Source organism: Paracidovorax konjaci (assembly GCF_900112675.1).
Lineage (GTDB): Bacteria > Pseudomonadota > Gammaproteobacteria > Burkholderiales > Burkholderiaceae_C > Paracidovorax > Paracidovorax konjaci.
Genome location: NZ_FOMQ01000011.1, coordinates 56,020 through 112,846, shown reverse-complemented (window position 1 = coordinate 112,846; position 56,827 = coordinate 56,020). Strand labels below are relative to the sequence as shown.

The 56,827-nt window shown below is 69.3% G+C and carries 49 protein-coding genes and 1 tRNA gene (2 of these 50 running past the window's edge); 27 read left to right on the top strand and 23 right to left on the bottom strand.

Going from position 1 to position 56,827, the window contains the following annotated elements; all coding sequences use genetic code 11:
* The 11 genes from tssA to BM144_RS16285 form a co-directional block, all read left to right on the top strand.
* Positions 1-250, top strand: partial view of a type VI secretion system protein TssA gene (tssA, locus tag BM144_RS16335; RefSeq protein WP_092954436.1) — the 3' end only. Its footprint begins 785 nt before the window's first position; 250 of the gene's 1,035 nt are visible here — the last part of the coding sequence; its start codon lies off the left edge, out of view; its stop codon occupies positions 248-250.
* Positions 251-402: 152 nt separating this feature from the next.
* Positions 403-951, top strand: a complete 549-nt coding sequence (gene tssB / locus BM144_RS16330; RefSeq protein ID WP_092954433.1) for a type VI secretion system contractile sheath small subunit — start codon at positions 403-405, stop codon at positions 949-951.
* A gap of 13 nt (positions 952-964) precedes the next feature.
* The gene (gene tssC / locus BM144_RS16325) at positions 965-2,467 is read left to right on the top strand and encodes a type VI secretion system contractile sheath large subunit (RefSeq protein ID WP_092954430.1); all 1,503 of its coding nucleotides are present in this window, start codon (positions 965-967) and stop codon (positions 2,465-2,467) included.
* Positions 2,468-2,613: 146 nt separating this feature from the next.
* Positions 2,614-3,393, top strand: a complete 780-nt coding sequence (locus BM144_RS16320; protein WP_092954427.1) for a type VI secretion system accessory protein TagJ — start codon at positions 2,614-2,616, stop codon at positions 3,391-3,393.
* Positions 3,394-3,409: 16 nt separating this feature from the next.
* A complete protein-coding gene (gene tssE, locus BM144_RS16315; protein WP_092954424.1) occupies positions 3,410-3,931 on the top strand; it encodes a type VI secretion system baseplate subunit TssE in 522 nt (173 codons plus the stop codon).
* 73 nt (positions 3,932-4,004) lie between these two features.
* Positions 4,005-5,879 (top strand): type VI secretion system baseplate subunit TssF, encoded by a 1,875-nt coding sequence (tssF, locus tag BM144_RS16310; protein WP_092954421.1) that lies wholly within the window; start codon positions 4,005-4,007, stop codon positions 5,877-5,879.
* A complete protein-coding gene (gene tssG / locus BM144_RS16305) occupies positions 5,876-7,015 on the top strand; it encodes a type VI secretion system baseplate subunit TssG (RefSeq protein WP_434802677.1) in 1,140 nt (379 codons plus the stop codon). Before tssF ends, tssG begins: the two co-directional genes overlap by 4 nt.
* 57 nt (positions 7,016-7,072) lie before the next feature.
* Positions 7,073-9,793 (top strand): type VI secretion system ATPase TssH, encoded by a 2,721-nt coding sequence (gene tssH / locus BM144_RS16300; RefSeq protein ID WP_092954415.1) that lies wholly within the window; start codon positions 7,073-7,075, stop codon positions 9,791-9,793.
* Positions 9,794-10,072: 279 nt separating this feature from the next.
* Positions 10,073-10,164 (top strand) — tRNA-Leu (locus BM144_RS16295).
* A gap of 13 nt (positions 10,165-10,177) precedes the next feature.
* Positions 10,178-10,813: a DUF6806 family protein gene (locus tag BM144_RS16290; RefSeq protein ID WP_092954412.1), complete on the top strand. Its 636-nt coding sequence runs from the start codon at positions 10,178-10,180 to the stop codon at positions 10,811-10,813.
* Positions 10,814-10,906: 93 nt separating this feature from the next.
* Positions 10,907-11,437, top strand: coding sequence for a M48 family metallopeptidase (locus BM144_RS16285; RefSeq protein WP_092954409.1), 531 nt, complete (start codon positions 10,907-10,909; stop codon positions 11,435-11,437).
* 82 nt (positions 11,438-11,519) lie between these two features.
* Here the strand turns inward: BM144_RS16285 and murI are convergent, their stop codons facing one another.
* The 3 genes from murI to BM144_RS16270 all read right to left on the bottom strand — a co-directional run bounded on the left by murI (position 11,520) and on the right by BM144_RS16270 (position 16,361).
* Positions 11,520-12,452, bottom strand: a complete 933-nt coding sequence (gene murI, locus BM144_RS16280) for a glutamate racemase (protein WP_092954406.1) — start codon at positions 12,450-12,452, stop codon at positions 11,520-11,522.
* Positions 12,453-12,478: 26 nt separating this feature from the next.
* Complete coding sequence (locus tag BM144_RS16275; RefSeq protein WP_092954403.1) at positions 12,479-14,032, bottom strand: fumarate hydratase; 1,554 nt, start codon at positions 14,030-14,032, stop codon at positions 12,479-12,481.
* 124 nt (positions 14,033-14,156) lie between these two features.
* Complete coding sequence (locus tag BM144_RS16270) at positions 14,157-16,361, bottom strand: putative bifunctional diguanylate cyclase/phosphodiesterase (protein ID WP_434802676.1); 2,205 nt, start codon at positions 16,359-16,361, stop codon at positions 14,157-14,159.
* A gap of 226 nt (positions 16,362-16,587) precedes the next feature.
* On the opposite strand from BM144_RS16270, the gene fumC reads away from it, so the two are divergent.
* A complete protein-coding gene (gene fumC, locus BM144_RS16265) occupies positions 16,588-17,973 on the top strand; it encodes a class II fumarate hydratase (RefSeq protein ID WP_092954400.1) in 1,386 nt (461 codons plus the stop codon).
* A 137-nt stretch (positions 17,974-18,110) separates the two neighbouring features.
* Here fumC and BM144_RS16260 read toward each other — a convergent pair whose 3' ends face one another.
* The 7 genes from BM144_RS16260 to BM144_RS16230 all read right to left on the bottom strand — a co-directional run bounded on the left by BM144_RS16260 (position 18,111) and on the right by BM144_RS16230 (position 25,751).
* Positions 18,111-19,439, bottom strand: a complete 1,329-nt coding sequence (locus BM144_RS16260) for a DNA topoisomerase IB (protein WP_092954397.1) — start codon at positions 19,437-19,439, stop codon at positions 18,111-18,113.
* 220 nt (positions 19,440-19,659) lie between these two features.
* Positions 19,660-20,370 (bottom strand): response regulator, encoded by a 711-nt coding sequence (locus BM144_RS16255; protein WP_092954394.1) that lies wholly within the window; start codon positions 20,368-20,370, stop codon positions 19,660-19,662.
* Entirely contained in the window at positions 20,367-22,004 is a 1,638-nt protein-coding gene (locus BM144_RS16250) for an ATP-binding protein (RefSeq protein ID WP_092954391.1), read from the bottom strand. Before BM144_RS16250 ends, BM144_RS16255 begins: the two co-directional genes overlap by 4 nt.
* 39 nt (positions 22,005-22,043) lie before the next feature.
* Positions 22,044-22,334 carry a hypothetical protein gene (locus BM144_RS16245; protein ID WP_092954388.1) on the bottom strand — a complete coding sequence of 97 codons (291 nt, stop codon included), beginning with the start codon at positions 22,332-22,334 and terminating at the stop codon, positions 22,044-22,046.
* A 154-nt stretch (positions 22,335-22,488) separates the two neighbouring features.
* On the bottom strand, positions 22,489-23,382 hold the full coding sequence (locus tag BM144_RS22850; protein ID WP_139225743.1) for a dioxygenase family protein: 894 nt from the start codon (positions 23,380-23,382) through the stop codon (positions 22,489-22,491).
* A 102-nt stretch (positions 23,383-23,484) separates the two neighbouring features.
* Entirely contained in the window at positions 23,485-24,822 is a 1,338-nt protein-coding gene (locus tag BM144_RS16235) for an aminotransferase class V-fold PLP-dependent enzyme (protein WP_092954382.1), read from the bottom strand.
* Positions 24,819-25,751, bottom strand: a complete 933-nt coding sequence (locus tag BM144_RS16230; RefSeq protein WP_092954379.1) for an amino acid ABC transporter substrate-binding protein — start codon at positions 25,749-25,751, stop codon at positions 24,819-24,821. The genes BM144_RS16235 and BM144_RS16230 overlap by 4 nt, the downstream gene beginning before the upstream one ends.
* A 151-nt stretch (positions 25,752-25,902) precedes the next feature.
* On the opposite strand from BM144_RS16230, the gene BM144_RS16225 reads away from it, so the two are divergent.
* The gene (locus BM144_RS16225; RefSeq protein WP_092954629.1) at positions 25,903-26,820 is read left to right on the top strand and encodes a LysR family transcriptional regulator; all 918 of its coding nucleotides are present in this window, start codon (positions 25,903-25,905) and stop codon (positions 26,818-26,820) included.
* Positions 26,821-26,842: 22 nt separating this feature from the next.
* Here BM144_RS16225 and proX read toward each other — a convergent pair whose 3' ends face one another.
* The 4 genes from proX to BM144_RS16205 all read right to left on the bottom strand — a co-directional run bounded on the left by proX (position 26,843) and on the right by BM144_RS16205 (position 31,782).
* On the bottom strand, positions 26,843-27,898 hold the full coding sequence (gene proX, locus BM144_RS16220; RefSeq protein WP_092954626.1) for a glycine betaine/L-proline ABC transporter substrate-binding protein ProX: 1,056 nt from the start codon (positions 27,896-27,898) through the stop codon (positions 26,843-26,845).
* Positions 27,899-27,950: 52 nt separating this feature from the next.
* The gene (gene proW / locus BM144_RS16215; RefSeq protein ID WP_092954376.1) at positions 27,951-29,300 is read right to left on the bottom strand and encodes a glycine betaine/L-proline ABC transporter permease ProW; all 1,350 of its coding nucleotides are present in this window, start codon (positions 29,298-29,300) and stop codon (positions 27,951-27,953) included.
* Positions 29,297-30,556: a glycine betaine/L-proline ABC transporter ATP-binding protein ProV gene (gene proV / locus BM144_RS16210; RefSeq protein WP_092954373.1), complete on the bottom strand. Its 1,260-nt coding sequence runs from the start codon at positions 30,554-30,556 to the stop codon at positions 29,297-29,299. Before proV ends, proW begins: the two co-directional genes overlap by 4 nt.
* Positions 30,557-31,170: 614 nt before the next feature.
* Complete coding sequence (locus tag BM144_RS16205) at positions 31,171-31,782, bottom strand: TIGR00645 family protein (protein ID WP_092954370.1); 612 nt, start codon at positions 31,780-31,782, stop codon at positions 31,171-31,173.
* Positions 31,783-32,034: 252 nt separating this feature from the next.
* On the opposite strand from BM144_RS16205, the gene acs reads away from it, so the two are divergent.
* Both acs and BM144_RS16195 read left to right on the top strand, forming a co-directional pair.
* On the top strand, positions 32,035-34,029 hold the full coding sequence (gene acs / locus BM144_RS16200; protein ID WP_092954367.1) for an acetate--CoA ligase: 1,995 nt from the start codon (positions 32,035-32,037) through the stop codon (positions 34,027-34,029).
* A gap of 161 nt (positions 34,030-34,190) precedes the next feature.
* The gene (locus BM144_RS16195; protein WP_092954365.1) at positions 34,191-34,655 is read left to right on the top strand and encodes a Signal transduction histidine kinase; all 465 of its coding nucleotides are present in this window, start codon (positions 34,191-34,193) and stop codon (positions 34,653-34,655) included.
* A gap of 107 nt (positions 34,656-34,762) precedes the next feature.
* Here BM144_RS16195 and BM144_RS16190 read toward each other — a convergent pair whose 3' ends face one another.
* On the bottom strand, positions 34,763-35,068 hold the full coding sequence (locus BM144_RS16190) for a c-type cytochrome (RefSeq protein WP_092954363.1): 306 nt from the start codon (positions 35,066-35,068) through the stop codon (positions 34,763-34,765).
* Between the two features lie 130 nt (positions 35,069-35,198).
* On the opposite strand from BM144_RS16190, the gene BM144_RS16185 reads away from it, so the two are divergent.
* Both BM144_RS16185 and ilvD read left to right on the top strand, forming a co-directional pair.
* The gene (locus tag BM144_RS16185) at positions 35,199-35,441 is read left to right on the top strand and encodes a TIGR04438 family Trp-rich protein (RefSeq protein WP_092954361.1); all 243 of its coding nucleotides are present in this window, start codon (positions 35,199-35,201) and stop codon (positions 35,439-35,441) included.
* Between the two features lie 220 nt (positions 35,442-35,661).
* Positions 35,662-37,521: a dihydroxy-acid dehydratase gene (gene ilvD / locus BM144_RS16180; RefSeq protein WP_092954359.1), complete on the top strand. Its 1,860-nt coding sequence runs from the start codon at positions 35,662-35,664 to the stop codon at positions 37,519-37,521.
* A gap of 138 nt (positions 37,522-37,659) precedes the next feature.
* Here the strand turns inward: ilvD and bfr are convergent, their stop codons facing one another.
* Positions 37,660-38,139 (bottom strand): bacterioferritin, encoded by a 480-nt coding sequence (bfr, locus tag BM144_RS16175; RefSeq protein ID WP_092954358.1) that lies wholly within the window; start codon positions 38,137-38,139, stop codon positions 37,660-37,662.
* Between the two features lie 257 nt (positions 38,140-38,396).
* On the opposite strand from bfr, the gene BM144_RS22845 reads away from it, so the two are divergent.
* A complete protein-coding gene (locus tag BM144_RS22845) occupies positions 38,397-38,672 on the top strand; it encodes a hypothetical protein (RefSeq protein WP_139225742.1) in 276 nt (91 codons plus the stop codon).
* 83 nt (positions 38,673-38,755) lie between these two features.
* On the opposite strand, the gene BM144_RS23625 is transcribed toward BM144_RS22845, so the two are convergent.
* On the bottom strand, positions 38,756-38,878 hold the full coding sequence (locus BM144_RS23625; RefSeq protein WP_281246095.1) for a hypothetical protein: 123 nt from the start codon (positions 38,876-38,878) through the stop codon (positions 38,756-38,758).
* 93 nt (positions 38,879-38,971) lie between these two features.
* Between BM144_RS23625 and BM144_RS23480 the strand changes: the two genes are divergently transcribed.
* A complete protein-coding gene (locus BM144_RS23480; protein WP_245783694.1) occupies positions 38,972-39,241 on the top strand; it encodes a hypothetical protein in 270 nt (89 codons plus the stop codon).
* Between the two features lie 124 nt (positions 39,242-39,365).
* Positions 39,366-39,743 (top strand): hypothetical protein, encoded by a 378-nt coding sequence (locus BM144_RS16165; RefSeq protein WP_139225741.1) that lies wholly within the window; start codon positions 39,366-39,368, stop codon positions 39,741-39,743.
* Between the two features lie 22 nt (positions 39,744-39,765).
* On the opposite strand, the gene BM144_RS16160 is transcribed toward BM144_RS16165, so the two are convergent.
* The 5 genes from BM144_RS16160 to BM144_RS16140 all read right to left on the bottom strand — a co-directional run bounded on the left by BM144_RS16160 (position 39,766) and on the right by BM144_RS16140 (position 47,500).
* Complete coding sequence (locus BM144_RS16160) at positions 39,766-41,931, bottom strand: TonB-dependent receptor (RefSeq protein ID WP_245783693.1); 2,166 nt, start codon at positions 41,929-41,931, stop codon at positions 39,766-39,768.
* A gap of 103 nt (positions 41,932-42,034) precedes the next feature.
* On the bottom strand, positions 42,035-44,587 hold the full coding sequence (locus BM144_RS16155; RefSeq protein ID WP_092954352.1) for a TonB-dependent siderophore receptor: 2,553 nt from the start codon (positions 44,585-44,587) through the stop codon (positions 42,035-42,037).
* 214 nt (positions 44,588-44,801) lie between these two features.
* Positions 44,802-45,785: a FecR domain-containing protein gene (locus tag BM144_RS16150; RefSeq protein ID WP_092954351.1), complete on the bottom strand. Its 984-nt coding sequence runs from the start codon at positions 45,783-45,785 to the stop codon at positions 44,802-44,804.
* Positions 45,782-46,258, bottom strand: a complete 477-nt coding sequence (locus BM144_RS16145) for a sigma-70 family RNA polymerase sigma factor (protein ID WP_092954349.1) — start codon at positions 46,256-46,258, stop codon at positions 45,782-45,784. Before BM144_RS16145 ends, BM144_RS16150 begins: the two co-directional genes overlap by 4 nt.
* A 189-nt stretch (positions 46,259-46,447) precedes the next feature.
* Positions 46,448-47,500 (bottom strand): DMT family transporter, encoded by a 1,053-nt coding sequence (locus tag BM144_RS16140; RefSeq protein ID WP_092954347.1) that lies wholly within the window; start codon positions 47,498-47,500, stop codon positions 46,448-46,450.
* Positions 47,501-47,641: 141 nt separating this feature from the next.
* Between BM144_RS16140 and lgt the strand changes: the two genes are divergently transcribed.
* The 6 genes from lgt to BM144_RS16110 all read left to right on the top strand — a co-directional run bounded on the left by lgt (position 47,642) and on the right by BM144_RS16110 (position 54,867).
* A complete protein-coding gene (gene lgt / locus BM144_RS16135) occupies positions 47,642-48,469 on the top strand; it encodes a prolipoprotein diacylglyceryl transferase (protein ID WP_092954345.1) in 828 nt (275 codons plus the stop codon).
* Between the two features lie 312 nt (positions 48,470-48,781).
* Positions 48,782-49,450, top strand: coding sequence for a GntR family transcriptional regulator (locus BM144_RS16130; protein WP_092954343.1), 669 nt, complete (start codon positions 48,782-48,784; stop codon positions 49,448-49,450).
* The gene (locus BM144_RS16125) at positions 49,447-50,934 is read left to right on the top strand and encodes a malonyl-CoA decarboxylase (RefSeq protein WP_092954341.1); all 1,488 of its coding nucleotides are present in this window, start codon (positions 49,447-49,449) and stop codon (positions 50,932-50,934) included. Before BM144_RS16130 ends, BM144_RS16125 begins: the two co-directional genes overlap by 4 nt.
* A 165-nt stretch (positions 50,935-51,099) precedes the next feature.
* Complete coding sequence (locus tag BM144_RS16120) at positions 51,100-52,116, top strand: Bug family tripartite tricarboxylate transporter substrate binding protein (RefSeq protein ID WP_092954339.1); 1,017 nt, start codon at positions 51,100-51,102, stop codon at positions 52,114-52,116.
* A 222-nt stretch (positions 52,117-52,338) separates the two neighbouring features.
* Positions 52,339-53,181, top strand: coding sequence for an enoyl-CoA hydratase/isomerase family protein (locus BM144_RS16115; RefSeq protein ID WP_092954337.1), 843 nt, complete (start codon positions 52,339-52,341; stop codon positions 53,179-53,181).
* Positions 53,182-53,238: 57 nt separating this feature from the next.
* Complete coding sequence (locus tag BM144_RS16110; RefSeq protein WP_092954335.1) at positions 53,239-54,867, top strand: malonate--CoA ligase; 1,629 nt, start codon at positions 53,239-53,241, stop codon at positions 54,865-54,867.
* 91 nt (positions 54,868-54,958) lie between these two features.
* Here the strand turns inward: BM144_RS16110 and BM144_RS16105 are convergent, their stop codons facing one another.
* Complete coding sequence (locus BM144_RS16105) at positions 54,959-55,900, bottom strand: LysR substrate-binding domain-containing protein (protein WP_245783692.1); 942 nt, start codon at positions 55,898-55,900, stop codon at positions 54,959-54,961.
* A gap of 247 nt (positions 55,901-56,147) precedes the next feature.
* Here BM144_RS16105 and BM144_RS16100 point away from each other — a divergent pair, with 247 nt between their 5' ends.
* Positions 56,148-56,827: the 5' portion of a metal-dependent hydrolase family protein gene (locus BM144_RS16100; RefSeq protein WP_092954331.1), read on the top strand. It continues 553 nt past the right edge of the window; 680 of the gene's 1,233 nt are visible here — the first part of the coding sequence; its start codon is at positions 56,148-56,150; the stop codon falls past the right edge of the window.

The window sequence follows — 56,827 nt, the reverse complement described above, 5'->3', positions numbered from 1 at the left end:
CATGGCCGGCAGTGCCGCAGGTACGCATACCGCCAAACCGGCAGGGCTGAGAACCCGCGCGGATGCCATGGCCCAACTGCTGGAGGTCGCCGCGTTCCTCGAACGCACCGAGCCTACCAATCCCGCGCCGCTTCTGATCCGCCGTGCGGCGAAGTTGATGGGGTTGAATTTCCTCGACATCCTGCGCGAACTTTCGCCCGACAGCGTGCAGCAGGTCGAGACGATCACCGGGGGGCAGCAAGCCCCGTGATTTTGGAAAACGAAATGTAACAGCGGTGTTGTGTTGCTGGCGGATACTCGTCCGGTAGCCAGGGGAGGCGGTGGAGGGCCCGCGTGCGGGAGCCCAGGCGGTGGATGCCGGCCGATCTCTGTTTTTAGCCTTATGAGAGAGAAGAGTTCAACATGGTGACCTTAAGCAAGACCGGTAAAAGCGGTCAGAAGTTCATTGCCCGCAATCGTGCCCCCCGGGTGCAGATCGAATACGACGTCGAAATCTACGGCTCCGAAAAGAAGGTCCAGATTCCTTTCGTCATGGGTGTGATGGCCGATCTCTCCGGCAAACCGGTGGAGGCATTGCCCGAAATCGCAGACCGCAAGTTCCTCGACATCGACATCGACAATTTCGATGCGCGCATGAAGTCGGTCAAGCCGCGTGTTTCCTTCAACGTGCCCAATACGCTGACTGGCGATGGCCGTCTCCATATCGACCTGACGTTCGAGAGCATGGATGACTTTTCCCCTGCGGCGATTGCCCGCAAGGTGGGCGCTCTCAATTCCATGCTGGAGGCGCGTACCCAACTGCACAACCTGCTCTCTTACATGGACGGCAAGCAAGGTGCCGAGGAACTGATCACCAAGGTCCTGAAAGACCCGTCGTTGCTGAAGTCGCTCGCAGCGATGCCCAACAAGCCGGCGGATAACGCGGCCCAGAAAACCAACGACGCTCAGTGAAAGGGGCTTCCGCATGAACACGACGACCTCCCTGGACGCGGGACAGCAGGGCACGCAGGTGCTGGAAGGCAACGAATTCACAGCGTTGCTTCAAAAGGAATTCAAGCCGAAGACCGACCAGGCCCGCGAGGCGGTGGAATCTGCCGTCCAGACGCTGGCGCAGCAGGCGCTGGCGGCATCGACCACGCTGTCGGACGATGCTTATCAGACGGTCCAGGCCATCATTGCGGAGATCGACCGCAAGCTGTCCGAGCAGATCAATCTGATCATCCACCACAACGAGTTCCAGCAACTCGAAGGCGCATGGCGCGGCCTCCACCACCTCGTGCACAACACCGAAGTGGACGAGATGCTGAAGATCCGCGTGATGAACATCTCCAAGAAGGAGCTGCACCGCAACATGCGCCGCTACAAGGGCGTGGGCTGGGACCAGAGCCCGATCTTCAAGAAGGTGTACGAAGAAGAATACGGACAGTTCGGCGGCGAGCCGTTCGGGTGCCTGGTGGGCGACTATTACTTCGACCACAGCCCGCCGGACGTGGAACTCCTGGGCGAGATGGCCAAGGTTTCCGCGGCGGCCCACTGCCCGTTCATTGCTGGCGCGTCGCCGGCCATGATGCAGATGGACTCGTGGCAGGAGCTTGCCAACCCCCGCGACCTGACCAAGATCTTCACCAACACCGAGTACGCCGCGTGGCGCAGCCTTCGCGACTCCGATGACTCCAAGTACATCGGACTTGCGATGCCGCGCTTCCTGGCACGCTTGCCCTACGGCGCGAAGACCAACCCGGTGGACGAGTTCGATTTCGAAGAGGAAACCGCTGGCGGCGACCACAGCAAGTACGCCTGGGCCAATTCCGCCTACGCGATGGCTGTGAACATCAACCGGTCCTTCAAGTACTACGGCTGGTGCACGTCCATCCGTGGGGTGGAATCCGGTGGAGCGGTGGACAATCTGCCTGCGCACACGTTCCCCACGGACGACGGCGGCGTCGACATGAAGTGCCCCACCGAGATCGCCATCAGCGACCGCCGCGAGGCTGAATTGGCCAAGAACGGCTTCATGCCGCTGGTCCACCGCAAGAATTCCGACGTCGCGGCCTTCATTGGTGCCCAATCGCTGCACAAGCCCGCCGAGTATTACGACGCGGATGCAACGGCCAATGCCAACCTGTCGGCGCGCCTGCCCTACATGTTCGCCTGCTGCCGTTTCGCCCATTACCTCAAGTGCATCGTTCGCGACAAGATCGGTTCGTTCAAGGAGCGCTCCGACATGGAGCTGTGGCTGAACGACTGGATCATGAACTACGTGGACGGCGACCCGGCCAACTCGTCACAGGAAACCAAGGCACGCAAGCCGCTGGCTGCTGCCGAGGTGCAGGTGGCTGAAGTGGAAGGAAACCCGGGGTACTACACCTCCAAGTTCTTCCTGCGTCCCCACTACCAGTTGGAAGGCCTCACGGTTTCTCTGCGCCTGGTGTCCAAGCTGCCTTCGGTGAAGCAGGCTGGCAATTGAACCTGCGGGCGCGCGGCACCATGTGCCGTGGCGCCTCGCTTGGCAGGGCGGCGTGGCAGGGCGCCTCCCTGTGCGTCTGCCTCCGGCACGCGGCGCACGCCGCGGTGCGTGATCCATAACGATTTTGCGGACCACCGCATCTACCCATGAATTTCGATTTCAAGCGCCCGCTGGACCGCCAATTGGCCGAGCTCAAGGACGCATTGCGAGCCAACCCGCAGGACTCCGCCTTGCGCGTGTTCTATTTCCAGGTCCTGGCGGTGCATGGCGAATGGCAGAAAGCGCTCGACCAGTTGCAGATCTGCGCCCAGCTGGACCGCAAGGCCGAGACCATGGCGCGCGCTTACCGCGAGGTGATCCTCTGCGAAGTGGCGCGCCGCGATGTGTTCGCCGGCGAGCGCACTCCCAATATCCTGGGCCAGCCTCCGGAATGGCTGGGCTGGTTGCTCGAAGCGTTGCAGTGCCTGGCTAAGGGCCGCACCGAGCAGGCTGCCGAGTTGCGCAACGCCGCGTTCGAGCAGGCTCCCGCCTCCGCCGGCGAAATCGATGGCGAGCCTTTCGATTGGATCGCCGATTCCGATGCCCGGATCGGACCGGTATGCGAGCTGTATGCCAACGGCAGCTACTACTGGGTGCCTTTTGAAAGTATTTCCCAGATCAGTTTCGAGAAGCCGCAGGATCTTCGCGACCTGGTGTGGTCGGCCTGCGAGGTCACGTTGCTGAATGGAGGTGTGATGCACGGCTTCATCCCCACCCGGTACCCCGGATCCGAGGCCGTAGACCGCGACGAGATCCGCCTCTCGCGCGCTTCCGAGTGGCGCGACCTGGGCGGCGACCAGGCCTTCGGGCTGGGCCAGCGTGTCTGGGTCACCGATCGCGCGGATGCGGCGCTGCTGGATGTGCGGCGCGTGAAGTTCGCCGAGTGAGCGGGCCGGGGAGAGTATGGCGACGCAGAGCAAGGAGAGCTATGGGCACGGGAAGGACCGTCTGCAGCCTGCGCTGCTGGACCGCCTGACCGACCATGAGCCGTCAAAGCGCACGGAACGGGCGGATGCGGTTTTCGTGACAGAGCCTCGCCTGCGGCAGGCTCTGCTGCGGGATCTCAACTGGTTGCTCAATGCCTCGGACGCGTCGTCGCACATCGACTTCGAGGGCCTGCCGGCAGCGGAGCGGTCGGTACTCAACTTCGGCATGAAGCCTCTGGCGGGCCAGCTCCTGTCCGAGCTGGATTGGAAGGATGTCGAGGCTGCCATCCGCAAGTCGATCCTGCTGCACGAGCCCCGCATACTGCCTCAGACCCTGACCGTGGCTCTGGCACCCTCCAGCAAGCTGTTCAGCCACCACAATACCTTGCAGTTCGAAATCCGCTGCCAGTTCTGGTCTTCGCCTTATCCCCTGGAACTGCTGCTCAAGACGAGTCTCGATCTGGAAACGGGGCAGGTCTCCGTGTCCGACCAGCGGTAATGGACGCCGCTGTCCGACGCCTTGGGCGGACCTGTGTGATTGCCGCCCTGGCGCGGTCTGGAGCTTTTCCGATATGAATCCGCGGCTGGTCGAGTACTACAACCGGGAACTGAGCTATCTGCGCGAATTGGGCGCGGAATTCGCTGCTGCTTTTCCGAAGGTGGCCGGACGCCTTTCTCTGCGCGAACTGGAGGTGGCCGATCCGTATGTGGAACGGTTGCTGGAAGGCTTCAGCTTCCTGACGGCCCGCATCCAGATGAAGATGGATGCGGAGTTCCCGCGCCTGTCCCAGCGCATCCTGGAAATGGTGTGCCCCCACTATCTCGCGCCCACGCCGTCCATGGTGGTCGTGCAGATGGAGCCCAGCGGCACCGAAGGCAGTCTCCTGGATGGATACACGCTGGAAGCGGGCAGTGTGATCCGTGGCCGCAAGACGGCAGAAGACCAGACGCCCTGCGATTTCCGAACCGGCCACGCGGTCACGCTGTGGCCCATCGATCTGACCCAGGCCCGTCTCGGAGGGCCACCGCTCGACCTGCCGCTCTCGCGCTTCGGCCTGCCGGAAGAAGCGGCGGGGCACCTGCGCTTCACGCTATCGACACGGGGCGCGGCCCAGTGGCAGGGCCTGCGCATGGACCGGCTCGATCTGCATATTTCTGCGGCGGACACCGTGGCGTCGCATTTGCAGGAATTGATCCATGAGTCGGTGATGGGGGTGGTCGTGCACGACGTGCAGGACGCCTCGCGTGTCTGGGCCCAGTTGCCCGCGGAATCGGTGCAGGCCGAAGGCTACGAGCAGTCGCAGGCTTTGCTGCCCTACACCCACCGCAGTTTCCAGGGCCACCGCCTGTTGCACGAGTACTTTGCGTTTCCTGCGCGGTTCCGGTTCTTCTCGATCCGTGGGCTACGCGAGGCGCTTGCGCGCGTCCCCGGAGGGCAGGTCGGCATCACGCTGCTGCTTCGCCGTGCCCAGCCATCGCTGGAGGCGCAGGTGGACCGCAGCAAGTTCCTGCTGCATTGCGTACCGGCGATCAACCTGTTCGAAAGGTCGGCGGACCGCATCCATGTGTCCACCGGGGTCAACGAATACCACGTGGTTCCCGACCGCACCCGGCCGCGCGATTTCGAGATCTACAGCATTCTGGGTGTCACGGGGCACCGTGAGGGGCAACTCAAGGACCAGGACTTCCTGCCGCTGTACGCATCCATCCACGGCATCCGTGCGAGCGAGCAGGCGTACTTCGCCATGCGCCGCGAGCCGCGCCTGTTCTCGGACCACGCCAAGCGTTTCGGCCCGCGCACGCAGTACCTGGGCAGCGAAGTCTTCATTTCGTTGGTCGACCAACGAGAGGCCCCGTTCTCCGACGACCTCAAGCAACTCAGCGTGCGGACGCTTTGCACCAACCGCGACCTGCCCCTGCTCATGGGAGGGCGGGATGGACAGAGCGACTTCACGCTCGTCGAGTCGGCCCCCGTCGAGTCGGTACGGACGGTGGCCGGGCCTACGCGTCCCACCTCCAGCATTGCCGAGAACGAGATCACCTGGCGGCTGATTTCCCATCTGTCCATCAACTACCTCGCGATGAACGACCTCTCGGAAGAGGAAGGCGCGGCGACCCTGCGCGACCTGCTGCGGCTGTACCTCGATCTCGGGGATCGTGATCTCTCCGGGCAGATCGCAGCGATCCGCTCGGTGGGGATCGCTCCGGTCACGCGGCGCCTGCCACAGCACGGGCAGCTCGTCTATGGGCGGGGCGTGGGCGTGAACGTTGGAGTGGACGAGGGCCCGCTCGCAGGCGTGAGCCCATGGCCACTGGTCGCCATCCTGGAGCGCTTCTTCGCCCGCCATGTCGGGATCAACAGCTACACCGAACTGTCGCTGCGCTCGCGGCAGCGCGGCGCCATTGCACGCTGGCGCGTACGGCCCGGCCAAAGGCCCAACACGTGAGCGATCGCCTGCCTGTCGAGCCCGGCGAAATGCCGCCGGTGCAGGAGCCGGGCGCGTCCAGGGATCTGGACGTGGCCCGCTTCTGGCAGCGGTTGCGCCAGAACCCGCACCAGTTCGACCTGTTCTTTGCCTTGCGCATCCTCCAGGCGCGTGGCCGCGGACACCCGCGTTTCGGCAAGGCTCTGCGGCCGCGCGACGAGCCTTTGCGCCTGGGACAGGACCCTTCGCTGGCGTTCGCGCCCGCCACGATCGCGGAGATCCTGCCCGCCAAGGCCGGGCAGCCCGAGCGCATGACGGTATGGAACTTCGGCCTGTACGGGCCGAATGGTCCCATGCCCACGCATCTGACCGAATACGTGCGCGAGCGTCTGCGGCAGTACGACGATCCGACGCTGGCCCGCTTCTCGGACATCTTCCACCACCGGTTGCTGATGCTGTTCTTTCGGGCATGGTCCGATCCGCAGCCGACCACCTCGCTCGACCGTCCGGAACACGATCTCTTCGGCCGGCACATGCGCAGCCTGATCGGCTACGGCGAGCGCACGCATTGCGACCGCGATGCCGTGCCAGAGCATGCAAAGCAGTACTTGGCGGGCCATCTCACCCGCTGGACGCGCAACCCCGAGGGGCTGACCTCGGCCCTTCGGCTGTATTTCCAGGTGCCGGTGGAGTTGATCGAGTTCACGCTGCACTATCTCGTGCTCGACCCGGACCAGCAGACCGCGCTGTCGCGCATACCGCGCAATGCACGGCTCGGCGTGGATACGGTGGTGGGCAGCCGCGTACCGGATGCGCAAGGCAAATTCCGGCTGCGCATCGGGCCGTTGCCCCTGGCGCAGTACGAGCGCTTCCTGCCCGGGGGGGCGGACTTCCAGGCCCTGGTGGACTGGGTGCGCAACTACGTCGGTATCGAGTTCGCCTGGGATTTCGAGTTGGTCCTGCGCCGGGAAGACGTACCTGCCTGCCAGCTCGGCGGGGCCGTGCGTCTGGGCTGGACCACGTGGTCTTTCTCGGGCCCCGCGCAGCACGATCCCGACGATTTCCGGCTCGATGCCGAGCTTTGGCTGGCATCGCGCAAGACCCGCTCGCGGCGCTCGGCTGCGGCCACGGCCACGGTGCCGCCCGCCCATTCCTGAGCCCGTTTTCGTTTTACGTGTCCTTTTCCCGAACCCCGCATTTATCTACGAGGTCCCATGTCTGAAATCAGCCGGCAAGCCCTTTTTGGCAAGCTCAACCCTCTGCTCTTCAAGTCGCTCGAAAGCGCGACCGTGTTCTGCAAGCTGCGCGGCAATCCCTATGTGGAACTGGTGCACTGGATGCATCAGCTGCTGCAGGAGACCGATTCCGACATGGTCCGGCTGCTGCGCCATTTCGACGTCGATGCGGACCGGCTGGCGGCCGATGTGCTGCAAAGCCTCGACCGCCTGCCACGGGGTGCCACCTCGATCAGCGACTTTTCGGCGCAGATCGAGACTTCCATCGAGCGCAGCTGGGTCTATGCCACGCTGATGTACGGCGAGTCGCAGATCCGCAGTGCCTACTGGCTCTCGGGCATGCTGCGCACCCGGGCGCTGGCCAACGAGTTGCGTGCGATTTCCTCCGAGTTCGGCAAGCTCGGCGAGCCGGCGTTGAGCGATGCCTTCGGGCGGTTGCTGCCCGATTCGCCCGAGTCCCGGCTGCGGGCCGCGGACGGTTCCGGCCTGGGCGGTGTGCCCGGCGAAGCCAGCGGCGCAACGTCCGCCGAAGCGGGGCGCGGCGAGGCCCTGCAGCGCTACACGGTGGACCTCACCGAGCGCGCACGGCTGCAGGAACTCGACCCGGTCACCGGCCGCGATGAGGAAGTGCGCCAGATGGTGGACATCCTCATGCGCCGCCGCCAGAACAACCCGATCCTGGTCGGCGAGGCCGGCGTGGGCAAGACGGCCGTGGTGGAGGAGCTGGCATTGCGCATCGCCGCCGGCGATGTGCCGCCGCCCTTGAAGGACGTGCAATTGCGCGTGGTCGACATCGGCCTGCTGCAGGCCGGCGCGAGCATGAAGGGCGAATTCGAAAACCGGCTGCGGGCGCTGCTCGACGAGGTGCAGGCCAGCACGGCGCCGATCGTGCTGTTCATCGACGAGGTGCACACCCTCATCGGCGCCGGCGGCCAGGCCGGCACGGGCGATGCGGCCAACCTGCTGAAGCCCGCGTTGGCGCGTGGCGTGCTGCGCACCATCGGCGCGACGACGTGGGCCGAATACAAGAAATACATCGAGAAGGACCCGGCGCTGACGCGGCGCTTCCAACTGGTGCAAATCCACGAGCCGGACGAGCCCAAGGCCGTCCACATGCTGCGCGGCGTCGCGGCGAAGTTGGAGGCACACCACAAGGTGCGCATCGGCGAGGACGCCGTCTCTGCGGCGGTGACGCTCTCGCACCGGTACATCCCTTCACGCCAGCTGCCCGACAAGGCGGTGAGCCTGCTCGACACCGCGTGCTCGCGCGTGGCGCTGGGCCTGCACGCCACGCCGGCACGGCTCGAGGCCGTGGTCCGCCAGCTCGAAGCGCTGACGGTCGAGAAGGACATCGTGCAGCGCGAACTGAACCTGGGCGTGGGCGACGCTGCCCGCTTCGCCGATATCGGTGCATCGATCGAGCGTTTGAACGCCGAAAAGGCCGATTTGCAGGAGCGTTTCGAGCGCGAGAAGCTGCTGGTGCAGCAGATCGTGGAGGCGGAAGCCGGGCTGCTGAAGCAGCGTCCGGCGACCGATGCGGCGGCGGTGAGCGATACCGACGCGGCGACCGAAGCGGGCGCGTCGGTAGCCCCGGCGGCACCGGAATCCGCTGCGTCCGCCCAGGCGCTGGGCGCCTTGCGTGAAGAGCTGCTGCGCATGCAGGGCGAGGACCCGCTGCTGCAGCCCGTGGTGGACGCCAGCGTGGTGGCCGCGGTGGTGGCGGAATGGACGGGCATTCCTGTCGGGCGCATGGTGCGCGACGAGGTGCAATCCGTGCTCTCGCTGGCGGACACGCTGGAAAAGCGCGTGATCGGTCAGCGCCATGGCCTGGAAGCCATCACGCGCCGCATCCAGACCGCGCGCGCGCAGCTCGACAACCCCGGCAAGCCGATCGGCGTGTTCCTGCTGGCCGGCCCGTCCGGCGTCGGCAAGACGGAAACGGCGCTTTCGCTGGCCGAAGCCCTCTACGGCGGTGAGCAGAACCTCATCACCATCAACATGAGCGAATACCAGGAGGCGCACACGGTCTCCACCCTCAAGGGCGCTCCCCCGGGCTATGTCGGTTATGGCGAGGGGGGTGTCCTGACGGAGGCGGTGCGCCGCCGTCCCTACAGCGTGGTGCTGCTCGATGAGATCGAGAAGGCCCATGCCGATGTGCACGAGCTTTTCTTCCAGGTGTTCGACAAGGGCTGGATGGAAGACGGCGAAGGCCGCTACATCGACTTCAAGAACACCGTGATCATCCTGACCTCCAACGTGGGGTCGGAGCTGATCGCGGGCATGTGCCGCGACCCGGAACTGGTGCCCGGCCCCGAGGCGCTGGCCAAGGCCGTGCGGCAGCCCTTGCTCGACAAGTTCCCTGCGGCGCTGCTGGGCCGGCTCGTGGTGGTGCCTTACTACCCCATCTCGGACGCCATGCTGGAGCAGATCATCCGCCTGCAACTCCAGCGCATCCAGGCGCGCATCGCCGAACGCCATGGCGCGGTGCTCGAGTTCGACGATTCGGCCGTGCAACTCATCCGCCAGCGGTGCACGGAGGTGGAATCCGGCGCGCGCATGGTCGATGGGATCATCACGCAGAACCTGCTGCCGCGGCTGGCCATGCGCTTCCTGCAGACCTCGGTGGAATCGAAGTCCATCCGCCGCATCCAGCTCGGTGCGGCGGACAGCGATTTTGCGATCACCTACGAGGAAGCCTGAAACCGGCCAAGCCGGCACTTGTAAGCCGTTGAATGAAGGATAACGGCTGAATTGGTACATAATCGGCCCTTTCCGCGGCTCGGGCTTCGGCCTTCAAGCCCGGATCGCTGGCCGGGAACACTCGGAATTCCCGCTCCATTCGACAAAGGGAAGCTGCGGCTTCCCTTTTTTATTGCTGTGCAGGCATCGCCTGATGGCTTCCCGGCAGTCCGGGCGGGCATTGCGCGGTCCCCTGTCCGGGGTTACGCTGCGATGCGGAACCCGGGCGGCGCAGCCGGCGCCCCGATGGTGAAATTGGTAGACACTGCGGACTTAAAATCCGCCGCTTCCTGAGAAGGGGCGTGCCGGTTCGATCCCGGCTCGGGGCACCACTACGATTCGATCATGTCAAGTTACAACGCTCCTTTTGAAATCCATGTCCACGGTCAGGTGCAGTTGCTTGCCGACACCACGTTCGAGCAACTGCAGGACGCGCTGAAGCCGCTCTGGAAGTACGCGGGCGCCCGTTCGCTGGCGGATGGCGCTGCCAGCGCCTACGAGGAGGAGCCCGGCATCCAGTTCGATACCAAGGAGCATGCGCTGAACATCTGCTGGACCGTGCACGGCGACGAGGACTTCCGCCAATCCCTCGACGAGATGTGCATGAGCCTCAACGAGCTGTCTGCGCAGGGTGCCGCGATCGAGGTCACCTTCTACGACACCGAATTCGACGAAGATGAAGAAGACGACGGCACCGAGGCGCGCGACGACTTCGTGATGCTCTTCGTCGGCCCCACGCCTGCGGCGATCATGCAGGTCCAGCGCGACCTGCTGGTGCAGGACGTGGTGCACATGATGGAGCGCCACTTCGACGGGGCCGAACTCGGCGGCGTGGTGTCCGAGATCGACAAGCTCTTTTCCCAGCGCTTCGACGCCCTCGTGAACTCCCTCGAAATCGGCAAGCCGCCCCGGGGTGCCGGCGGTCCCGGCGCGGGAGGCCATGGCGGCGGCGGTGGCCGGCGGCCTCGCCACCTCCATTGAACGGGCCGGGCGCTCCTTTCCTTTTCTTTTCTTATCCGCCCGCCGACGCCGCCGCGCTCTGGCGTGGCCGGGCCTCCGGGCGCGCAGCCTTCGATGGCTTTACCGAATTCTCCCCATCCACTGCCGTACCTGCAGGGCTATCCCGAGTCCCTGCTCGCGCAGGTCCGCACGCTCGCCCAGGCGTCCGAGCTGGGCGGCACGCTGTTGCGCCGCTATCCGCAGGCGCATGCCATGCGGGACGACAAATCCCTCTACCGCTACGCGGCCGATCTGAAGGCGCGGCACCTGCGCAATGCGCCTCCGGTGAACAAGGTGGTGTTCGACAGCAAGATCCATGTCATGCGGCACGCGCTGGGGCTGCACACGGCGTCGTCGCGCGTGCAGGGCGGCCGGCTGGCCGCGCGCCACGAGATCCGCGTGGCATCGATGTTCAAGCAGGTTCCCGAAGAGTTCCTGCGCATGATCGTCGTGCATGAATTGGCCCATCTGCGGGAGAAGGACCACGACAAAGCGTTCTACCAGCTCTGCCAGACCATGGAGCCGCGCTACCACCAGTACGAATTCGACACCCGCGTATACCTCACGCACCTGGAGCACGGCGGCGCGCCCCTCTGGCGGGGGTGATCGCGGACTCTGGCCGCCGGGCCGGGCGGGGGGCGGTTGCCGGTGCGCCGCCTCCGGAGCCTGATTGGCGCGGATCGGGAATTCAGGAAGCCGCGGTGGCCGGGGCGGGCACGATGGCAGGTGCGCTCTCCGGGGCTTCTTCCATCGTCGGCAACGGCACCAGCGCACAGGCCTGGGGCGGCAGGTCCAGCCAGCGCCGGGCAGCGGCCTGCAGCAGGGGCAGCTCTCCGGTGGTGAACAGGCGAACGGGATCGGCGAGCGGCGCCCCGTGGGCCGGGGCCAGCGCACCGGCAGCCTCCAGCAGACGGCGGGTCTGCCGCGCCACGGGTTCCCCCGTCTCGACCAGCCGCACCTCCGGGCCGATGCGGGACCGCAGCGCGGCCTCGGCGAAGACATAGTGCGTGCAGCCCAGCACCAGCGTGTCGATGCTGCCGGGTTCGGTGCCGAATCGGCCCAATGCCGCTGTATATCGTTCGCAGAGTGCTCTTATTTCGATAGTGGCAGGATCGGTGTCCCGCGTGTCGGCCGTGCTGCGCTCGATGGCATAGGCCAGGCCATCGCAGGGCTGCGCCACGAACTCCACCGGGCCTTCCAGCGATGCCAGCAGGCGCTGGAACTTCGCGCTGGCCAGTGTGCCGCGCGTGGCGATCACGCCCACACGGCCGGTGCGCGTGAGCGCGACGGCCGGCTTGAGCGCCGGCTCGACGCCCACGAGCGGCAGGTCCGGGTGCTGGCTGCGGACCTCGTGGATCGCGGCCGCGGTGGCGGTATTGCAGGCCACGACCAATGCCTTGATGCCATGCACCTGCCGCAGGTGCCGCGCGATGGTCCGCGTGCGGGCTGCGACATAGCCGTCGCCACGCTCACCGTACGGCGCGTGCGCGCTGTCGGCCAGGTACACGAAGCGTTCGTGGGGCAGGGCGGCGCGCAGGGCCCTCAGCACGCTCAGGCCCCCGACGCCGCTGTCGAAGACGCCGATGGGTGCGGCGAGGCCGGTGTCGGAGGGCTCGAGCATGGCGGGCTGGGAGGCGCGGGCCGCTTTCAGGCGGCCACGAGGTCGATGGACTTGAACTCGCCGGTGGCGATGCGCTGGCTCCATTCGGCCGGGCCGGTGATGTGCTTGCTGGTGCCGCCGGAGTCCACCGCCACGGTGACGGGCATGTCCACCACGTCGAACTCGTAGATGGCCTCCATGCCGAGGTCTTCGAAGCCCACCACCTTGGCGGTCTTGATGGCCTTGGAGACGAGGTACGCCGCGCCGCCCACGGCCATGAGATAGGCCGAGCGGTGCTTCTTGATGGCCTCGATGGCGACCGGGCCGCGCTCGGACTTGCCGATCATGGCGATCAGGCCGGTCTCGGCCAGCATCATGTCGGTGAACTTGTCCATGCGCGTGGCGGTGGTCGGGCCGGCAGGGCCCACGGCTTCGTCCTTGACCGGGTCCACCGGGCCCACGTAGTAGATGACGCGGTTGGCGAAGTCGACCGGCAGCGGCTCGCCCTTGGCCAGCATGTCCTGGATGCGCTTGTGCGCGGCATCGCGGCCCGTGAGCATCTTGCCGTTCAGCAGCAGCGTGTCGCCCGGCTTCCAGGCCGCCACTTCCTCGCGCGTGAGGGTGTCGAGGTTGACGCGGCGGCTCCGGTTGTAGTCGGGCGCCCAGTCGATCCTGGGCCACAGGTCCAGCGAGGGCGCTTCGAGGTACACGGGGCCGGAGCCGTCGAGCACGAAGTGCGCGTGGCGCGTGGCGGCGCAATTGGGGATCATCGCCACCGGCTTGGAGGCCGCGTGCGTGGGGTACATCTTGATCTTGATGTCGAGCACCGTGGTCAGGCCGCCCAACCCCTGGGCACCGATGCCCAGCGCGTTGACCTTCTCGAACAGCTCCAGGCGCAGTTCTTCCACCTGGTCGAGCTTCTCGCCGCGCGCGGCCTTGGCCTGCAGCTCGTACATGTCCAGGTCGTCCATCAGGCTTTCCTTGGCCAGCAGCACGGCTTTTTCTGCCGTACCGCCGATGCCGATGCCCAGCATGCCGGGCGGGCACCAGCCGGCACCCATGGTGGGCACGGTCTTCAGCACCCAGTCCACCAGGTTGTCGCTGGGATTCATCATGACCATCTTGGACTTGTTCTCGCTGCCGCCGCCCTTGGCCGCGACGGTGATGTCCACGGTGTTGCCGGGCACGATCTGCGTGAAGATCACGGCCGGCGTGTTGTCCTTGGTGTTCTTGCGGGCGAACTGCGGGTCGGCCACCACGCTGGCGCGCAGGGTGTTGTCCGGGTGGTTGTAGCCGCGGCGCACGCCTTCGTTGATGGCGTCCTCCAGACCCGCCGGGAAGCCTTCCCAGCGCACGTCCATGCCGATCTTCAGGAACACGTTGACGATGCCGGTGTCCTGGCAGATGGGGCGCTGGCCGGTGGCGCTCATCTTGCTGTTGGTGAGGATCTGGGCCATTGCGTCCTTCGCGGCCGGGCTCTGCTCGCGTTCGTAGGCGCGGGCCAGGTGGGCGATGAAGTCGGCGGGGTGGTAGTAGCTGATGTACTGCAGGGACGCGGCAATGGATTCCACGAGGTCGTGGTACCGGATGGTGGTGGTCATGGTGGGGTGTTTTGTGGGTATGGACTGACGCCCGCGATTATCGCGCCGAGCCCCCGTGCCGACCTGGGCAAGGGTTTGGCGGCCGCGGGCGCCGTGGGGCGGACGCCGCCTTCCGCGCGCGTGCTCAGGCCGGCGTGGCGGCGGACATCTCGGTGAGGGGCCCGACCACCGAGGGGCTGAAATCCGCCGCGCCGTCGGGCTTGTCGCCCAGCGCCCAGGCGAGCAGGGTGGCGGCCGGCATCGGCCGAGCGAAGTAGTAGCCCTGCAGTTCGTCGCAGTGCATCGCGACCAGGATGTCGCGCTGCCCGATGGTCTCCACGCCCTCGGCCACCACGCGCAGGCCCAGCGCATGCGCGAGCCGCACCACCGCGTCCACCACGGCGCGCGCGTCGTCCTGCTCTTCGAGGTCGCGCACGAAGCTGCGGTCGATCTTGAGCTGGCGCGCCGGCAGCCGGCGCAGGTAGTTGAGGCTCGAATACCCGGTGCCGAAGTCGTCGATGGCGAGGTAGACGCCGATGCGGGCCAGCTCCTCGAAGGTGCGCTGCGTGGCGCGCGTATCTTCCATGGCCACCGATTCGGTGATCTCGCACAGCAGGTGCGAGGCCGGCACGCCGTGGCGCTGCAGGGCTTCGCGGATGCGGTCCGCCAGCCCGCTCTCGCGCAACTGGTAGGCCGAGAGGTTGATGGCCACGCGCATGCGCATCCCGTCCCAGCTCCAGGCGGCCATCTGCCGGCAGGCTTCTTCGATCACCCAGTTGCCGAGCTGGGCGATGATGCCGAAGCGCTCGGCCACCGGGATGAAGTCCACCGGGCTCACCATGCCGCGCTCGGGATGCCGCCAGCGCAGCAGGGCCTCCACGCCGTTGATGCGGCCGCGGCGTGCGTCGATCTTGGGCTGGTAGTGCAGCGACAGCTCGCCGCGCGCGATGGCCTGCCGCAGGTCGTGCTGCAGCGCGAGCTGTTCGGTGGCGTCGGAGCCCATGTGCGATTCGAACAGCGCCCAGCCGTTGCCGCCCGCGCGCTTGGCGGCGTACATGGCCGCGTCGGCATTGGCGACGAGCTTGTCGCGTTCGCCGTGGTCCGGGTAGACCACGATGCCGATGGAGCACGCGATCTGCACCGTCTTGCCGGCCACCTCGAACGGCTGGCCCAGGGCATTCAGCAGCCGCTGCGCCACGGCCAGGCAGTCGCTGGGGCCGTTCACGTCTTCGAGCAGCAGCAGGAACTCGTCGCCGCCCACGCGCGCCACGGTGTCGCTCTCGCGGGCCTGCTGGCGCAGGCGCTCGGCGGCGCTGCGCAGGATGGCGTCGCCCGCCGCATGGCCGAACGAGTCATTGATGGGCTTGAAGCCGTCCAGGTCGACGAACATCACCGCCAGGCGCTGGCCGGTGTCGCGGCGGCGTGACCGGTCCAGCCGCAGCAGGGCGTGGAAGAGCCGGTCTTCGAACAGCAGCCGGTTGGGTAGGGCGGTGAGCGGGTCGGCGAAGGCCTGCTTCTGCAGTTGGGCGTTGGCGGCCGTCAGGCGGGCATTGCTTTCCTGCAGCGACGCGTTGAGTTGCTTCGCCGTGGTCTGCAGGCGCGTATCGAGGATGGCGGTGAAGAGCGTGCTGAGCAGCAGCATGCCCGTGGCCATCAGCACCATCGCCGTGAGGCCGTGGCCGCCCAGGCCGTTGGCGCTCAGGCAGACCGAGCCTTCAGGGAAGGAGGCGGCCGCCATGCCCGTGTAGTGCATGCCGCAGATGGCCACGGCCATCACCACCGCCGCGGCGCCCTGGTAGGGCAGCCGGCGGCGCCCCGGCACGCGCAGCAACCACTGGAAGATCACCAGCGCCGTGGCCGATGCCAGCACCGCCACGGCGACCGACAGCGCGACCAGCGCGGGGTTCCAGACGATGTCGATCGACATCACCATGGCCCGCATGCCGATGTAGTGCATGCCGCTGATGCCCGCGCCCATGGCCGATGCGCCCGCCACCAGGTGCCAGACGCGGAAATGCGGCAGGCCCGCCAGCCCCAGCGCCACGGCCGAGGCCGATACCGCCGCCAGCCAGGAGAGCAGCGTGAGCCCGCCGGTGAAGCCGAGCGCCACGGGCAGCTCGAACGCCTGCATGCCCAGGAAGTGCATGGCCCAGATCCCCGTGCCCATCACCAGCGACCCGGCGGTCCACCAGATGGCGCCGATGGAGCGCTGCGAGGCGTGCACCCGCCGGGCCAGGTCCAGCGTGACGTAGCTCGCCAGCAGGGCGATGGCGAAGGAGGCCGCCACCACCCACGGGTCATGGCGCGAGGGCATGAACACGGCGAGGCCGAGGCTGGAATCGGGGGGCATGGTTGGAGGTGGATACGGCCCGGTGGCCGTTCGGGATTCAGTGTATCGATTCGTTACAAACCTTGCCCGTGCCAGGGACACCGCTGCGGCAGCCAGATGAGAATCGTTCCGGTTGGCGTATGCTGCGGACCCTGGCTTTGCCGGCCTGCCTGCGTCGAACGCGCGGGCCGGCGCCGGGGTGCACCCCGCAGCGGGTGCCTTCTTTTCATCCAGCGGAATCCGACAAATGACCACCCGTACCGAGCGCGACACCTTCGGCCCCATCGAAGTCCCAGCCCACCAGTTGTGGGGCGCGCAGACGCAGCGCTCGCTGCAGAACTTCGACATCTCCGGCGAGCAGCAGCCGCGCGAGATCATCAAGGCGCTGGCGCAGGTCAAGCGCGCGTCGGCCCGGGTGAACCATGCACTGGGCCTGCAGGACGAGAAAAAGACCGAGGCCATCGTGGCCGCGGCCGACGAGGTGATCGCCGGCCGGCACCCGACCGAATTCCCGCTGGTCGTATGGCAGACGGGCTCGGGCACCCAGTCCAACATGAACGTGAACGAGGTGCTCGCCAACCGCGCGAGCGAGATCCTCGGCGGCGAGCGCGGCGAAGGCCGGCTCGTGCACCCCAACGACGACGTGAACCGCAGCCAGTCGAGCAACGACGTGTTCCCCACGGCGATGCACGTGGCTGCCGTGGAGGCGCTCACGCACCGCCTGCTGCCGGCCATCGCCAAGCTGCGCGCCACGCTGGAAGCGAAGGCGAAGGCGTTCGACGGCATCGTGAAGATCGGCCGCACCCACCTGCAGGACGCCACGCCCCTCACGCTGGGCCAGGAGATCTCCGGCTGGGTGGCACAGCTCGCGCACGGCGAGAAGCACGTTCAGGGCGCGCTGCCGCACCTCTATGAACTGGCGCTGGGCGGCACGGCCGTGGGCACCGGGCTGAACGCGCCCAAGGGCTACGCCGAGGGGGTGGCGAAGGAGCTGGCGCAGACCACGGGCCTGCCCTTCGTCACATCGCCCAACAAGTTCGAAGCGCTGGCCTCCTGCGATGCGCTGGTGCACGCGCACGGCGCGCTCAAGACGCTGGCGGCCAGCATGATGAAGATCGCCAACGACGTGCGCTGGCTCGCGAGCGGCCCGCGCAGCGGCATCGGCGAGATCTCGATCCCCGAGAACGAGCCGGGCTCTTCGATCATGCCGGGCAAGGTGAATCCCACCCAGAGCGAGGCCGTGACGATGCTGGCCGCGCAGGTCTTCGGCAACGACGTGGCGATCAACTTCGGCGGCGCATCGGGCAACTTCGAGCTGAACGTGTTCCGCCCCATGGTGGCCCACAACTTCCTGCAGAGCGTGCGCCTGCTGGCCGACGGCATGGTGAGCTTCAACGACCACTGCGCCGTGGGCATCGAGCCCAACCGCGAGCGCATCGGCGAACTGGTGGAGCGCTCGCTCATGCTGGTGACGGCGCTCAACACGCACATCGGCTACGACAAGGCCGCATTCATCGCCAAGAAGGCGCACAAGGAAGGCTCGTCGCTGCGCGAGGCGGCCATCGCCTCCGGCCACGTCACCGGCGAGCAGTTCGACCAGTGGGTGGTGCCGGGCAACATGGTCGGCCGCTGAGGACCGGCGCTCCCAGCCGCGCCCACTTGGGTTGAACGCGGCGGGCAGGCCCCGCCCGGGCGTCCGCCTCCGGGGCGATGCGCCGGTGGATGGGCTGGGCAGAAGACTGCGCATCCGGTCCAGGGCGCGCCGTGCCGTCAGCGCGCCGGGGCTGTGGCGGGGCGCGGGGACGTTTTGGCGGCCTTGCTCCGGCCCGTGCCCGTACGGGCGACGGCACGCCGGGAGGCGCGCTGGTGCTCGCGCAGGAAGCCCAGCAGCCGGCGCTCCGCCGCGCTGAGCCCGCGGGGCGACGCCCCGCCGCCGCCGATGCGGTCCCACACGCGCTGCATGCCGGGGCCGGCGTCGGAGGCGAGGCGGGCGCCGAGGTCCAGCACGGCCGGGTGCACGTACGACTTCTTGCACACCGCCGGCGTGTTGCCGAGCTGCTTCGCCACGTCGGTGAGGATCTGCTTGGCGTTGTAGGCGGTCGCGCCCGTCTCGCCCGTACAGGCCAGGCGCGTGAGTTCGAGCGCCTGGGCCGTGCCGTGCCAGGTGCGGAAATCCTTGGCCGTGAAGTGCAGGTCGTCGTCCTGGCCGCCGCGGCCCGCGGGCTTCTGCGTGATCTCGCGCAGGTAGTCGTTCACGTCGCTCGACCCCACGGCGTGGCGCGTGCCGTCCTCGTCCTCGTACTGGAAGAGTTCCTGCCCCGGCAGTTGCTGGCAGCGGCGCACCACGCGCGCCACGCGCGGATCGTCGAGCGTGGCCTGCTGCTCCACGCCGCTCTTGCCGCGAAAGCGCAGCGTGAGCTGGCTGCCGCGCACGCCGGCATGGCGGTTGCGCAGCGTGGTGAGGCCGTAGGAGCGGTTGGCGGCGGCATATTCCTCGTTGCCCACCCGCAGGAAGGTGGTGTCCAGCAGCCGCACGATGGTGGCCAGCACCACGGCGCGCGAGAGCGTGGGCTCGCCGCGGCGTGGCTTCAGGTCGCGCGCCACGCGGGCCCGGATGCGCGGCAGCGCGCGGCCGAAGGCCTGCATGCGCTCGAACTTGGCCTCGTCGCGCTGCTGGCGCCATTCGGGGTGATAGCGGTATTGGCGGCGGCCGCGCGCGTCCAGGCCCGTGGCCTGCAGGTGCCCGTCGGGCAGCGGGCAGATCCAGACCTGCGTGTAGGCCGGCGGAATCGCCAGCTTGCGGATGCGCGCGATCTCGTCCTCATCGGTCACCCACTGGCCGTCGGGCCGGCGGAAGCGGTAGTGCTGGCCCCGCAGTTCGCGCGTCAGGCCGGGCAGTGCGTCGGGGCTCACGTAGCGCAGGCCGCCCGGCAGGCGGGCGGGCGGCGCGGCGGCCGGGCGGGGCGCGGGGGGTAAGGATCCGGCGCTGCGCGCAGGGGCCCTGCGGCGCGCAGCACCGGAGGGGGCGGTGCCGCGGGCGCGGGGGGGCTGCGCGGTGCGTGCGGTGCGGGAAGGTGCGGCGGCGGCAGTGGCTGGCATGGGCGGTGGCGTGCAGTCGATCGGTGTCTGCATGCATCACACCCGGCCCGGCGCGCGGGCGGTGTAGGAACAGGCGGGGCCTGCGGGTCGGAAATCGGCGCCCGTGCAGGGGCGGGCGACTCGTTGAGAGCCCCGGAGGCTCCATGCCGCCGGATTCATTGAATAGTTTGCTATTAAAGATATAGCAAACAGTTTTCCGGGCGCACGCGGCACGGCCCGTTCAGGCGGCCGGCGGGTCGTAGGAGAACCCGACGCCGTAGACGGACCGGATCCATTCGTGCTCGCTGCCGTCGGCGGAGCGCAGTTTGCGGCGCAGGTTCTTGATGTGGCTGTCGATCGCGCGCTCGTTCACGTCCAGCGTGTCGTCGTAGGCCATGTCGAGCAGCTGGGCGCGCGAGAAGATGCGGCCGCTGTGCCGCACCAGTGCCTGCAGCAGGCGGAATTCGCGCGGTGTCAGCGCCACGGGCGTGCCGCGCAGCAGCACCTGCCAGAGCGCTTCGTCCAGCACCAGCGGCCCTTCGGGCACGCCGCCGGCGGTGCCGTCGGCGGCGGCGCTGGCCGTGCTGCGGCGCAGCACGGTGCGCACGCGCGCCACCACCTCGCGCGGGGAGAACGGCTTGCAGATGTAGTCGTCGGCGCCCAGTTCCAGGCCGATGAGGCGGTCCACCTCCTCGACGCGCGCGGTGAGCATGATCACCGGGGTGTCGGTGTGGCGGCGCGCGCGGCGCAGCACTTCGAGCCCGTCGATGCCCGGCAGCATGATGTCCAGCAGGGCGAGGTCGGGCGGCCGGGGGCCGGTGAGGTGCTCCAGCGCGGCGTGGCCGTCCGCGGCGTGCTCGGCCTCGAAGCCGGAGTGGCGCAGGTAGTCGAGCACGATGTCGGCGATGTCGGTTTCGTCCTCGACCACGAGGATGCGGTGGGGATCGGTCATGGGGCGGGGTTCTCCAGCAAGGGCAGGGTCAGAAGGATGCGCAGGCCGCCCAGCGGCGAGGCCTCGGCCACGATGCGGCCGCCGTGCGCCTGCACGATGGCGCGGCAGATCGCCAGGCCCAGGCCCGAGCCGCCGGTGTCGCCCTCGGCGCGCGTGCGCGAGGCCTCGGCGCGGTAGAGGCGGTCGAAGATGCGCGCCAGTTCGTGGGCGGCCACGCCGGGCGCGGTGTCGTCCCACTGCACCACCAGCTGCGCACCGTCGCCCGGAGTGCGCACGGTGCGGGCGGCGATGCACAGGCGCCCGCCGGTGTCGGTGTAGCGCAGGCTGTTTTCCAGCAGGTTCAGGAACACGCGGTGCAATTGGGGCGCGTCGCCGCGCACCACGGGCGGGTGCGGCCCGCCCGCGAGTGGCGCGAGCGCCGTGGTGTCGAGCGCCAGCCCGGCCTTGTCGAAGCGCGCCTGCATCGACAGCACCGCCTCGGCCAGCAACGCGAGCGGGTGCACGGGCACCAGCGCCGAGGGCGTGCCCGCGCCGTCCGCATCGAGGCTGGCGCGCAGGTCGCCCACGAGCTGGATCAGCCGCATCACCTGCCGGTGCAGGCGCAGGGCCGTCCTGTCGTCGAAGGGGCGCACGCCGTCCTGTACGGCCTCGATCTCGGCGCGCATGGCGGCCAGCGGCGTGCGCAGCTCGTGCGCCACGTCGCCGATCCACTGGCGGCGCGAGGCCTCCAGCCCGCCGAGCTGCTCGGCCATGTCGTTGAAGGTGCGCGCGAGCCGGGCGAGTTCGTCGTCGCCCTCCACCGGCACGCGCGTGTCCAGCCGGCCACCGGCCACGCGCCGCGCGCCGTCCACCAGCGCGCCGATGGGGGCCAGCCAGCGCCGCGCCAGCCACCACGACAGCCACAGCGCGAGCGCCAGGCCCACGGCGCCCGTCCACGCGACGAACACCAGTTGCTGGCGCAGGAAGGCGCGGTCGGCCTCAGTGTCCACGCCCGCGGGCGGCGAGAGCACCAGTTGGCCGATGGCCTCGCCCTTGGGGCCGCGCAGCACGCGGTGCGCCGCGCCGGGCTGCGCGCGCGCGCCGGCCACGAGGTTCTGCCCGCCGTCGATCAGGCCCAGGCGCTGCGACAGCGCATGGCCCGCGGGCTCGGGCGGCGGCGGGCGGAAGGTGCGCTCCTGCCCGCCGGAGGGGGGCTGCTGCATGTCGGGGGGCGGTGAGCGGTCGCCGTCCGGGTCGCGGCCGAAGCCGCGGCTGCGATCGGGGTCCCGGTCCGGATCGCCGCCGCGGTACGGGGGCGGCTGCTCCGTGCCGTCGCCCGCACGGCGGGTGACACGGGGGTCCCGCGGGTCGAAGGCATTGCCCGCCAGGCCCGGCGGGGGCATGTCGCCCGGGCGGTGCATCTGGCGCCACAGCCCGGGCTGCGTGCGCAGTGTCTGCCAGCCCCCGTGCAGCACGTAGATGCGCTCCAGCCGCGCCGCGAGCCAGTCCAGGCGGCCCAGCTCGATCTCGGCCACATAGGGCCCCAGGCCGCGCTGCAGCCCCAGGCGCGAGAACCCCACGAAGATCACCAGCAGCACGGCCAGCAGGATGCTGAGTGCGAGGAAGGCTTTGCTCTGGAGGGTGAGGCGGGGCATCGTCGGCGGTGGGGGCGAAAGGCGCTGCGGCGTGTGCGGTCAGCGGGCGGGCGGCGGGCCGCCGGCGCCCGGCGGGCCGCCCGCGGGCATGGCCACGAGGGTGCCGTTCATTGTGCGGCATGTGCCCTGCAGGGACTTGCCGTCGGGCATCGTGAGCGTCACGGTGGCTCCTTCGGTCTTGCCCTGGCAGGCCGTGTAGGCCTCGGGCGGCGGCGCGGGCGGCTGGTGGCCGGCGTGCGAGGGCTGCGCCATCGCGCAGGCCGCGGACAGCAGGGCGGCCACGGCGAGGGCGGCCGAGATGAGGGGCAGGGGAGTGCGTATCAGGGTCATGGTGCGTCGGGTCCGGTTGGGGGATGGAGGTGGTGGGGCGAGGGGGCGTGCGGGCACGCGGGTGGGGAATAAAAAAGAGGGCGGCGGACCGCCCCCGAAGGGGTGAGGTGGATGGGCAGGGGCGCCGGCGAATGCGCCGCGGGGGTGGGGCGCTTCAGGCCGCGATGGAGATCGTGGCCTTCGCGGTGTAGCCGCCGTTGCCGTCGCTGGCCATGGTGGTCATCTGCAGGTCCACGCCGTCGCTGAACACGTTGTCGGTGGCGAAGGTGATGTTGGCCAGGTTGCGCACGCTGGCGCTGTAGCCGCTGTTGGCGGTGTAGATGGCGCGCAGCGTCTCGGTGGGGAAAGCGAGCTGCGTGGTCTTGACCTTGTTGCTGGCGGTGGTGGCCACCGCGAGGCTGGGGTAGATCTCCAGGTGCATGTGCGGCATGCGCCCCGCGTAGCAGCCCGGCACCACGGTGGTGAAGGTGACGGTGCCGCTGGCATCGGTGGACTGCACGCCGCGCAGGTAGTTGGCGGCGATGCTGTTCTCGGTGTAGACGGAGTAGTCGCCCTCCTGCGAGCAGTGCCACAGGTAGACGGCGTAGCCGGCCAGCGCCGCGCAGTTCGAGCGCGTGTTGGTGATCGTGATGGCGATGGTGAGCGGCACGCCGCCGACGTTGCTGGTGGCGCCGATGCTCTTGCGGATGTCGGCGCGCACGATGCCGCTCAGCGCCAGTACGTTGTAGCTGGCATTGCTGGCGTTGGAGCCGTCTGCGGGATAGGGGCCGGCGGTCTCTTCGGGAACGACGGAGCAGGCCTGCGTGCCGGTATCGGTGCCCGTGCCCGTGCCCGTTCCGGTGCCGGTGCCGGTGCCGGTCCCCGTGCCGGTCCCCGTACCGGTCGTATCGGTGGTGGTGGTCGTCGTCCCGTCGGAGCCGCCTCCGCAGCCCAGCAGGCCGGCCAGGCCCAGGCTGCCCAGCGATCCCAGGGTGCCGAGCGCCAGGCGGCGCCGGGTGGTGTCCGTGCTGCCGGCGGCGGCGGTGTCGTGCGTCAAGGTCTGTGCCATGGTTTCCTCCTTCGTTGTGGGAAGGCCCGACTGTGCGGGCCAATCCAGGAGAAAAATGGGCGGTGGCCCGGCCGCCCCGCGCACGCTGCGCGCCGGTGCCGGTCAGCTCGCCGCGGTGGCGGCCTGCGCCGCGTGGGCGCGGGCGATGTCCTGCGTGGCGCGCAGGAAGCGGTCCACTTCGTCCGGGGTCTGGCAGTGCAGCGGCGACACGCGCACCGCGCCTTCGATGCCGAACGATTCGAGCATGCGGCGCGAATAGATGCTGGCCGTGCTGCGCTCGTACACCGTGATGCCGCGCTGCGCGTAGGCGCGGACGGCGTCGGTGCAGTCGAGGTGGTCGAAGCCGATGGCGATGATGAGGTCGCGCCTGGCGAGGTCGTCGTGGTCGAGGAACACGCGCACGCCGTCCTGCGCCCGCAGGCCCGGTGCACCGCCGGCCTCGCCGCCGCCCGCGAGCAGGCGCCACAGCAGCGCACGCTCGTGCAGCGCGATGCAGCCGATGCCCGCCGCGAAGCGCTCGCGCCGCGGGGCATTTGCCGGCGCGGCGCCGCCCTCCGGGTGCGTGCCGAGCCAGCACACGTAGTCCACGATCTCGGTCAGCACCGCGAACTGCCACGGCGAGGCGCTGCCCAGGTCCCAGAACCCTGGCGCCTTGCCCGCGAGCTTGTGGTGCGGCAGCTCGGCCGCGCGCTCCGACAGCCAGGCGAGGCCCGAGCCGCGGCAGCCGAAGAATTTATAGGGCGCGATGGTGATGCCGTCCACCGGCGCGGCCTGCAGGTCGATGAGCCCGTGCGGCGCGTGCTGCACGGCATCCACGAGGATGTAGAGGTCGGGCTTGATGGCGCGCGCGGCGCGCACGATGGCCGGCAGGTCGAGCTTGGCGCCCGAGATGTTGGACGCATGGATCACGTTGAGCACGCAGGTGTCCGCGTCGATCAGCCGCGCGATGGCCTCCACGTCCACGCCGCCCGTGGCCGGGTTGCTGGGCGCCACGCGCAGCTCGCGGCCGGTCTGGCGCGCGTAGCGGTCCATCGCGTCGTAGGCCGAAGGGTGCTCCAGCACCGTGGTCACCATGTTGGTGCCGGGCACGTTCTCGGCCACGGCGCGCACCAGGTCGAACATCGCGCCGGAGGCCGTGAGCGCGGCGTACACGCTGCCGCCCCGGGCATTGAGCAGCATGCGCAGATCGTCCGCACCGCGCGCCTGCACCCCCTGCAACTCGCGCGCGGTGTCGTGGATGCGCTCGGTGTTGTCGGGCACCGCGTCCACCTCGGCGAAGCGCTCCACCGCGGCGCGCAGCCGCAGGGAGCCGCCTGCGTTGTCGAAGTAGATGCGCTCGCGGCCCTGGTGGTCGCGCTCCACGTGCAGGAAGCGTTCGCGTACCGCGGCCATCAATGCGGGGCCGAAGAGGCGGCCGTGCGGGTGAGGGGCCGCGCTCATTGCACGCCCTTGCTGCTGGGGTTGCGGTAGGCCTCGCGCACGGCGTCGGTCATGGGGAAATTCAGGTTCGCCTGGGTGGGCGGGATGGGCTGCGTGAACCAGCGCGCATAGAGCCGCTCCATTTCGCCCGACTGCATCAGCTGCACCACGGTCTGGTCCACCAGCGCCTGGAAGGCGGGGTCGTTCTTGCGCAGCATGATGCCGTAGGGCTCCTGGCGCAGCACCACGTCCTTCAGGATGCGGAAGTCGCCGGGGTTGGGCGAGGTGGCGATCAGGCCCGCGAGCTGCACGTCGTCCAGCACGTAGGCGTCGGCGCGGCCGTTGGCCAGCAGCAGGAAGGCATCGGCCGTGTCTTTGCCCGAGAGTTCCTGCACGTCCACCTTCTCGGTGCGGCGCAGGTTGCGCAGCAGCTGGATCGAGGTGCTGCCCGCCACGGTGGCCACCGTCTTGCCGCCCAGGTCGGCCAGCGACTGGATGCCCGAATCCTTCTTCACGGCCACGGTGATGTTGGTCACGAAATGGCTGGGCGCGAACGCCACCTGCTGCTGGCGCGCGACCGAATTGGTGGTGGTGGCGCAGTCGATGTCCACCGTGCCGTTCTGCATCAGCGGGATGCGGTTGGTGGAGGTGAGCAGCGTGTACTGCACCCGCAGCGCGGGCAGGCCCAGCCTGGCCTTCACCGCATCGACGATCTTCAGGCAGATGTCGTTCGAGAAGCCCACGGGATCGCCGCTGCCCGTGGGTTTGTACGAGAACGGGATGGAGCTGTCGCGGCTGCCGATCACGATCGTGCCGCGCTCCTGGATCTTGCGCAGCGTGTCGATGTCCTGCGCTGCGGCGGTTTGCGCGGCGAGCGCGGCCGCTGCGGCGGCAAATGTGGCGCACAGCGCGGGCAGGAAGGCGCGGCGGGGCAGGCGGCGAAGGGACATGTCAGGTCTCCGAAGGGGTGGATCGGGTGGGGGATGCGCCCATTCTGGAAGTCTACCCAATGAGAAAAAAGCGATTTTTTGTGCTGAAATCGCATGAGAAAAATCGATTGATCGCCTGCCGGTGCAACCGGGGCCTGAAGACGCGGCCATGATGACTTTCAAGCAACTCGAAGCGCTGTACTGGATCGTCCAGCTCGGCGGCTTCGGCCCCGCGGCCCACAAGCTGCACACCACCCAGTCCGCCATTTCCAAGCGCGTGCAGGAGCTGGAGCAGCTCTTCGACACGCCGCTCTTCGACCGCAGCCTGCGCGCCGCGCGCCTGACCGAGAAGGGCGAAGAGATGTTCGTCATCGCGCGCAAGCTGCTGCAGCAGCGCGATGCGGCGGTCGAGCAGTTCGGCAAGCCCGGCGTGATCGAACGGCGCCTGCGCCTGGGCGTGACCGAACTCACCGCCATGACCTGGCTGCCGCGCCTCGTCGCGCTGGTGCGCGCGCACTACCCCAAGGTGATCCTGGAGCCCGATGTCGATGGCAGCCTGCCGCTGCGCGACAAGCTGCTGGCCGACGAGCTGGACCTGGTGATCGTGCCCGACGCTTTCGCCGACACGCGCCTCGCCACCACCGAGATCGGCCGCGTGGGCAGCGCCTGGATGGCGCAGCCGGGGCTGGTGGCCGGTGCGGCGCAGGGCCCCGTGCGGCTGCACGAGCTGGCGCGCCACCGCATGCTGGTGCAGGGCAGCAGCTCCGGCACCGGCCGCATCTACGACGCGTGGATGGCCGAGCGCGGCGTGGAGCCCGCCGATTCGATCGTGGTGAGCAACCTCGTGGCGCTCACGGGGCTCACCGTGTCGGGCCTGGGCGTGGCCTACCTGCCGCGCGAGTGCCTCGCGCCGCTCGTCGCGGCGGGCATGCTGGAAGTGATCGAGGTCGAGCCCGCGCTGCCGCCCGTGCCCTACGTGGCCATGCACAAGGGCGAGCACCGCAGTGCGCTGGTCGCCTCCATCGTCATGCTGGCGCAGGCGTGCTGCGATTTCTCGCGGGCGTTCCAGAAGGACGGGGCCGCGGCCTGAAGGGCCGGGCCCCGGGGCGATGTCAACGCGCGGCGGCGGCCGTCGCCTGCTGCAGCCAGCCGTCGAAGGTCTTCTGGTGCGCACGGATCCAGCCGTCCGCGTGGCGCTCGATGTCGGCCTGCTTGCCCTGGCCGTTCTTCATGGCGAGGTTCTGCGCATTGATGTCGGCCACCGGCAGTTGCATCACCTCGAAGAGGCGGGCGGCGGCGGGGTTCTTCTCGGCGAAGGCCTTGTTGGCCACGATGCGCTGGGTGTTGAGCACGAAGCCGTAGTTCTTGCCATCGGGCAACCGGGTGTCCTGGCCCGCCTGCTCGCCGGGCAGCGAGGAGCGCGGCACCTGCAGCCAGACCACCTCCTGGCCCGGGCGCAGCACGCCGCTCACCCAGTAGGGCGTCCAGGTGTAGTAGAGGATGGGCTTGCCCTCCTTGAAGCGCGCGATGGTGTCGGCCATCAGTGCCGCATAGCTGCCCTGCACGTGCGTCACCGTGCCCGAGAGGCCGAAGTCCTTCATCTGGTGTTCGATCACCGCCTCGCATCCCCAGCCCGGATTGCAGCCCGTGAGGTCGGCGCGGCCGTCGCCGTTGGTGTCGAAGAGCTTCGCGAGCTTCGGGTCCTTCAGCTGGTCGATGTGCGTGATCTTGTACTGCTCTGCGGTCTTGCGGTCGATCAGGTAGCCCTGCGCGGCGTTGGCCGAATAGGCACCCTTGCGCCACAGCTTGGCGTCGCCGCCCGCGTTCTTGTAGAAGTCGGCATGCAGCGGATCCCAGTGGTCGGCCATGAGGGTCGCGTCGCCGTTGGCGATCGCCACGTGGGCCGTGGCGTACTCGATCTCCTTGATGGGCTGCACGTCGTAGCCGAGCTTCTGCAGCCCGCGCGAGACCAGCAGCGTCTGGAAGGTTTCCTCGGCGTTCGAGCTTTGCAGCGGCTGCACTTTCACGCCCTTGCCGGGCAGGTCCTGCGCGCCGGCCGGCAGCGCGGCCAGGGCCAGTGCGCCAGCCAGGGCGCAGGCGGCCGCGCTGGCCGGGCCTTGCCAGGCCGAACGGGGGCGGAGCAGGGAGTGTGCGATGGAGATGTGCATGGGACGTTTCCTGAAATAAATGTCGATGGGAGGCGCGGTGCGCGGTGCGTTCTCAGCGGCCCGCGCCTGCGAGCGCAGGCCCTTCGCCGGACGCCATCGCGGCGGGCGGCACGGCCGCGGGCCGCTGCGCCGCAGGGCCGGCGGCATCCGCGGCGGTGGCGGGAGCCGGGCGGCGCAGGAAGCCGGCGGCCAGGCGCGTGGCCAGGCCCACGGGCCCCGTATGCCACCAGTGGCGCGCGCCGCGCCGGGGCTGGCCCAGCGCCTGCGTGAGCCGGTCGAGCGTGATCGCGAGCAGCACGATGCCGAGCCCGCCCACGGCGGCCAGGCCCATGTCGAGCCGGCCGATGCCGCGCAGCACCATCTGGCCCAGGCCGCCCACGGCGATCATCGAGGCGATCACCACCATCGAGAGCGAGAGCATCAGCGCCTGGTTGATGCCGGCCATGATGGACGGCAGGGCCAGCGGCAGCTGCACCTTCCACAGCAACTGGAAGGGCGAGGCACCGTAGGCGCGCGCGGCCTCCACGAGGTCGGGCCGCACCTGCCGCAGGCCCAGGTTGGTCAGGCGCACGAGCGGCGGCAGAGCGAAGACGATGGTCACCACCACGCCCGGCACATTGCCGATGCCGAACAGCATCACCACCGGCACGAGGTACACGAAGGCCGGGGTGGTCTGCATCGCGTCGAGCGCCGGGCGCAGCAGGCGCTGCGCGCGGTCGCTGCTGGCCAGCAGGATGCCCAGCGGCAGGCCCAGCACCAGGCAGAACGCGAGCGAGGTCAGCACCAGCGACAGCGTCACCATCGCTTCCGGCCAGATGCCGAGCAGGGCCACCAGCAGCAGCGAGACCACCGTGCCCAGCGCCAGCATGCGGCCCGCGAATTGCCAGGCGAGCAGACCGATGAGCGCGACCATGGCGAGCGTGGGCAGGCCCGTGAGCAGTGCGTGCACGCCGCCCAGCGTGGCGTCCACGGGAGCGCGGACCGTCTGGAAGGCGGGGCGGAAGTGGTCCACCGTCCAGGTGAGGCCCTGGTTGATCCAGTGCTCCACGGGCAGCGAACCGTCCCAGAGCTGCGAGAGGTGCAGGCCGCCCGCGGCCTGCGCGGGGTCGGCCGCGCCCGCCAGCGCGTCGGCGGGCAGGGCGGCGGAGCCCGCGTCCGGCGCGGCGCTCAGCCAGTCCGTGCCGCCCGCGCCCGCATCGCCGGTGGAGGTGGCGGTGGAGGCCGCCCACGGGTCCGGCGCGGCCGGTGCGGCGTCGGGCGTGGCCGCGGGGGTGTCGTAGGGCGAGACGGCCGCGGGGCCCTCGCCTGCGGTGGCCCAGGGGTTGGCGTCCGGTGCGGGCAGGGAGTGCGCTGCCGCGGTGTCTGCGGAATGGGCGGGTGTCGCGATGGTGGTTTCGTTCATGCGGGGCTCCGTTCGGACATGGGGGACGCAGTGGGGGCGGGTGCGGTGGGCGGCACGGGCGGGGTGTCGCGGTCCAGGAAGCGCAGCAGCGTGGTCTTGCTGATCACGCCGCGCAACCGGCCGCCGTCCTCCACCACGGGCAGCGCGCACGGCGCCTGCGCCACCTGGCCGAAGAGATCGGCCACGGACGCGTCGGCCGCGATGGGCCCCACGCTGGCCAGGTAGGCGTGGTGCAGCCCCAGCGGCCCCACGTGGCCGTCGAGCGCGCCGCGCAGCGAGTCGGCCGACACGGTGCCCAGGTACTGCCGCGCGGGGTTCACCACGTAGGCGAAATCGCGGTCCTGGTCCTGCAGCATCTGCAGCGCCGCGCGCGCGCCGCGGTCGCGGTGCTCGGACACCACCGTGAGCGGGCGCCGCGCGATGTCGCCGGCCTTGAACACCGCCGCCGCGTCCACGCCGCGCACGAAGTTGCGCACATAGTCGTCGGCGGGGTTGCGCAGGATCTCGTCGGGCGTGCCCACCTGCACCACCTGGCCGTCCTTCATGATCGCGATGCGGTCGCCGATGCGCATGGCTTCGTCGAGGTCGTGCGAGATGAAGACGATGGTGCGCCGCTGGATCTGCTGCAGCCGCAGCAGCTCGCTCTGCATCTCGGTGCGGATGATCGGGTCCAGCGCCGAGAAGGCCTCGTCCATCAGCAGGATCGAGGGGTCCGACGCCAGCGCGCGCGCCAGCCCCACGCGCTGCTGCATGCCGCCCGAGAGTTCGTCCGGATAGCTCTGCGCCCAGGCGCCCAGGCCCACCTGTTCCAGCGCCGCAGCGGCCTGCCGCTGGCGCTCGGCGCGGTCCACGCCGGCCAGCTCCAGGCCGAAGGCGGTGTTGTCCAGCACGGTCATGTGCGGCATCAGCGCGAACGACTGGAACACCATGCTGATGTCCTTGCGGCGCAGCGCGCGCAGCGCCCGGTCGGAGAGCGCATTGATGTCCGCGCCTTCGATCAGGATGCGTCCGGCGGTGGGCTCGACGAGCCAGTTGAGCATGCGCACCAGCGTGGACTTGCCGGAGCCCGACAGCCCCATCACGACGAAGATCTCGCCGGCCTCGATGGTGAAGGTGGCGTCGAACACGCCGATGGAATGCCCGGTGCGCTCCATGATTTCCTGCTTGCTGCAGCCCTGGCGCACGAGTTCGAGCGCCGTCTCCGGCGCGTCGCCGAATACCTTGAATACATGGTCGATGGTGATTTGCTTGGCCACGTCGTGGGTCCTCCCTCGGTCTGGAACGGGTTGGCGAACACGCCCGGGCGAACGCTCCGACAAGGGAGCGCCTGCCCGGGCACGGGGCCGGTCCTGCGGCAAAGCCTGATGCGGCGGCCCCGCGCGGTGCCACGGCGGGGCACCGGCGTTGCCGGAAGGAGGTGGGCACGGAACTCGGCCCGGGTTTGGCCCGCATGGCACGCGATGGGTGCGCAAGGGCAGGGGGCGCGCGCGGGAGAGGTCGGGTTGCGAGGACTCCACGGGCGCCCCGCGAAGGGGCATCAGGGCCGGGAACCGGCCGTGGCGTCGGCGGCTGCAGGCAGGCTGCGGCGGCGACCGACGGGGATCCGGACCGCTCGAGGGGCCGGATTACCTGCGCTGCAGGTTGTAAAACACCGCGAAAGTGTATGCATTCGGTGTTTTTGAGTCAAAACACCGGTTTTTGATGGATGTGTTATTCGCGGGTGCGAAAACGACCGTGCATGATGCATTTGCTATTAAATTAATAGCAAACAATCGAATGGATCCAACGGCATGGGCCCTGAAACACCCTCAAAAGAGGAGTTTCAGGGCCCATGCGACCCGAGGAGCGGGCGTGGCCGGAGGGCGGGTGCTCAGTGCTTCTCGTGCGAGACGTTCAGCAGCTTGTCGGTATACGCCACCGCGATGGCGCTGCCCAGGAACGCGACGTGGATGATCGTCTGCCACATCAGCACCTTGGTGTCGTAGTTGGCCGCGTTGATGAAGGTTTTGAGCAGGTGGATCGAGCTGATGCCGATGATCGACAGCCCCAGCTTCACCTTCAGCACCGACGCGTTCACGTGGCCCAACCACTCGGGCTGGTCGGGGTGGGTGTGCAGGTTCAGGCGGCTCACGAAGGTCTCGTAGCCGCCCACGATGACCATGATCAGCAGGTTGGAGATCATCACCACGTCGATGAGCGCCAGCACCACGAGCATGATGACCGTCTCGTTGAGGGCCGTGATCTCCACGCCGGGCTTGTAGCCGATGCTGGTCACCAGGGTCTGCAGCGCCGCCTGGTTGCCGAAGGCGGCTTCCACGAGGTGCCAGAGTTCCAGCAGGAAGTGCCATACGTACACGCCCTGGGCGACGATGAGGCCCAGGTACAGCGGCACCTGCAGCCACCGGCTGGCGAAGATGATCGTGGCGAGGGGGCCCATGGAGGCGCCTGGCGTGCGTGGGATGGGGTCTTTCGGGGAGGCCATGGTGGGGTGGGAAATCCGTGGTGGGCGGGAGTGCGGCGCGATTCTAGGGCCGTTTCGGGGCGGTTCCCGGCGGCCCTGCGGGACATCCCGGTGGGCCGCCGGACGGGGTCTGTGGTAGGCGTAGCATGTGGCCCGTGCCGGGGCGGACGGCGCGCCCGGATGCGCCTGGCAGCGTGCGTCAGTGGCCTGTAAGTGCGCCCCCTGAAAGTACCGCCGAAAACCTGTTCCAACGACTCCCAGGAGACAAAGCAAATGAGTGCGTCATCGTCCACGATCGAATCCGTGCTGGTGGAAAACCGCGTGTTTCCGCCCCCCGAGGCCTGCGAGAAAGCCGCGCGCATCTCGGGCATGGCCGGCTACGAAGCCCTGCAGGCCGAGGCCGATCGCGATTTCGAAGGCTTCTGGGCGCGCCTGGCCCGCGAGAACGTGCAGTGGACCCAGCCCTTCACGCGCACGCTCGACGAATCCAACGCGCCGTTCTTCCAGTGGTTCGCCGACGGTGAACTCAACGCCAGCGCCAACTGCCTGGACCGCCACATCGGCACGCCCACCGAGCACAAGACGGCCATCATCTTCGAGGCCGACGACGGCGCGGTGACGAAGGTCACTTACCGGGAACTGCTGGAGCGCGTGGGCCGCTTCGCCAACGCGCTCAAGGCCGAGGGCGTGAAGAAGGGCGACCGCGTCCTCATCTACATGCCCATGACCATCGAAGGCGTGGTCGCCATGCAGGCCTGCGCGCGCATCGGCGCCACGCACAGCGTGGTGTTCGGCGGCTTCTCGGCCAAGGCGCTGCAGGAGCGCATCATCGACGCGGGCGCGGTGGCCGTGGTCACCGCCAACTACCAGATGCGCGGCGGCAAGGAGCTGCCGCTCAAGGCCATCGTGGACGAAGCGCTGGCCATGGGCGGCTGCGACACCATCCGCTCCATCCTGGTGTACCAGCGCACGGCCACGGCCTGCGCCATGGTGGAAGGCCGCGACAAGACGTTCGGCGATGCGCTGGCGGGCCAGCCGGCCGAATGCGCGCCCGAGCCCGTGGGCGCCGAACACCCGCTCTTCATCCTCTACACCAGCGGTTCCACGGGCAAGCCCAAGGGGGTGCAGCACGCCACCGGCGGCTACCTGCTGTGGGCCAAGCTCACGATGGACTGGACGTTCGACCTCCGGCCTGACGACGTCTTCTGGTGCACGGCCGACATCGGCTGGATCACCGGCCACACCTACGTGGCCTACGGCCCGCTGGCCGCCGGCGCCACGCAGGTGGTGTTCGAGGGCATTCCCACCTATCCCAATGCCGGGCGTTTCTGGCAGATGATCGAGCGCCACAAGGTGTCGATCTTCTACACCGCGCCCACGGCCATCCGCTCGCTCATCAAGGCGGCCGATGCCGACCAGGCGGTGCACCCCTCCAGCTCCGACCTGTCGAGCCTGCGCATCCTCGGCAGCGTGGGCGAGCCCATCAACCCCGAAGCGTGGATGTGGTACCACCGGAACGTGGGCGGCGAGCGCTGCCCCATCGTGGACACGTTCTGGCAGACCGAGACCGGCGGGCACGTCATCACCCCGCTGCCGGGCGCCACGCCGCTGGTGCCGGGCTCGTGCACGCTGCCGCTGCCGGGCATCGCCGCGGCCATCGTGGACGAGGCGGGCAACGACATCGCCAACGGCACGGGCGGCATCCTGGTCATCAAGCGCCCGTGGCCGAGCATGATCCGCACCATCTGGAACGACCCGGAGCGGTTCAAGAAGAGCTACTTCCCCGAGGAACTCAAGGGCTACTACCTCGCGGGCGACGGCGCGGTGCGCTCGGCCGACCGGGGCTACTTCCGCATCACCGGCCGCATCGACGACGTGCTGAACGTCTCGGGCCACCGCATGGGCACGATGGAGATCGAATCCGCGCTCGTCTCCAAGACCGACCTGGTGGCCGAGGCCGCCGTGGTGGGCCGCCCCGACGACGTGACGGGCGAGGCCATCTGCGCCTTCGTGGTCCTGAAGCGCCCGCGCCCCACGGGCGACGAGGCCAAGGCCATCGCCAAGGAACTGCGCGACTGGGTGGCCAAGAAGATCGGGCCCATCGCCAAGCCGAAGGACATCCGCTTCGGCGACAACCTGCCCAAGACCCGCAGCGGCAAGATCATGCGGCGCCTGCTGCGCTCCATCGCCAAGGGCGAGCCGATCACGCAGGACACCAGCACGCTGGAGAACCCCGCGATCCTGGACCAGTTGGCGCAGGCCAACTGATCCGTGGGAGGACGCCGCAGGGCGCCCTCCGGTCTCCTGTAGGACGGTACCGGTTTCGCCCCGCGCGGGCCTGCCGGAACGCCAATGCCGGGTTACAACCGCCGGCAAGCCGCCGCGGCCCCTTCCGGCCCGGCGTTCGGCATCCCTACAGGAGATCTCCCATGGCCTTCCGATCCATCGTCCTTTTGATCATCGTCGCGGCCATCGCCGTGCTCGCCGCGCTCAACTGGGGCACCCTCGCCACGCCCTCGGTCATCTCGCTGGGCTTCACCTCGTTCCAGGCGCCGCTGGGCCTGCTGATGCTGGGGCTCACCACGCTGCTGGGCGTCTTCTTCATCGCCTACGTGCTGTCGCTGCAGGGCTCGGTGCTGCTGGAGACGCGGCGCCACACCAAGGAGATGCAGGCCCAGCGCGAGCTGGCCGACCGGGCCGAAGCCTCGCGCTTCACCGAACTGCGCGCCTTCCTGGAATCGCAGCAGCAGCAGGGCCACGCGGCGGTGATGGCCCGCATGGATGCGCTCGAAGCGCGCCTCGCGGCCCGCGTGCAGGAGTCCGACAACACCACCGCTGCCTATGTCGGCCAACTCGAAGACCAGTTGCGCACGCGGCGCGACCCGGTGCTCTGACACCCGAAGCCCAGGCAGAAAGCAAAAAAAAGCCGCCTCGCATGCGGGCGGCTTCCGTGGCAAAGGAGCGGGCGCTGGTGGTGCGCCCCGAGCCCTGGCCGTCGCGGTCACTGGAGCGTCAGGATCCAGGCGGCCAGCTTCTTCGCATCGGCCTCGTTCACCTGGGCGTTGGCCGGCATCGGCACCGGCCCCCATACGCCCGAGCCGCCCTTCATGATCTTGGCGGCCAGCTTGTCCACGGCATCCTTCTGGCCTGCGTACTTCGCCGCCACATCCTTGTAGGACGGCCCCACGAGCTTCTTGTCCACGGCATGGCAGGCCATGCAGTTCTTCGCGGTGGCCAGCGCCTGGTCGGCGAGGGCGGGCGTGGCGGTTGCGAAGGCCAGCAGGAGGAGGGGGAGCGTGCGCTTCATCGGGGACTTTCGTGTGGGTTAGTATGCGACTCAATGAAATTGTAGTAGGCGGGGTTGACGGCGCGCAGACCCGATCAGGGCCCTCGGCGGCCCGCCCGCCCACGGCGCAGCGCAGGAGGTCGCCACCATCATGTATACCCTGGGTCTCGGCATTCTTCTGGTGCTCCTCAAGTACCTTGAAATCGGACCGGTCGCCCAATGGAGCTGGTGGTGGGTGCTCTCTCCCTTCGCGGTCACCGCAGCCTGGTGGGCCTGGGCCGACGCCTCGGGCTACAGCAAGCGCAAGGCCATGGAAAAGATGGACCAGCGGCGGCAGGACCGCATCAACAAGCACAAGGAAGCCATGGGCGTGAAGCCCCGCCGGCCGCGGTAGGCGCCGGCCCCTCGATCCGCTCGCGGCGCCGTTGTCCGGAGAGGCCGGCCCCCGGCCCCCATGGCCTTTCGGCTTTTATCCCCGTGATTGCGCAGTACCGCCCCGGGGCCTGCGCAGCCGCCGTGCAAGGGCATGCCGCACGGCGGGAGAAAAGCGCTGGAGGATAATCCCGTGTCGCCCTGGCGCGACCGCTCCCCCAACCGATCCTCCCCGACCCACGATGCCCGCATACCGTTCCAAGACCTCCACCGCCGGACGCAACATGGCCGGTGCCCGCTCCCTGTGGCGCGCCACCGGCATGAAGGACGAAGACTTCAGCAAGCCGATCATCGCCGTGGTGAATTCGTTCACGCAGTTCGTTCCCGGCCACGTGCACCTGAAGGACCTGGGCCAGCTCGTCGCTCGCGAGATCGAAGCCGCGGGCGGCGTGGCCAAGGAGTTCAACACCATCGCCGTGGACGACGGCATCGCCATGGGCCATGACGGCATGCTGTACTCGCTGCCCAGCCGCGACATCATCGCGGACTCGGTCGAGTACATGGTCAATGCCCATTGCGCCGACGCGATGGTCTGCATCTCCAACTGCGACAAGATCACCCCAGGCATGCTCATGGCCGCCATGCGGCTGAACATCCCCGTGGTGTTCGTCTCCGGCGGCCCGATGGAGGCCGGCAAGACGCGCCTGGCCAACCCCGTCACCAAGACCATCGAGTTCAAGAAGCTCGACCTGGTCGATGCCATGGTGATCGCCGCCGACGAGAAGTATTCCGACGCCGACGTGGCCGAGGTGGAGCGCTCCGCCTGCCCCACCTGTGGATCGTGTTCCGGCATGTTCACGGCCAACTCCATGAACTGCCTCACCGAGGCGCTGGGCCTTTCCCTGCCCGGCAACGGCACCGTGGTGGCCACGCACGCCGACCGCGAGCAGCTGTTCAAGCGCGCCGGCCGCCGCATCGTGGAACTGGCACGCCAGTACTACGAGCAGGACGAAGAGCGCATCCTGCCGCGCTCGGTGGGCTTCAAGGCCTTCGAGAACGCGATGACGCTGGACATCGCCATGGGCGGCTCCACCAACACCATCCTGCACCTGCTGGCCATCGCGCGCGAGGCGGGCATCGACTTCACGATGGCCGACATCGACCGCCTCTCGCGCACCGTGCCGCAGCTGTGCAAGGTGGCGCCCAACACCAACAAGTACCACATCGAGGACGTGCACCGCGCCGGCGGCATCATGGCCATCCTGGGCGAGCTGGAGCGGGCCGGCAAGCTGCACACCGACGTGCCCACCGTGCACGCCCCCACGCTGGGCGACGCGCTGAACCAGTGGGACATCGTGCGCACGCAGGACGAGGCCGTGCGCCATTTCTACATGGCCGGCCCCGCGGGCGTTCCCACCCAGGTGGCCTTCAGCCAGAACACGCGCTGGCCCAGCCTGGACCTGGACCGCGCCGAGGGCTGCATCCGCTCCTACGACCATGCTTTCTCCAAGGAGGGCGGCCTGGCGGTGCTGCGCGGCAACATCGCGCTCGACGGTTGCGTCGTGAAGACCGCGGGCGTCGACGAATCGATCCACGTGTTCGAGGGCTCGGCCCACGTCACCGAATCGCAGGACGAGGCGGTGGAGAACATCCTCGCGGGCAAGGTGAAGGCCGGCGACGTGGTGATCGTGCGCTACGAAGGCCCCAAGGGCGGCCCCGGCATGCAGGAAATGCTCTACCCGACCAGCTACATCAAGTCCAAGGGCCTGGGCAAGGACTGCGCGTTGCTGACCGACGGGCGCTTCTCGGGCGGCACCTCCGGCCTCTCGATCGGCCACTGCTCGCCCGAGGCGGCGGCCGGCGGGGCGATCGGCCTCGTGCGCGATGGCGACCGCATCCGCATCGACATCCCCAACCGCACCATCGACGTGCTGGTGAGCGACGAGGAACTGGCCCGCCGCCGTGCCGAGCAGGACGCGCGGGGCTGGAAGCCCGTGAAGCCGCGCCCGCGCAAGGTGTCGGCGGCGCTCAAGGCGTATGCCAAGCTCGTCATGTCCGCCGACAAGGGCGCCGTGCGCGACCTTTCCCTGCTGGACGACTGACACCCCCCGGGGCCCGTGCGCGGGCCGGCGCCGGCGCTCCCCGCACAGGGTGGAGCAAAAAAAAGCCGCACCGTCGCCGGTGCGGCTTTTGCTATTTTTTCGATAGCTATCCGTGCAGGAAAGACGGCGGCATGGAGTTCAAGGCGTGCCGGATGCCGTCTGCGATTGCAGGTAGTTCTGCAGGCCCACGCGCTCGATCAGTCCCAATTGCTTTTCGAGCCAGTAGGCGTGGTCTTCCTCGGTGTCGCGCAACTGGGCCAGCAGGATGTCGCGACTCACGTAATCGCGTGCGCCTTCGCACAGGTGCACGCCGTTCTGCAGGGCTGCGCGCACTTCGTATTCGGTGTCCAGGTCCTTGCGCAGCATCTCGGGCACCGTGGTGCCCGGCGTGAACTCGCGCGGGCGCATGTCCGGCAGCCCGCCCAGGAAGAGGATGCGCCGCAGCAGCGCGTCGGCATGCTGGGTCTCTTCTTCCATCTCGTGGTTCAACCGCTCGTAGAGCTTCACGAAGCCCTGGTCTTCATAGATCCGCGAGTGGATGAAGTACTGGTCGCGCGCAGCCAGCTCGCCGCGCAGCAGATCCTTGAAGTAGTCGATAACTTGTGGGTTGCCCTGCATGGGATGCTCTTTTCCTTGTTTTTGTGAGGCAGGGAGTATGGCTCCGCCACGTGACTTTGTCGCTCAAAGCCCCCGGGCAGGCGGTTTGCATGCGTACGGGGATCAGAAGCGTTCGCGTTGGGAGGCAACAGCGCACTTGGCGTACGCATGCCGCTTCTGTAACTTTGACTTACATTCTTTGGAAAATGCCTGATAATTCCCGGTCGCTGTTATGTATTGGGACTTGAATGTATTGCCCTGGCTGTGCCGCCGAGAATATGAATACCAGTTTGCGCTGCATCCGATGCGGTCATTTGCTGACTTCGTCCCTCGATGGAACGGAGGCTTATAGAAAGAGTGCCAAAAAACTGGACACTTATCTTTATGGAAAAGTGGCAGGAACCGCTGGAGGCGCACTGGGATTTGCTTTGCACCGATTTGTTCTTCCGGAAATGGGTGTGGACCGGCAATGGTCTTCGATGCTGTGGTTCGTATTGGGGGCGGCCGGTTTTGCCTTGGGGCAATATATTGCGAAGAAGAAATACCTGGATTGACGGTTTGAGGTCGTCAATGGGTATTTGATTATCTTGTTGAGAAAGAATAACGTAAAACAATGGCTTCCTGTGCTTATTGCAATTCAACCATCCTCCTGGGAGGAAAACGCGATGGCGAACTTCGGTTCTGCAATGCCGCGTGTTGGAAGAAGGGTGCTGTGCTTCGCGTCGCCCGCCAGATACCTCAGGCAGAGGTCGACTGCCATGTGCACGCCGTGCACCGTGGTGCCTGTCCTCGGTGCAGTGGCCCCGGGCCCATCGATGTCCATACCTCCTACCGAGTCTGGTCGTGCATCTTCATGACGTCATCTTCCAGCCGGCCTCTCGTGTGCTGCCAGGCGTGCGGCACCAAGCACAAGCTCGGCGACACGGTGTTTTCGCTGCTGTTGGGTTGGTGGGGCCTGCCTTGGGGCGTGTTGATGACCCCCGTGCAATTGGTTCGGAACATTCATTCGCTGACGAGAAGAACGAATCCGTCCGTTCCCTCGCCAGCGCTCGAGAAATTGCTGCGCCAGCACATGGCGGCGCACGGCCTGGATTCGGCGCGGAGCGAGGGTAAAAGCGTGTGATCTCTTCATCGCGCTGGCGAAAGGCAGCGCGATGGATCTGGGAGACAGGCGACCCGGTCGCCGGACGGACCCGGTCCGGGACGCATCCCGTCATGATTCACATCTCTACCGCTGCCCAATGCCCATGCCGATCCGCCCCCTGCACCTGTTGGCTGGATGCTTTCTTGCCGGCCTGGGCCTGCACGCTTCGGGTGGGACTGGCGCCTACCGCCTGGATTGGCCCCACCCCGGCGAGGTGCTCACGTACCGCTCCTGCGGCTGCGCCGATGCCTGCTGGGTTGCCGAAGTCCGGCACCGGCGCACGCAGGCCCTTCAGGCCCGGCTGCGGTGCGACTGCGAAACGCTCTTCTACGAGCAGCCCTCCGCGCCGGCGCGAACGGGGCCGCTGGGAAGCTGCGAGCCCATCCACCTCGGCGGGCGCAAGCCCGAAGCGATCCGGGAGCGGCTGGAGCAATTCCTGCACCCCCGTGCGGGCGGAGCGCCAGGGGCCGCACGCCCCTAGGCTCAGGGGGCTCTCGTGGGCCTCAGAAATCCACCGACGCCGACAGCATCAGCGTGCGCGGTGCGCCCACGGTCACGTAGTTGCTGACCACCCAGTAGTTCTTGTCGAACGCGTTCTCCAGGCTCGCGCGGAAGACGACCGGCTTGCCGGAGACCCGGGTGGCGTAGCGGGCGCCGATGTCCAGGCGGGTCCAGTTGCCCACGCGCAGGCGGTTGGCGGCGTCCGCGTAGACCGGCGAGGTGTGGATGACGCGGCCGTTGAGGCTCAGGCCCGCCACCCAGGGCGTGTCCCAGTCGAGGCCCAGGTTGAAGGTGCGGTCGGGCACGCCCGCGGCGTCGTTGCCCTGGTTCACGCCACCGGCGGTGCGCGTGACCTTGGCGTCGTTGAAGGCGGCGCTGGCCATGAGGCGCAGGCCGCGCTGGATCTCGCCGTAGGCCGTCAGCTCCAGGCCGCGGTTGCGCTGTTCGCCGCCGAAGCTGTAGAGGTTGGTGACGGGGTCGGTGATGGCGCTGGGGCGCTTGATCTGGTAGAGGGCGGCCTGCGTGGTCACCTGGCCCCAGTCCACCTTCACGCCCACTTCGTGCTGCTTGGATTTCTGCGGCGCGAAGGTCTCGCCGGCGTTGGCGGTGTCCACGCCGGCCGTGGCGCCGCGCGTGAGGCCGGCGGTGTAGTTGGTGTAGACCGAGATGTTCTTCGCGGGCTTGAACACGAGGCCGGCGAGCGGCGTGACGGCGCTCTTCTTGTAGTGGCTCGTGGCGGCGCCGCTGGCCGGGTTGTAGTTGTCCTGCTGCATGGTCTGGTCGCGCAGGCCCAGGGTGACCAGGAAGCGGTCGTTCGCGAACGACACCGTGTCGGCGATGGCGATGCTGTGCTGCCGGGTGACGGAACTCTTGCCCGGTGCGCCGCGTGCCACGGTCATGGGCGGCAGCGGGGCGGGGTTGTAGAGGCTCGAAGGGCTGGAAGTGGCCGAGGTGGCATAGAAGTAGCCCGTTTCCTGGTCCAGGTAGTTCACGCCCAGCGCGAGCGTGTGCTTCACGCCGCCCGTGGCGAAGCGCGTGCGCAGGCCGGCGTCGGCGGCCTTGGATCGGGTGTATTGGTCGTAGTAGGCGTTCGACACGTTGAAGGCCCCGGCGGCGTTCGGGCGGCCGCTCGGGAAGGTCTGTTCGTAGTCGAGGTCGGTGTAGCCCACGCTGCCGTAGACGGTGGTGCTGTCGTTCAGGTCGTGCTCCAGGCGCGACATGACGGTCTTCACGTTGTCCTGCAGCTTCGTGCCGGGGTAGAAGTTGAGCCGCGCGTCGGGCACGGCAGGCACCGCGGTCGCCGTGCCGGCGAAGCTGGTCTGGGGACGGAATTCCTTGGTTTCGCCGCGCGTCGCGAAGGCGTCCAGCGACCAGCGCGTGCGGGTGCCCGCGTAGTCCAGGCCGAGGGAGCCGAGCGCCAGGTCCTGCTTGCCGCCGTCGATGTTGCCTTCGCCGCCGCGCACGAGGCCGTTGACGCGCACGCCCCACTGGTTGTCTTCGCCGAAGCGGCGGCCCACGTCCAGATGGGTGCCGAATTCGGCCTTGCCCATGTAGGTGGCGGTCAGGCGCGTGAGCGGGGTGTCGGCCGCGCGCTTGGTGACCACGTTGATGCTGCCGCCCACGCTGCCGCCGGGGCCCACGCCGTTGGCCAGCGCGCCCGGGCCCTTGAGCACTTCCACGCGCTCGATCATTTCCAGCGGCACGCGCGTGGAAGGGGCCAGGCCGAACAGGCCGTTCATGCTGATGTCGCTGTTGGAGACGGTGAAGCCGCGGATCTGGAAGTCGTCGCCGAAGCCGCCGCGCGAGGTGAGCGTGCGCACCGAGGCGTCGTTCATCACCACGTCGGCCACGCTCAACGCCTGCTGGTTCTGGATCAGCTCGGACGTGTAGTTGGTGGTGCTGAAGGGCACGTTCATCAGGTCGGTCGTGCCGAGGATGCCCAGGCTGCCGCCGCGCGCGAACTGGCCGCCCGAGTAGGTCTTCTGCAGCCCGCCGATGGCCTCGGCCTGCTCGGAGACGACCACTTCGTCCAGCGCCGTGCGGCCGGTGGACTGAGCGGCCGCGCCGGCGGCGGCGATGGCCAGGCTGGCGCCGAGGCAGCTGCGCAGCACGCGGGCGAGCGGGGTGGGCGCGAAGCGCGGCGCCGTGCGGGGGGAAGAGCGGTGCATGGTGTTCATGGCTGGTGGTTTTGAGGAGAAAAGAAGCAGGAAGGGAAAGCGGAACCGGTGGCGGGGGCCGGCACGGCCCCCGCGGCAGGGCCTCGCATGCGCATCAGAAGGTGGCGCGCAGCGAGAGCCCGACGTTGCGCGGGTCGCCGTAGTAGTTGTTGAAGTAGGTGCTGTTGGGCGAGAACTTGGCGTAGTAGGTCTTGTCCAGAAGGTTGTTCACGTTGAGCTGCACGGCATACGTGCGGTCGATGCGCCAGGCCAGCATCGCGTCGAAGACCGCATGGCCGCCCTGGCGTGCGATGGCGCTGCCCACGCTGGCGTAGGCATCGCTCTGGATGCGGGCGCCGCCGCCCACGGTCCAGCCCCGGAGCGGCCCCTGCAGGCGGTGGGTGGCGAACACCCGCAGGGCATGGCGCGGATCGACGCTGCGCAGCGGCTGGCCGGCCACCGCGGGATCGGTGCCCCGCAGGATCCGCGTGCGCGTTTGGGTGTAGCCGGCCACGAGCTGCCAGCGCGGGGCGGGTTCGCCCGCCACCTCCAGCTCCCAGCCCTCGCTGCGGCTCCTGCCGCCGGCGCGATAGCACACGCTGGTGCCGGAGGCGGGCACGCACGTGCTGCCGGCGCCCGTGTCCTCCTCGGCCCGGCCGACCTGGTGGATGCGGAACGCCGAGAGCGTGGCCTGCAGCCGCCCGCCCAGGAATTCGCCTTTCAGCCCGGCCTCGAAGTCCTCCCCGCGCACCGGCGCGATGGCGCGGCCGGAGGCGTCGCGGTCGTTCTGCGGCGCGAAGATCTCGCTGTAGCTCGCATAGGCGCTCACGCCGTCCGCGAAGTCCGCCACCAGGCCGGCATACGGCGTGGCCTTGCGGCTCACGCCGTAGCGGGCGGCCGGGTCGGCGGGCAGTGCGTGCGTCCACCAGGTCAAACGGGTGCCGAGGATGGCGGTGAGCGGGTCGGCGAGCGACAGGCGCGCCATGGCGTAGGCCCCGTGCTGCCGCGTGCGCGACGCCTGGGCCGTGAACGGGTTGCCGGTGCCGTCGTCCGCGGGCTCGGGGTAGCTCGCGGCGGGGTCCCAGCCGCGCAGGTCGATGCCGGTGAGCGGGCCCACGCCCCAGCGGCCGCTCGGGCCATCGGTCCGCAGCCGCAGGGTGTCGGCGCCCAGGGCCAGCGTGTGCTGCCGCCCGAGTAGCTCGAACGGGCCGCTGGCAGCCAGGGCGATGGCGTTCTGTGTGCTGGCATCGCCGCCGTAGATGGAGGTGCTGACGTTGACGAGGTACGGATCGGTGGCGCTGGCGCTGGAGAACGAGGTCTGCTTGAAACCGTCGGTGCGCAGGCGCGTGTGCGCGGCGGCCAGGCGCGCGTTCCAGCCGTTGCTCCAGCGGTGCGACAGTTCGGCGAAGGCCTGCTGGTTGTGGCGGTCCCACCGGTTCCAGCCGGTGCCCAGGTAGGTGCCGCGCGGCAGGTGCAGCGGGCTACCGTCGGTGTTCGCCGGCAGGCCGCCCCAGGCGCCGGTGGCGTCCAGCGCGGTGTGCTGCAGGCTGGCGGTGAACGTGGTGCCGGGCGCCAGATCGGCTTCGAGCACGCCGTAGAGCCCCTGGCGCTGCTCCGAGCGGGCCTGCTGGAAAAAATGCCGGTCGTCCGCCACCGCGACGACGCGGCCGCGCACCGCGCCGGAGGCACCGAGGGGGCCGGAGACATCGGCCTGCAGGCGCTGCCGGTCCCACGAGCCCAGCGACAGTTCGGCCGAGGCCTGGAAATCCGCGGTGGGGCGCTTGCGCACCAGGTTCACGGTGGCCGACGGGTTGCCCGCGCCGCGCAGCATGCCCGCGGCGCCGCGCAGGACCTCCACGCGGTCGAGCGCCGCCGCATCGGGCTGGATGAAGACGGAGGCGGAGGCGTTCTGGCTCAGCGGCAGGCCGTCCACCTGCAGCATGTCGATCTGGTGGCCGCGCGACCAGTACGTCACGCGCTCGCTGTCGGTGTAGTCCACCGCGATGCCCGGCGTTTGCCGCAGCACGTCGTGCAGGTCGCGCAGGGCCCGGTCGTCCATGAGCTGGCGCGTGGCCACCGCCACGGGCTGCGGAATGCCGCGGGCGGCCTGCAGTCCCGGGAACAGCGCCACGGCAGCGGCCGCGTACGAGCCCGAATGCTCGGTGGCGGCGGTTGTTCCGGCCGCGCCCGGGGCGGGCGCGCTCACGGTGACGGTGGAGAGCGTGGCTGCGGCGCCCGTGGCGTCCGGGGCGAGCGCGCCGCGCACCGGGGCCAGGGCCCGGAGCGTGTAGGTGCCCTGCGCGCCGCGCACGGCCTGCAGGCCGGAGCCTTCCAGCACCCGCGCGAAGCCCGCGTCCACGCTGTAGCGGCCCTGCAGCCCGGGCGAGCGCAGCGCGGCCAGCGGCGCGGCATCGAACGAGATCGTCACCCCGGCCGCGTGCGCGGTCTGGGCCACCACCTGGGCCAGCGGGCCGGCCGGGACCGAGAACGCCACGGATTCCCGGGCGGCTTCTGCGGCCGGCGCCGGCAGGGCCGGCGCGGCGGGCAGGGCGATCAGCGCCGCGGCTGCGCAACGCAGCAGCGCAGCGCGGCCAGCCCGCGGCGGGTGCGGCGCAGGCACGGCGGGCGCAGGCGCGAAGGCGGCGCGGCGGCGGGTCGGACGGGGCATGGGTTCGGGAACCGGCAGGTGGGCGGGGGAAGGGTGGCGTCGGCGATGGGGCGGTGCAGTGGTTTCACCCGGTAAGCCGTACGAGCGGGGCCGAACCTGCAAGGCGATCCGGATTTTTTTCGGGCCGGTCCAGCGGGTTCATGGGTGTTTTTGCCTCCATGCCGCCGGATCCATTCAATAGTTTGCTATCTATTTAATAGCAAAAGAGTCGGGGTCAAGCGGGTTCCACGCGCACCCAGTAGCGCGTCCGGTAGCGCACCTGCACCGGGAAGGATGCCGCCAGCGCCGCCAGGGCGCGATCGGTGTCGTCCAGCGGGAAGGCGCCGGACACGCGCAGCGCGGCGACTTCCGGCGCGCAGAGCAGCAGGCCGGGCCGGTAGCGGGCCAGCTCGTCCACCAGCCGGCCCAGCGGCATGTCGAGCGCGATCAGTCCGCCGTCGCGCCAACTGGCCGCCGACAGGTCCGCGGGCGCGGCGGGGCCGGCCCCCATGGCGGTGAACGTGGCCTGCTGGCCGGCGCCCAGTTCGGCGGGCGCGCCGTGCGCGGGCAGCAGGCGCACCGCCTTCTCCTGCACGGCCACGCGCGTCGTGCCGCCATCGGCCTGCACGGAAAAGCGCGTGCCCAGCGCCAGCACCTCGCCCTGCGGCGTGCGCACGCGGAACGGGCGGCGCATCGGGTCGGCATGCGTCGCCACGAGGATGCGGCCCGCATGCAGGCGCAGCTCCCGGGCCTCGGCATCGAAGGCGACGTCCACCGCGGTGGCCGTGTCCAGCGCCAGCTCGGAGCCGTCGGGCAGGGGCAGCGCGCGGCGCTCGCCGCGGGCCGTGCGGTGCGTGGCCTGCCACTCGCGCCAGGGCAGGGCGCTCCAGCCCACCCAGGCCGCGGCGCCCGCGCCCAGCACGGCGCCCGTGCCGCGCAGCAGGCTGCGCCGCGCGCCGTCGGCCACGGCGGGCGTGCCCAGTGCCTGCCGCGCGAGCGGCGCGGGGATCCGCGCCAGTTGCGCGCTCACGGCCTGCACGCGCTCCCAGGCGCGCTGGTGCGCGGGGTGGGCGGCATGCCAGCGCTGCCATTCCCGCGTGTCGGCGGGGCCGGCGCCTTCGCGCAGGCGCGTGTGCCAGGCAGCCGCCTCGCGCAGCGCACGGCGGTCGTCGGTGCCGTGGTCCGGGGGCGTGGCGGGTTCCGGCGGAGGAGGGGTCACGCCAGGGCCAGGCAGCAATGTTCCATGGCCCGCGTTAGGTAGTTGCTCACCGTGCGCAGCGACACGCCCAGGCGCTCGGCGATCTCGGGATAGGTCAGCTCTTCGTAGTGCGCCAGCACGAACGCGGCGCGCACCTTGGGCGGCAGGCCGTGCAGGGTGCGGTCGAGCGCGCAGAGCGCCTGCTGGTGCTGGGCCTGCTCCTCGGGCGAGGGGGCCAGCGCTTCGGGTAGCGTGGTCAGGTAGTCGAGGTAGGCCTGCTCCAGCGTGCGGCGCCGGAAGAAATCGGCCACCAGGCCCCGCGCCACCGTGGCCAGGTAATGCTGCGGCTCGCGGATGTCCTCCAGCGGCACGGACGAGCGCAGCACCCGCACGAACGTGTCCTGCGCCAGGTCGGCCGCATCGTCGCGGTTGCCCACGCGCTTGCGGAGCAGGCTTTGCAGCCAGGGATGGTGGTCCTGGTAGAGGGTATGCACGGGTGGGTGGAGGGAAAGAGAACGGTTCCGGAAAAATAATGAGAACCGTTATCAATTATGCCGTCCCTGTGCTGCCCGGGGTGCGCCGTGTGCGGGCGTTCCAGTTTTTTGTAGCAGGCACGGGGTTGCGTCGCCGCGCTCGCCCCGTCCCGGTTCGGCGCTGGCCTGCGGCGCCGCAGGGCCCGGCGGTCAGTGTCCGTGCCGGTGGTGGATGTCCGGGTAGTGCGGGTGCCGGTGCGTCAGCCTCGCGTGCCGGTGCGGGTGGCTGTGCGGCCCATCGCCTGCGGGGGCGACGGCATGTGGGTGCTGGTGGTGTTCGTCGTGCACGTGCCGGTGGCTGTGATCGAGTTCCTCGTGGGTGTGCTCGTGCTCGTGCCGCTCGCGCAGGTGCAGCCAGAGGCCCAGTGCCATCAGGAGGGCGGCGGCCCAGAAGGTGGCGGTCGGGGCCTCTCGCCAGATCGCCAGGGAGATCGCCACGCCCAGCAGCGGAGCCACCGAGAAATAGGCGCCCGTTCGCGCGGTCCCCAACGTGCGCAGCCCGACCACGAACAGCGTCAGGCTGAGCCCGTAGCCGATGAAGCCGACCCCCATGCTGGCGCCGACGGCGCTCCACGCCGGCAGGTCGCTTCCCATGGACAGGGCCAAGGCCGTGTTGCACAAGCCTGCCAGCAATCCCTTGCAGCAGGCGATGAATGCCGCGTCGTGCGTCGATACCTTCCGCGTCAGGTTGTTGTCGATACCCCAGCACAGGCACGCGGCCACCACCAGCAGGGCGCCCGCCGATGCAGTGGCGCCGCCGGGCTCCCACGACAGCAGGACCCCGCCGGCGACGATGGCCGCCATGCCCAGCACCACGTCGCGGTCGGCGTTCTCCTTGAAGACCCACCATGCGATCACGGCCGTCATCACCCCCTCGACATTGAGCAGCAGCGACGCGGTCGCGCCCGAAGTCCGGGCCAGCCCTGCCATCAGCAGGGCCGGGCCGAGCATGCCGCCGAAGAGGATGGCCCCGGCCAGCCACGGCCACTCTGGCGCCGGGACGGCCATCGCCGAGCGCGCCTCCGGACCGCCGCGCGCCACGCGCAGGCACAGGATCACGCCCAGCCCGAGGCCGCTGCCGAGGTACAGCAGCCCCGCGAGCAGCAGGGGCGGCATGTCGCCGACCAGCAGTTTCGCGAGGGGCGTGCTGGCGCCGAACAGCAAGGCAGCGAGCAGTGCGGGGGAAGCGGCGCGCAAGGACATGGATGGCCTCTCTGGGTTGGGGCGAAGGGCGGGGCAGGGGCATGGTATGCCGGGTCGGGCGGCGGTCTGCGCATCCGGAGCCTCCACGCACTGGCCTGCGCTCCGGCCGGTGCCCGCGCGGCGGGCACAATACCGGCCACCATGCTCGTCTATCCCCAAATCGATCCCGTCGCCCTGCAAATCGGGCCGCTGGCCATCCACTGGTACGGCCTCACGTACTTGGCCGCGTTCGGCCTCTTCATGTTCCTGGGCACGCGCCGGCTGCGGCACGAGCCCTATGCCTCGCTCACCGGGGCGCAGGCCTGGAGCCGAAAGGACGTGGAGGACATCCTCTTCCTGGGCGTGCTGGGCGTGGTGGCGGGCGGGCGCCTGGGCTACTGCCTGTTCTACAAGCCGGGCTACTACCTCTCGCACCCGCTGGAGATCTTCTACATCTGGCAAGGCGGCATGAGCTTCCACGGCGGCCTGCTGGGCGTGATCCTGTCGATGGTGTGGTTCGCGCGGTCGCGCCGCCGGCCGTGGCTGCAGGTGGCGGATTTCGTGGCGCCCTGCGTGCCCACCGGCCTGGCGGCCGGGCGTGTGGGCAACTTCATCAACGGCGAGCTGTGGGGGCGTTTCTCCGACCCGTCGCTGCCCTGGGGCATGGTGTTTCCGCAAAGCGGCTCGATGCTGCCGCGCCATCCCTCGCAGGTCTACCAGTTCCTGATGGAAGGCCTGCTGCTCTTCGTGCTGCTGTGGCTCTATGCGCGCCGCGAGCGCCGGCAGGGCGAGGTGGCCGCCGCGTTCCTCGTGGGCTATGGCGTGTTCCGCTTCATCGCGGAATATTTCCGCGAGCCCGATGCCTTCCTGGGCATCCTGTCGCTGGGCATGAGCATGGGCCAGTGGCTCTGCGTGCCCATGATCGTGGCAGGGGCGCTGCTCTGGGCCTGGGCGCGGCGCCAGCCGCCGGCGCCGGTGCTGTCGCGGTAGGCCCACGGGCCTGGTTCCGCCCCCCGTGGCCGGCTGCCCCGGGGCGGGGCTGCGCGACGATTTGCCGCCGGAGATGCCCGGCCGCGGCGGTGCCGGATCGCCCGTGCGTTGCACGCCCGCATCCGGCATCCCTGCTGCGCCGCCGCGCAGATGCCGCGCGAAAACCAGGCTTCCGAGGGCCACCCGGTAAAACCCCGATCTCCGTTATGGCTTGCAGGTCTTCATAATTACAGAAAATTATGCAATGCCATGGGTCTTCGTGGCTTGCATCGTTCCTTCCCCGCGGTTCGCAGAAAGGCAGGCCGGCCCCTCATGCGCGTTCCCACTGTTTCGCTGCACGCCAATGTGGCCGAGCGCCTGCGCGAATCGATCTTCGCGGGCGAATGGGCCCCCGGCAGCCTGCTGGACGAGGCGGCGCTGTGCGAGCGGCTCTCGATCTCGCGCACGCCGTTGCGCGAGGCGCTCAAGGTGCTGGTGGCCGAGGGCCTGCTGCGCCACGAACCGCGCCGCGGCTGCTTCGTGGCCGAGGTGACCGAGCGCGACCTCGACGACATCTTTCCGGTGATCGCGCTGCTCGAAGGCCGCGCCGCGCACGAGGCGACCGAGCGCGCCGGCATGGCCGACGTGGCCGCGCTGGAGGTGCTCCACCAGCGCCTGCGCGAGCACGCCGCCGCGGGACGCATCGCCGAGTACTACGCCGCCAACCACGCCATCCATGAGGCCTTCATCGTGCTGGCCGACAACCGCTGGCTCGCCCAGGCGATCGGCGACCTGCGCAAGATCCTGCGGCTCGCGCGGCTGCAGCAGCTGCACAAGCCGGGCCGGCTGCAGCAGAGCCTGGCCGAGCACCTGGCCGTGTTCGCGGCGCTGCAGCGCGGCGATGCCGAGGCCGCCGAGCAGGCCATGCGTTCCCACCTTCTCGCGCAGCGCGTGGCGCTGCGCGACATCGCCCGCCACCAACACTCCAGGATCGCCCCATGAATGCCGCTTCCGGATGGATCACGCGCAGCGTCTCGCGACTGCGCCCTGCCGACACGCAGAACCTTGATGCCGCAGGCGATCCCGGCGGCGGGGCCAAGCCCGCGGCACCGGCCGCCGCCGCAGCGCCCAAGCCGGCGCCGCCGCGCTCCACGCACGAGCGGCTGGCCGCCACGCTGCGGCGCGGCAAGGAGGCCCTGTCGCCGCGCGCGCTGCGCCGCCTGCTGGCCGACCTGCAGGAAGTGGCGGCCACCCAGGTGAGCGAGGTCGAGGGCGGGCGCCGCGCCGAGGCCGTGGCGGCCTGGTATGCCGCGGCCGAGCCGGAAGAGCGCCGCGACATGTGGCTGCTCATGTGCGAGCAGTTCGCGCCCGACGCCACCCGCTTCAAGTCGGCCCAGAAGCGCTACGAGGCGGCGGCCGGCACCGCCGACGAAGCCCATGCCGAAGTGCATCTGCGGCGCGCGCTGTCCTCGCCGCGCACGCGGCTGCTGCAGCGCTTCGCGGTGTTCCCGCAGGGCATGCGCTTTCTCGTGGACATGCGGGCCGAGCTGCTGCCGCTGCTCAAGGGCGACAAGCGGCTGCTGCCGCTCGACGCGGAACTGGAGCAGCTCTTTTCCACCTGGTTCGACGTGGCCTTCCTGGAGCTGCAGCGGCTGTCGTGGGACTCGCCCGCCTCGCTGCTGGAAAAGCTCATCAAGTACGAGGCCGTGCACGACATCCGAAGCTGGTCCGACCTGAAGAACCGGGTGCGCAGCGACCGCCGCTGCTACGGCTTCTTCCATCCGCGCCTGCCGGGCGAGCCGCTCATCTTCGTGGAAGTGGCGCTCGTGAACGAGATCTCCGGCAGCATCACGCCGCTGCTCGACGAGAGCGCCGAGCCGCTGGACATCGAGCGCGCCAACACGGCGATCTTCTATTCGATCAGCAACACGCAGACGGGCCTGCGCGGAGTGAGCTTCGGCGATTCGCTCATCAAGCACGTCGCGGAGACGCTCTCTGCCGAGTTCCCGCGGCTGCGGACCTTCGCCACGCTCTCGCCCATACCGGGTTTCCGCGCATGGTTCGGCAAGCACTGCGCGGGCATGCTCGATGCCCTGGACGACAAGCGCCGCGCCGAACTCGGCCGTGCCGTGGGCTTCGAGCCCCCGCAGGCCACGCACGTGCTGGCCGCCGCCGAGAAGGCGCTGGACCTGCCCGTGAAATCGCCGCTGCGCCAGTGGCTGCTGCAGTGCGCGGCGCGCTACCTGGGCCGCGAGCTGCAGGAGGGCCGGCCGGTGGACGCGGTGGCGCGCTTTCACCTCGGCAACGGCGCGCGCGTGGAGCGGCTCAACTGGGCGGGCGACCCTTCCTCGAAGGGGCAGAAGCAGTCCTTCGGCCTCATGGTGAATTACCTCTACGACCTGAAGCGCATCGACAAGCACCGGGGCCTGCTGGCCCAGGGCCGCGTGCCGGTGTCGGGAGACATCGAGAGCCTGTGCCGCGATTGAGCGGCGGGGCGCGGCGGGCGGGCGGGCAGGCGTGCGGCAGGGCCCCGGCGGCCACGGCCCGCGCAGGAAGTTCGGAACCGGAATAAACCAGAGTGTCCCCGGCGGCGCGCTGCCCAGGCGGTGCGCAATGCCACTTCACCACAACGACGACAGGAGACAAGACCGATGCCTTTCCACTTCGACAGCAGCCCCCACGGCGAATGGCTGCGCCGGCGCGCCATGCTGCGCGGCGCCGCCGCCACGGGCCTTGCGCTCGCCACCGGCCGCGCCTTCGCCAACGACCCGTGGCCCGCCAAGCCGGTGACGCTGGTGGTGCCGTTCCCGGCCGGCGGCGGCACCGATGCGTTCGCGCGGCCGTTCGCGGCGCAGTTCGCCAAATCCACCGGCAAGACGCTGGTGATCGACAACCGCGGCGGCGCGGGCGGCACGGTGGGCGCGAGCTTCGCGGCCAAGGCCGCGCCCGACGGCTACACGCTCTTCATGGGCGGCACGCACCACGTGATCGCGCCCTCGATGTACCCGCGGCTGGACTACGACCTCGAGCGCGACTTCGTCCCGCTCGCCCTGCTGGCCAACGTGCCGCAGGTGCTGGTGGTGAACCCGCGCACCGTGCAGGCGCCCGCGTTCCCGCAGTTCCTCGACCACGTGCGCCGCAACCCGGCCAAGCTGAACTACGCCTCGGCCGGCTCCGGCACCTCGCACCACCTCGCGGGCGAGCTGTTCAAGCTGCAGACCAACACCTTCATCACGCACATCCCCTACCGCGGCGCGGGCCCCGCGCTGCAGGACCTCATCGGCGGCAATGTGGACATGATGTTCGACGGCCTGGGTTCGTCGGCCGCGCACATCAAGGGCGGCCGCATCAAGGCGCTGATGGTCTCGGGCGCGCGCCGCAACCCGGCCTTTCCCGACGTACCCTGCGCGGCCGAGGTGGGCCTGCCGGACTACACCGTGACCACGTGGTATGGCCTCTGGGCGCCCAAGGGCACCCCGCCGGAGATGCAGGCCCGCATCGTCGAGGAGGTGCGCCGCATCGGCGCGGCCGACGAGATCAAGGCGGTCTGGGCGAAGAATGGCGCCGACTACGGCGGGCTTACGCAGGCGCAGTTCGGCACCATGGTGGGCTCGGAGGTGAAGCGCTGGGCGCAGGTGGTGAAGGCTTCGGGAGCAAAGCTGGAGTAAACCCCCCTGAGGCGCTGCGCGCCTTTCCCCCTTTTCTCGCGCTTCGCGCGGGAGGGGGGGGACGACGCCGGTGGCCCGGCGGAGCCGGTTCCACGGCGTCTGCGGGCTTGGCCTGCTCCGCGGCCATCGGACGGGTGGCGCCATGGCAGTTCACGCTTCTGCTGGCGTGGCGGTTGGTTATAAGAGAGTGGTGGTTTGGGATGGTGCAGGAAAGGACTTTGCATGGCGGGGGGTGAGATCGGGGTGGCCTGGCCGGAGAGCGGGGGAGACGGCATCGTGCGGGTCACGCTGCGGCATCCGGGGCGGCTCAATGCGATGTCGCGCGGGATGTGGCGGGATCTGCGCGCGGTGTTCCAGCGCATCCATGCGAGCCCGGCGGCGCGCTGCGTGCTGGTCGCGGGCGAGGGCGAGGCCTTCTGCGCGGGCGGCGACATTTCCGAGTACCCGGGCTTCCGGTTCGACCCTGCCAGCCTGCGCGACTTCCATGAGAACGACGTGTGGGGCGGCCTGTCGGCGATGCTCGAATGCGACGTGCCCATCGTGGCGGCCATCCGCGGCGCCTGCATGGGGGCGGGCGTGGAGATCGCGGCCTGCTGCGACGTGCGCTTCGCCGCGGCGTCGGCGCGCTTCGGGGCGCCCATCGCGCGGCTGGGTTTCCCGATGGCCCCGCGCGAGGCCGCGCTGGTCGCGCAGGCGGTGGGCGATGCGCTGGCGCGGCGCATGCTGCTGGAGGCCGCCACCGTGGGCGCCGAAGCGCTCGCGGCCCAGGGCTTCCTCGCGCAGGCGGTGCCGGACGACCAACTGGCCGATGCGGCCGCCGCCAGTGCCGCGCGCATCACGGCGCTGGCCCCGCAGGCCGCGCGCCTGAACAAGCAGACCCTGCGCGCCTGCCAGCGCATTTCAGTGCCTTTTGGCCTCCATGCCGCCGAATCCATTGAAAAGTTTGCTATAGATAATGTAGCAAACCGGGCGGCGCCCGGTTTCGATCCGTATGGCTATGCCCGCAGCGCGGAGCACCGCGAGGGCATCGCCGCCTTTCTGGAGAAGCGGCCCCCGCGGTTCTGACGCGGCGCTGCCCTCCGGTCCTTTCCATTTCCATTTCCATTGCCTGACGATCCCGATATGTCCACCCAGCCCTCCCACGCGCTCGCCCCAACCCCCGGCCTGGCCTCCGGCCCGGCCCCGGCGGAATCCGTGAACCTCTACAGCGCCCTGCGCGCGGCCTTCCCGGCCGACCTGGACGCCACGGCCGTCGAGACCTCCGCGCCCGACGGCACGCCGCTGCACTACCGCTGGGCCGATCTGGAGCACGCCAGCGCGCGCATCGCCAACCTGCTGGCCTCGCTGCACCTGCCCGAGGGCAGCCGCATTGCCGTGCAGGTGGAGAAGTCGGTCGAAGCCATGCTGCTCTACCTCGCCACGCTGCGCGCGGGCTTCGTCTTCCTGCCGCTCAACACGGCCTACCAGAGCGCCGAGATCGAATACTTCATCGGCAATGCCGAGCCGGCGGTGGTGGTGTGCACGCCGGCCAACTTCGGCTGGGTCTCCAAGATCGCCTTCACGGCCGGCACCACGCACGTGTTCACGCTGGGCGACGACCGCACGGGCACGCTGCTGGAGCGCGCGACGCACCACTCCAGCGTGCACGAGCCCGTGGAGCGCACCGCGGGCGACCTGGCCGCCATCCTCTACACGAGCGGCACCACGGGCCGCAGCAAGGGCGCCATGCTCACGCACGGCAACCTGCTGTCGAATGCGCGGGTGCTCAAGGACTACTGGGGCTGGAAGCCCGGCGACGTGCTGATCCATGCGCTGCCCATCTTCCACGTGCACGGCCTGTTCGTGGCGATCCACGGCGCGCTCATCAACGGCAGCCCGATGGTCTGGTTCTCGAAGTTCGACCCGAAGGCCGTGCTCGCGGCCATGCCGCGCGCCACCGTGTTCATGGGCGTGCCCACGCTCTACGTGCGGCTGCTGGCCGAGCCCGCGCTGAACCGCGAGACCACGGCCCGCATGCGCCTCTTCGTGGCCGGCTCCGCGCCGCTGCTGATCGAGACCTTCAAGGAATGGCAGGAGCGCACGGGCCACACCATCCTGGAGCGCTACGGCATGAGCGAGACGATCATGCTCACCTCCAACCCGTACGCCGCCGATGCGCGGCACGGCGGCCAGGACGAGCGCCGCGGCGGCACCGTCGGCTTCCCGCTGCCCGGCGTGGGCCTGCGCGTGGTGGACGATGCCGGCGAGCCCGTTCCCGCCGAGGAGATCGGCAACATCCAGGTGCAGGGGCCGAACGTGTTCCAGGGCTACTGGCGCATGCCCGAGAAGACGAAGGAGGAGTTCGCCACCGACGCGCAGGGCGGCCGCTGGTTCAAGACCGGCGACGTGGGCCGCACCGATGCGCGCGGCTACGTGCACATCGTGGGGCGCAGCAAGGACCTCATCATCTCGGGCGGCTACAACGTCTACCCGGCCGAGGTGGAGGGCTACATCAACGACATGCCCGGCGTGGCGGAAAGCGCGCTGGTGGGCGTGCCGCACCCGGACTTCGGCGAGGTGGGCGTGGCGGTGGTCATCCCCAAGCCGGGCGCGCAGCTCGACGGCGATGCGATCGTCGCCGCGCTCAAGGCGCGGCTCGCCAACTTCAAGGTGCCCAAGCGCTGCTTCGTCACCCCCGAGCTGCCGCGCAACACCATGGGCAAGGTGCAGAAGAACCTGCTGCGCGACCAGCACAAGGGGCTGTTCGGCTGAGCCTGCAGCCCCTGGCGGCTCGGGGGCGAGGCGCCTTCGAGCGAAGGGGTGGCCCTGATTGCGAATCGCGCGACGGGCCTGAAGGCCGCGTTCAATGCGCCCCCGGCGGCCAGTCTGCGCAGAAGATGCAGCCGGCCGCAGGCGCTGCGCCCACGCCCGGATCGGTGCCCGCCGCATGGTTGCAGCAGTGCTCCAGCCAGCCGCTCACCAAGCGGTACACCGAGAGATTGGTGCGGGCGGTGGGCGCGCACAGGTAGTAGCCCAGCGGGCTTTCGAACCGCCGCCCGAGCGGCTCCACCAACGAGCCGGCCTGCAGTTCGTCTTCCACGAGGCAGGTGGGGACGATGCCCACGCCGAAGCCCGACACCGCCGCGCGGATGATGAGCGAATAGAGGTTGAAGCCCGGCCCGAAGCGGCTGCCGCTGGTGTCGCACTGGTGCGCCTGCATCCAGTCGTGCCAGGCGAGCGGCACCTCGATGTGCTGCAGCAAGGTGGCGTGCTGCAAATCCTGCGGGGTGCGCAGCGGCAGCGCATCGCGCAGCTGCGGGCTGCAGACGATGCTGGTTTCCTTGCCGATCAGGTAGCGCGCGTTGGCGCTGGGCCAGTTGCCGTACCCGTACTGGATGGCCGCGTCGAACTCGTGCGGCACCGCGAAATCGTGCGCGTGCTGGTAGCGGACGAAGTTGAGCGACACCTGCGGCAGCGTGCGCTTGAAGTGCCCCAGCCGGGGGAACAGCCACTGCGCCGCGAAGGTGGGCGGCACCGAGAAGTTGAGCGCGCCGCCGCTGCCCCCATAGGACATGAGCTGCGCGGTGGCCGATTCCAGCGCCGCCATCGCCGGCCGCGTGGCGTTCAGGTAGGTGGCGCCCGCATCGGTCAGCTCCAGTCCGTTCGCCTTGCGGATGAAGAGCTTCTGGCCCAGGTAGTCCTCCAGCGATGCGATATGGCGGCTGATGGCGCTCTGCGTCACGCACAGTTCGCGCGCGGCCATCGTGAACGCGAGGTGTTTTGCCGCGGAGTGGAAAGCGTTCAATTCGGAAATCGTGGGACAGAGGCGGCGCATAGGAGGTATGAGCACTGGTCATGGGATGGTGAGATTTTAGGCATTGCGGCAGGACAGGATTGGCCCGATAAATGCACTCGATGACACCCGTAAGTCAGTTTTCTCGCTCGGAAACGGTGCCGTGCACCGAATCCGGGACGGGGTTGCCCGCAGCACAGCGCTGCAGCCAACCCCATGAGTATTTAAGAACCGCCGCCTCGTTCCAACGCCCTGCCGCATGACCTCCCTGCTGATCGAAAACAGCCACGTCCTGGACGTGCACACGCTCACCCTGCGCCCCGGCCTCTCGGTCCTGGTGGAGGGCGGGCGCATCGCCGCCGTGGGCGCCGGACTGCAGGCGCCCGAGGGTGCCACGTCGATCGACGCGAAGGGCATGACGCTCATGCCCGGCCTGATCGATTGCCACGTGCACGTGGTGGCGTCGTCGTTCAACCTGGGCACGGTGGCGAAGATGCCGAACGTGTTCACCATGCTGCGCTCGCTGCCCATCATGCGGGGCATGCTCGACCGGGGCTTCACCTCGGTGCGCGATGCGGGTGGGGCGGACTGGTCGCTCGCCGAAGCGGTGCGCACGGGACTGGTGCAGGGCCCGCGCATCTTCCCCGCGGGCAAGGCGCTGTCGCAGACCGGCGGCCATGCGGACTTCCGCCAGCGCAACGACGACCTGGACGTGTGTTCGTGCGCCTACAAGCTGGGCAACATCGGCCGCGTGGTCGATGGCGTGGATGCCTGCCGCCTGGCGGTGCGCGAGGAAATCCTCAAGGGCGCGACGCAGATCAAGGTCATGGCCTCCGGTGGCGTGGCCTCGCCCAACGACCCGATCAACAACCTGGGCTATTCCGAGGCCGAGCTGCGCGCCATCGTCGAGGAAGCCTCCAACGCCAACACCTACGTGAT

Bases quoted from the DNA above. Each gene is read 5' to 3' on its own strand.
- BM144_RS16285 (WP_092954409.1), top strand. From the start codon at position 10,907: ATGGCTTTACCGAATTCTCCCCATCCACTGCCGTACCTGCAGGGCTAT.
- tssE (WP_092954424.1), top strand. From the start codon at position 3,410: ATGGCGACGCAGAGCAAGGAGAGCTATGGGCACGGGAAGGACCGTCTG.
- BM144_RS16140 (WP_092954347.1), bottom strand. From the start codon at position 47,500: ATGTCCTTGCGCGCCGCTTCCCCCGCACTGCTCGCTGCCTTGCTGTTC.
- BM144_RS16205 (WP_092954370.1), bottom strand. From the start codon at position 31,782: ATGGCCTCCCCGAAAGACCCCATCCCACGCACGCCAGGCGCCTCCATG.
- tssF (WP_092954421.1), top strand. From the start codon at position 4,005: ATGAATCCGCGGCTGGTCGAGTACTACAACCGGGAACTGAGCTATCTG.
- BM144_RS16185 (WP_092954361.1), top strand. From the start codon at position 35,199: ATGTATACCCTGGGTCTCGGCATTCTTCTGGTGCTCCTCAAGTACCTT.
- BM144_RS16235 (WP_092954382.1), bottom strand. From the start codon at position 24,822: ATGAGCGCGGCCCCTCACCCGCACGGCCGCCTCTTCGGCCCCGCATTG.
- tssH (WP_092954415.1), top strand. From the start codon at position 7,073: ATGTCTGAAATCAGCCGGCAAGCCCTTTTTGGCAAGCTCAACCCTCTG.
- proW (WP_092954376.1), bottom strand. From the start codon at position 29,300: ATGAACGAAACCACCATCGCGACACCCGCCCATTCCGCAGACACCGCG.
- murI (WP_092954406.1), bottom strand. From the start codon at position 12,452: ATGCTCGAGCCCTCCGACACCGGCCTCGCCGCACCCATCGGCGTCTTC.
- fumC (WP_092954400.1), top strand. From the start codon at position 16,588: ATGACCACCCGTACCGAGCGCGACACCTTCGGCCCCATCGAAGTCCCA.
- BM144_RS16130 (WP_092954343.1), top strand. From the start codon at position 48,782: ATGCGCGTTCCCACTGTTTCGCTGCACGCCAATGTGGCCGAGCGCCTG.
- BM144_RS16195 (WP_092954365.1), top strand. From the start codon at position 34,191: ATGGCCTTCCGATCCATCGTCCTTTTGATCATCGTCGCGGCCATCGCC.
- BM144_RS16110 (WP_092954335.1), top strand. From the start codon at position 53,239: ATGTCCACCCAGCCCTCCCACGCGCTCGCCCCAACCCCCGGCCTGGCC.
- BM144_RS23625 (WP_281246095.1), bottom strand. From the start codon at position 38,878: ATGGCAGTCGACCTCTGCCTGAGGTATCTGGCGGGCGACGCGAAGCAC.
- BM144_RS16120 (WP_092954339.1), top strand. From the start codon at position 51,100: ATGCCTTTCCACTTCGACAGCAGCCCCCACGGCGAATGGCTGCGCCGG.
- lgt (WP_092954345.1), top strand. From the start codon at position 47,642: ATGCTCGTCTATCCCCAAATCGATCCCGTCGCCCTGCAAATCGGGCCG.
- BM144_RS22850 (WP_139225743.1), bottom strand. From the start codon at position 23,382: ATGGCACAGACCTTGACGCACGACACCGCCGCCGCCGGCAGCACGGAC.
- proX (WP_092954626.1), bottom strand. From the start codon at position 27,898: ATGCACATCTCCATCGCACACTCCCTGCTCCGCCCCCGTTCGGCCTGG.
- tssB (WP_092954433.1), top strand. From the start codon at position 403: ATGGTGACCTTAAGCAAGACCGGTAAAAGCGGTCAGAAGTTCATTGCC.
- BM144_RS16165 (WP_139225741.1), top strand. From the start codon at position 39,366: ATGCCGATCCGCCCCCTGCACCTGTTGGCTGGATGCTTTCTTGCCGGC.
- BM144_RS16275 (WP_092954403.1), bottom strand. From the start codon at position 14,032: ATGACCACCACCATCCGGTACCACGACCTCGTGGAATCCATTGCCGCG.
- BM144_RS16255 (WP_092954394.1), bottom strand. From the start codon at position 20,370: ATGACCGATCCCCACCGCATCCTCGTGGTCGAGGACGAAACCGACATC.
- BM144_RS16245 (WP_092954388.1), bottom strand. From the start codon at position 22,334: ATGACCCTGATACGCACTCCCCTGCCCCTCATCTCGGCCGCCCTCGCC.
- BM144_RS16190 (WP_092954363.1), bottom strand. From the start codon at position 35,068: ATGAAGCGCACGCTCCCCCTCCTCCTGCTGGCCTTCGCAACCGCCACG.
- BM144_RS16320 (WP_092954427.1), top strand. From the start codon at position 2,614: ATGAATTTCGATTTCAAGCGCCCGCTGGACCGCCAATTGGCCGAGCTC.
- tssC (WP_092954430.1), top strand. From the start codon at position 965: ATGAACACGACGACCTCCCTGGACGCGGGACAGCAGGGCACGCAGGTG.
- BM144_RS16250 (WP_092954391.1), bottom strand. From the start codon at position 22,004: ATGCCCCGCCTCACCCTCCAGAGCAAAGCCTTCCTCGCACTCAGCATC.
- BM144_RS16225 (WP_092954629.1), top strand. From the start codon at position 25,903: ATGACTTTCAAGCAACTCGAAGCGCTGTACTGGATCGTCCAGCTCGGC.
- bfr (WP_092954358.1), bottom strand. From the start codon at position 38,139: ATGCAGGGCAACCCACAAGTTATCGACTACTTCAAGGATCTGCTGCGC.
- BM144_RS16230 (WP_092954379.1), bottom strand. From the start codon at position 25,751: ATGTCCCTTCGCCGCCTGCCCCGCCGCGCCTTCCTGCCCGCGCTGTGC.
- BM144_RS23480 (WP_245783694.1), top strand. From the start codon at position 38,972: ATGACGTCATCTTCCAGCCGGCCTCTCGTGTGCTGCCAGGCGTGCGGC.
- BM144_RS16270 (WP_434802676.1), bottom strand. From the start codon at position 16,361: ATGCCCCCCGATTCCAGCCTCGGCCTCGCCGTGTTCATGCCCTCGCGC.
- BM144_RS16290 (WP_092954412.1), top strand. From the start codon at position 10,178: ATGTCAAGTTACAACGCTCCTTTTGAAATCCATGTCCACGGTCAGGTG.
- BM144_RS16125 (WP_092954341.1), top strand. From the start codon at position 49,447: ATGAATGCCGCTTCCGGATGGATCACGCGCAGCGTCTCGCGACTGCGC.
- BM144_RS16155 (WP_092954352.1), bottom strand. From the start codon at position 44,587: ATGCCCCGTCCGACCCGCCGCCGCGCCGCCTTCGCGCCTGCGCCCGCC.
- ilvD (WP_092954359.1), top strand. From the start codon at position 35,662: ATGCCCGCATACCGTTCCAAGACCTCCACCGCCGGACGCAACATGGCC.
- BM144_RS16115 (WP_092954337.1), top strand. From the start codon at position 52,339: ATGGCGGGGGGTGAGATCGGGGTGGCCTGGCCGGAGAGCGGGGGAGAC.
- acs (WP_092954367.1), top strand. From the start codon at position 32,035: ATGAGTGCGTCATCGTCCACGATCGAATCCGTGCTGGTGGAAAACCGC.
- BM144_RS22845 (WP_139225742.1), top strand. From the start codon at position 38,397: ATGAATACCAGTTTGCGCTGCATCCGATGCGGTCATTTGCTGACTTCG.
- BM144_RS16160 (WP_245783693.1), bottom strand. From the start codon at position 41,931: ATGCACCGCTCTTCCCCCCGCACGGCGCCGCGCTTCGCGCCCACCCCG.
- BM144_RS16260 (WP_092954397.1), bottom strand. From the start codon at position 19,439: ATGCCAGCCACTGCCGCCGCCGCACCTTCCCGCACCGCACGCACCGCG.